This is a genomic window from Paenibacillus sp. J22P165 (genome assembly GCF_059692015.1).
The window spans coordinates 1-51067 of sequence record NZ_JCAUAP010000026.1; the positions used below are offsets into that span (position 1 = coordinate 1).

General features: G+C 45.5%; 44 protein-coding genes, 8 tRNA genes and 1 rRNA gene. 42 read left to right on the top strand and 11 right to left on the bottom strand.

The window, feature by feature from the left end; genetic code table 11:
- The 15 genes from rrf to AC58QM_RS34625 all read left to right on the top strand — a co-directional run.
- Window positions 1-109 (top strand): 5S ribosomal RNA (rrf, locus tag AC58QM_RS34555); the annotation flags it as partial.
- Window positions 110-138: 29 nt separating this feature from the next.
- Window positions 139-214 (top strand) — tRNA-Ala (locus tag AC58QM_RS34560).
- A 4-nt stretch (window positions 215-218) separates the two neighbouring features.
- Window positions 219-294 (top strand) — tRNA-Asn (locus AC58QM_RS34565).
- A 9-nt stretch (window positions 295-303) separates the two neighbouring features.
- Window positions 304-378 (top strand) — tRNA-Glu (locus tag AC58QM_RS34570).
- Between the two features lie 11 nt (window positions 379-389).
- Window positions 390-465 (top strand) — tRNA-Val (locus tag AC58QM_RS34575).
- A gap of 25 nt (window positions 466-490) precedes the next feature.
- Window positions 491-561: transfer RNA gene (locus tag AC58QM_RS34580), tRNA-Cys, on the top strand.
- A 10-nt stretch (window positions 562-571) separates the two neighbouring features.
- Window positions 572-657: transfer RNA gene (locus tag AC58QM_RS34585), tRNA-Leu, on the top strand.
- Window positions 658-675: 18 nt separating this feature from the next.
- Window positions 676-752: transfer RNA gene (locus AC58QM_RS34590), tRNA-Arg, on the top strand.
- A gap of 20 nt (window positions 753-772) precedes the next feature.
- Window positions 773-843, top strand: a tRNA-Gly gene (locus tag AC58QM_RS34595).
- Between the two features lie 169 nt (window positions 844-1012).
- A complete protein-coding gene (locus AC58QM_RS34600) occupies window positions 1013-1984 on the top strand; it encodes an MBL fold metallo-hydrolase (protein WP_497289204.1) in 972 nt (323 codons plus the stop codon).
- A 477-nt stretch (window positions 1985-2461) separates the two neighbouring features.
- Window positions 2462-3205 (top strand): SDR family oxidoreductase, encoded by a 744-nt coding sequence (locus AC58QM_RS34605; protein WP_497289205.1) that lies wholly within the window; start codon window positions 2462-2464, stop codon window positions 3203-3205.
- Window position 3206: 1 nt separating this feature from the next.
- On the top strand, window positions 3207-3797 hold the full coding sequence (locus tag AC58QM_RS34610) for a TetR/AcrR family transcriptional regulator (RefSeq protein ID WP_497289206.1): 591 nt from the start codon (window positions 3207-3209) through the stop codon (window positions 3795-3797).
- Window positions 3794-4831: a S66 peptidase family protein gene (locus AC58QM_RS34615; protein WP_497289207.1), complete on the top strand. Its 1038-nt coding sequence runs from the start codon at window positions 3794-3796 to the stop codon at window positions 4829-4831. The genes AC58QM_RS34610 and AC58QM_RS34615 overlap by 4 nt, the downstream gene beginning before the upstream one ends.
- A gap of 307 nt (window positions 4832-5138) precedes the next feature.
- A complete protein-coding gene (locus AC58QM_RS34620; protein WP_497289208.1) occupies window positions 5139-5648 on the top strand; it encodes a GrpB family protein in 510 nt (169 codons plus the stop codon).
- A gap of 13 nt (window positions 5649-5661) precedes the next feature.
- Complete coding sequence (locus AC58QM_RS34625; protein ID WP_497289209.1) at window positions 5662-6075, top strand: hypothetical protein; 414 nt, start codon at window positions 5662-5664, stop codon at window positions 6073-6075.
- Between the two features lie 71 nt (window positions 6076-6146).
- On the opposite strand, the gene AC58QM_RS34630 is transcribed toward AC58QM_RS34625, so the two are convergent.
- Window positions 6147-7049 carry a manganese catalase family protein gene (locus tag AC58QM_RS34630; protein WP_497289210.1) on the bottom strand — a complete coding sequence of 301 codons (903 nt, stop codon included), beginning with the start codon at window positions 7047-7049 and terminating at the stop codon, window positions 6147-6149.
- A gap of 187 nt (window positions 7050-7236) precedes the next feature.
- Between AC58QM_RS34630 and AC58QM_RS34635 the strand changes: the two genes are divergently transcribed.
- Both AC58QM_RS34635 and AC58QM_RS34640 read left to right on the top strand, forming a co-directional pair.
- Window positions 7237-9012 (top strand): hypothetical protein, encoded by a 1776-nt coding sequence (locus tag AC58QM_RS34635; RefSeq protein WP_497289211.1) that lies wholly within the window; start codon window positions 7237-7239, stop codon window positions 9010-9012.
- Window positions 9013-9366: 354 nt separating this feature from the next.
- Complete coding sequence (locus AC58QM_RS34640; RefSeq protein WP_497289245.1) at window positions 9367-10146, top strand: squalene/phytoene synthase family protein; 780 nt, start codon at window positions 9367-9369, stop codon at window positions 10144-10146.
- 34 nt (window positions 10147-10180) lie between these two features.
- Here AC58QM_RS34640 and AC58QM_RS34645 read toward each other — a convergent pair whose 3' ends face one another.
- The 5 genes from AC58QM_RS34645 to AC58QM_RS34665 form a co-directional block, all read right to left on the bottom strand.
- Window positions 10181-10846 carry a phosphatase PAP2 family protein gene (locus tag AC58QM_RS34645; protein WP_497289212.1) on the bottom strand — a complete coding sequence of 222 codons (666 nt, stop codon included), beginning with the start codon at window positions 10844-10846 and terminating at the stop codon, window positions 10181-10183.
- Window positions 10847-10853: 7 nt separating this feature from the next.
- Window positions 10854-12794, bottom strand: coding sequence for an FtsX-like permease family protein (locus AC58QM_RS34650; RefSeq protein WP_497289213.1), 1941 nt, complete (start codon window positions 12792-12794; stop codon window positions 10854-10856).
- The gene (locus AC58QM_RS34655; RefSeq protein WP_497289214.1) at window positions 12784-13545 is read right to left on the bottom strand and encodes an ABC transporter ATP-binding protein; all 762 of its coding nucleotides are present in this window, start codon (window positions 13543-13545) and stop codon (window positions 12784-12786) included. The genes AC58QM_RS34650 and AC58QM_RS34655 overlap by 11 nt, the downstream gene beginning before the upstream one ends.
- A 100-nt stretch (window positions 13546-13645) precedes the next feature.
- Window positions 13646-14656, bottom strand: coding sequence for a sensor histidine kinase (locus tag AC58QM_RS34660; RefSeq protein WP_497289215.1), 1011 nt, complete (start codon window positions 14654-14656; stop codon window positions 13646-13648).
- The gene (locus AC58QM_RS34665) at window positions 14649-15344 is read right to left on the bottom strand and encodes a response regulator transcription factor (protein WP_497289216.1); all 696 of its coding nucleotides are present in this window, start codon (window positions 15342-15344) and stop codon (window positions 14649-14651) included. Before AC58QM_RS34665 ends, AC58QM_RS34660 begins: the two co-directional genes overlap by 8 nt.
- A gap of 139 nt (window positions 15345-15483) precedes the next feature.
- Here AC58QM_RS34665 and AC58QM_RS34670 point away from each other — a divergent pair, with 139 nt between their 5' ends.
- From AC58QM_RS34670 to AC58QM_RS34700, 7 genes are all read left to right on the top strand, one after another.
- Window positions 15484-16224, top strand: coding sequence for a class I SAM-dependent methyltransferase (locus tag AC58QM_RS34670; RefSeq protein ID WP_497289217.1), 741 nt, complete (start codon window positions 15484-15486; stop codon window positions 16222-16224).
- Window positions 16225-16348: 124 nt separating this feature from the next.
- Entirely contained in the window at window positions 16349-16525 is a 177-nt protein-coding gene (gene rpmF, locus AC58QM_RS34675) for a 50S ribosomal protein L32 (RefSeq protein ID WP_047680282.1), read from the top strand.
- 239 nt (window positions 16526-16764) lie between these two features.
- Entirely contained in the window at window positions 16765-17151 is a 387-nt protein-coding gene (locus AC58QM_RS34680; protein ID WP_497289218.1) for a winged helix-turn-helix transcriptional regulator, read from the top strand.
- Between the two features lie 195 nt (window positions 17152-17346).
- The gene (locus AC58QM_RS34685; RefSeq protein ID WP_497289219.1) at window positions 17347-18201 is read left to right on the top strand and encodes a hypothetical protein; all 855 of its coding nucleotides are present in this window, start codon (window positions 17347-17349) and stop codon (window positions 18199-18201) included.
- 38 nt (window positions 18202-18239) lie between these two features.
- The gene (locus AC58QM_RS34690; RefSeq protein ID WP_497289220.1) at window positions 18240-19001 is read left to right on the top strand and encodes a hypothetical protein; all 762 of its coding nucleotides are present in this window, start codon (window positions 18240-18242) and stop codon (window positions 18999-19001) included.
- 971 nt (window positions 19002-19972) lie between these two features.
- Entirely contained in the window at window positions 19973-20647 is a 675-nt protein-coding gene (locus AC58QM_RS34695; protein ID WP_497289221.1) for a phosphatase PAP2 family protein, read from the top strand.
- Window positions 20644-21825, top strand: coding sequence for an MGDG synthase family glycosyltransferase (locus AC58QM_RS34700; protein ID WP_497289222.1), 1182 nt, complete (start codon window positions 20644-20646; stop codon window positions 21823-21825). Before AC58QM_RS34695 ends, AC58QM_RS34700 begins: the two co-directional genes overlap by 4 nt.
- 88 nt (window positions 21826-21913) lie before the next feature.
- Here the strand turns inward: AC58QM_RS34700 and AC58QM_RS34705 are convergent, their stop codons facing one another.
- Complete coding sequence (locus tag AC58QM_RS34705; protein WP_497289223.1) at window positions 21914-22822, bottom strand: ArsR/SmtB family transcription factor; 909 nt, start codon at window positions 22820-22822, stop codon at window positions 21914-21916.
- A gap of 180 nt (window positions 22823-23002) precedes the next feature.
- On the opposite strand from AC58QM_RS34705, the gene AC58QM_RS34710 reads away from it, so the two are divergent.
- The gene (locus AC58QM_RS34710; protein WP_497289224.1) at window positions 23003-24496 is read left to right on the top strand and encodes a sialate O-acetylesterase; all 1494 of its coding nucleotides are present in this window, start codon (window positions 23003-23005) and stop codon (window positions 24494-24496) included.
- A 513-nt stretch (window positions 24497-25009) separates the two neighbouring features.
- Here AC58QM_RS34710 and AC58QM_RS34715 read toward each other — a convergent pair.
- Window positions 25010-25594, bottom strand: coding sequence for a P-loop nucleotide/nucleoside kinase family protein (locus tag AC58QM_RS34715; protein WP_497289225.1), 585 nt, complete (start codon window positions 25592-25594; stop codon window positions 25010-25012).
- 192 nt (window positions 25595-25786) lie between these two features.
- On the opposite strand from AC58QM_RS34715, the gene AC58QM_RS34720 reads away from it, so the two are divergent.
- The 6 genes from AC58QM_RS34720 to AC58QM_RS34745 all read left to right on the top strand — a co-directional run bounded on the left by AC58QM_RS34720 (window position 25787) and on the right by AC58QM_RS34745 (window position 33454).
- Window positions 25787-26920 (top strand): serine hydrolase domain-containing protein, encoded by a 1134-nt coding sequence (locus AC58QM_RS34720; RefSeq protein WP_497289226.1) that lies wholly within the window; start codon window positions 25787-25789, stop codon window positions 26918-26920.
- Between the two features lie 201 nt (window positions 26921-27121).
- A complete protein-coding gene (locus AC58QM_RS34725; RefSeq protein ID WP_497289227.1) occupies window positions 27122-28723 on the top strand; it encodes an AraC family transcriptional regulator in 1602 nt (533 codons plus the stop codon).
- Between the two features lie 100 nt (window positions 28724-28823).
- Window positions 28824-29831 (top strand): ABC transporter substrate-binding protein, encoded by a 1008-nt coding sequence (locus AC58QM_RS34730; RefSeq protein WP_497289228.1) that lies wholly within the window; start codon window positions 28824-28826, stop codon window positions 29829-29831.
- 15 nt (window positions 29832-29846) lie between these two features.
- A complete protein-coding gene (locus AC58QM_RS34735) occupies window positions 29847-30854 on the top strand; it encodes a FecCD family ABC transporter permease (RefSeq protein WP_497289229.1) in 1008 nt (335 codons plus the stop codon).
- Entirely contained in the window at window positions 30847-31875 is a 1029-nt protein-coding gene (locus AC58QM_RS34740) for a FecCD family ABC transporter permease (RefSeq protein WP_497289246.1), read from the top strand. The genes AC58QM_RS34735 and AC58QM_RS34740 overlap by 8 nt, the downstream gene beginning before the upstream one ends.
- Window positions 31876-32581: 706 nt before the next feature.
- The gene (locus tag AC58QM_RS34745) at window positions 32582-33454 is read left to right on the top strand and encodes an alpha/beta hydrolase (protein ID WP_497289230.1); all 873 of its coding nucleotides are present in this window, start codon (window positions 32582-32584) and stop codon (window positions 33452-33454) included.
- Between the two features lie 500 nt (window positions 33455-33954).
- Here AC58QM_RS34745 and AC58QM_RS34750 read toward each other — a convergent pair whose 3' ends face one another.
- Window positions 33955-34836 (bottom strand): AraC family transcriptional regulator, encoded by an 882-nt coding sequence (locus AC58QM_RS34750; protein WP_497289231.1) that lies wholly within the window; start codon window positions 34834-34836, stop codon window positions 33955-33957.
- A 153-nt stretch (window positions 34837-34989) separates the two neighbouring features.
- On the opposite strand from AC58QM_RS34750, the gene AC58QM_RS34755 reads away from it, so the two are divergent.
- The 5 genes from AC58QM_RS34755 (at window position 34990) to AC58QM_RS34775 (ending at window position 38356) form a co-directional block, all read left to right on the top strand.
- Window positions 34990-35421 carry a GNAT family N-acetyltransferase gene (locus AC58QM_RS34755; RefSeq protein ID WP_497289232.1) on the top strand — a complete coding sequence of 144 codons (432 nt, stop codon included), beginning with the start codon at window positions 34990-34992 and terminating at the stop codon, window positions 35419-35421.
- 10 nt (window positions 35422-35431) lie between these two features.
- Window positions 35432-36067, top strand: coding sequence for a histidine phosphatase family protein (locus AC58QM_RS34760; protein WP_497289233.1), 636 nt, complete (start codon window positions 35432-35434; stop codon window positions 36065-36067).
- Between the two features lie 42 nt (window positions 36068-36109).
- Window positions 36110-36577: a GNAT family N-acetyltransferase gene (locus AC58QM_RS34765; protein ID WP_497289234.1), complete on the top strand. Its 468-nt coding sequence runs from the start codon at window positions 36110-36112 to the stop codon at window positions 36575-36577.
- 112 nt (window positions 36578-36689) lie between these two features.
- Window positions 36690-37364, top strand: coding sequence for a response regulator transcription factor (locus tag AC58QM_RS34770; RefSeq protein WP_497289235.1), 675 nt, complete (start codon window positions 36690-36692; stop codon window positions 37362-37364).
- A complete protein-coding gene (locus AC58QM_RS34775; RefSeq protein WP_497289236.1) occupies window positions 37361-38356 on the top strand; it encodes a sensor histidine kinase in 996 nt (331 codons plus the stop codon). Before AC58QM_RS34770 ends, AC58QM_RS34775 begins: the two co-directional genes overlap by 4 nt.
- 9 nt (window positions 38357-38365) lie before the next feature.
- Here AC58QM_RS34775 and AC58QM_RS34780 read toward each other — a convergent pair whose 3' ends face one another.
- Both AC58QM_RS34780 and AC58QM_RS34785 read right to left on the bottom strand, forming a co-directional pair.
- A complete protein-coding gene (locus AC58QM_RS34780; protein ID WP_497289237.1) occupies window positions 38366-40324 on the bottom strand; it encodes an FtsX-like permease family protein in 1959 nt (652 codons plus the stop codon).
- Complete coding sequence (locus AC58QM_RS34785; protein WP_497289238.1) at window positions 40321-41067, bottom strand: ABC transporter ATP-binding protein; 747 nt, start codon at window positions 41065-41067, stop codon at window positions 40321-40323. Before AC58QM_RS34785 ends, AC58QM_RS34780 begins: the two co-directional genes overlap by 4 nt.
- 182 nt (window positions 41068-41249) lie before the next feature.
- Here AC58QM_RS34785 and AC58QM_RS34790 point away from each other — a divergent pair, with 182 nt between their 5' ends.
- The 6 genes from AC58QM_RS34790 (at window position 41250) to AC58QM_RS34815 (ending at window position 50825) form a co-directional block, all read left to right on the top strand.
- Window positions 41250-42701, top strand: a complete 1452-nt coding sequence (locus tag AC58QM_RS34790) for a DEAD/DEAH box helicase (protein ID WP_497289239.1) — start codon at window positions 41250-41252, stop codon at window positions 42699-42701.
- A 1316-nt stretch (window positions 42702-44017) separates the two neighbouring features.
- Entirely contained in the window at window positions 44018-44962 is a 945-nt protein-coding gene (locus AC58QM_RS34795) for a carbohydrate ABC transporter permease (protein WP_497289240.1), read from the top strand.
- Between the two features lie 20 nt (window positions 44963-44982).
- The gene (locus AC58QM_RS34800) at window positions 44983-45810 is read left to right on the top strand and encodes a carbohydrate ABC transporter permease (protein ID WP_497289241.1); all 828 of its coding nucleotides are present in this window, start codon (window positions 44983-44985) and stop codon (window positions 45808-45810) included.
- Window positions 45811-45956: 146 nt separating this feature from the next.
- Window positions 45957-47303: an ABC transporter substrate-binding protein gene (locus AC58QM_RS34805; protein ID WP_497289242.1), complete on the top strand. Its 1347-nt coding sequence runs from the start codon at window positions 45957-45959 to the stop codon at window positions 47301-47303.
- A 106-nt stretch (window positions 47304-47409) separates the two neighbouring features.
- Window positions 47410-49200: a sensor histidine kinase gene (locus tag AC58QM_RS34810; protein WP_497289243.1), complete on the top strand. Its 1791-nt coding sequence runs from the start codon at window positions 47410-47412 to the stop codon at window positions 49198-49200.
- 2 nt (window positions 49201-49202) lie between these two features.
- Window positions 49203-50825, top strand: a complete 1623-nt coding sequence (locus AC58QM_RS34815; protein ID WP_497289244.1) for a helix-turn-helix domain-containing protein — start codon at window positions 49203-49205, stop codon at window positions 50823-50825.
- Window positions 50826-51067: the final 242 nt, after the last annotated feature.

The following is a 51067-nucleotide window of genomic DNA, read 5'->3' on the forward strand; positions in this document are numbered from 1 at the left end:
TGATGGCGGAAGGGATCCACGCGTTCCCATCTCGAACACGACCGTTAAGCCTTCCAGCGTCGATGGTACTTGAACCGCAGGGTTCTGGGAGAGTAGAACGTTGCCAAGCAGACCCACTTGTGGGTATTTTTTTTGTCTGGGGCCATAGCTCAGCTGGGAGAGCGCCTGCCTTGCAAGCAGGAGGTCAGCGGTTCGATCCCGCTTGGCTCCACCATTATTCCCTGATAGCTCAGTTGGTAGAGCACTCGACTGTTAATCGAGTTGTCACAGGTTCGAGTCCTGTTCGGGGAGCCATTCTTTCAAGGCCCGTTGGTCAAGTGGTTAAGACACCTCCCTTTCACGGAGGTAACAGGGGTTCGAGTCCCCTACGGGTCACCATTAATCCCCATGGAGGCTTAGCTCAGCTGGGAGAGCATCTGCCTTACAAGCAGAGGGTCGGCGGTTCGATCCCGTCAGCCTCCACCATTTCATATGGTAGAGAAAAGATTTCGGCGCTATAGCCAAGTGGTAAGGCAGAGCTCTGCAAAAGCTTTACCCCCAGTTCGAATCTGGGTAGCGCCTTTATATATAAGCCGGAGTGGCGGAATCGGCAGACGCACAGGACTTAAAATCCTGCGGTAGGTGACTACCGTACCAGTTCAAGTCTGGTCTTCGGCATTTTTACACAACTTAGATGCGCCCTTAGCTCAGCTGGATAGAGTATTTGACTACGAATCAAAAGGTCGGGAGTTCGAATCTCTCAGGGCGCGCCATCTTCACTTCAACAAACTACGCGGGCGTAGTTTAATGGTAGAACTTCAGCCTTCCAAGCTGATCGCGCGGGTTCGATTCCCGCCGCCCGCTTACACGAAAAAGACCACCCTATTAGGGTGGTCTTTTTCATTTTAATACCATGACCTCATTTGCTATACTAAAGATTAGTATTTGACACGTATGACGGAGATGTGAAGCATATTATCGCTCAGGTGGCGGAGTTTGCATAAGCTGAAAGTCAGTGAATGGGGATGATCGTATGGCGCGGCAGCGATATAGCAATTTAGATCCAAATGCGAAAACGAAAACATGGAAAGAAGTACGTCGCTGGCAGAAGGAGCGGAAGGGTAAAATCAAAGATTTGAGCTTCCGAATTGGCCAATCGGAGCAGAAGCAGCAAGAGCTTCTGAAGAATAATCAGAGTGAAGTGACGATTACTTGGATCGGACATGCCACCTTTTTGCTGCAAATGAGTGGTATGACAATCGTTACGGATCCTGTCTGGGCAACTCGAATGGGCTTTACGCAGAGACTAGAGGCGCCAGGGTTATCGATAGAGGAGCTGCCGCCAATTGATGTTATTTTACTATCCCATGCGCATTATGATCACTTGCATGTGGGTTCGTTGAAGAAGCTAAGAGGCACGCCTCTCGTGCTTGTTCCCGAAGGGCTTGCCTCCAAGGTGCGGAAACTGGGGTTCAGCACGGTTTATGAATTGCCATGGTGGGGCAGCCACACGATTGGCCAAGTAGAGTTCCACTTCGTTCCTGCGCAGCACTGGACAAGACGTACGCTAACCGATACGAACACCTCTCTATGGGGCGGATGGGTATTGAAGCGAACTGCACCGGCTTTGCCAGTAAGAGAACAGGATACCGATACGATTTACTTCGCTGGCGATAGCGGGTATTTCGAGGGTTTCCGAGAGATTGGGGCGAGATTTCCCGGCATACACTACGCGCTAATGCCGATTGGTGCCTACGAGCCGGAGTGGTTTATGGGGATGCAGCATGTTTCCCCTGAGGAAGCGATACAGGCATTCATAGATATCGGAGCGAAGGAGTTCATTCCGATGCATTATGGGGCATTCCGACTTGCCGATGATACGCCGAAGGAAGCGCTGGATCGGTTGTTAGCGGATTGGCAGCGGAGGGAGCTTGAACTTGGCCAAAGCAAACTCCGCTTATTAAAGCATGGAGAAACACTAGTTGCGGAGCGATCAGGGGATTAGGTTGAACATAAAGGTGTAGGTGGATTAGCTCCTGCTAAATACTGCCGACACCTTTGTTTTGTTCCAAACGACCTCGATGAGATAATCCCCTTTAGGTAGTTACCACCGGCTTCGTTAGATTTTCTGGTACAAGATCTGGCTCAGAAGAGCACCCTGTTAAGAGCAGTGTAGAGCTTAGGACACCAATTAAGGTATAGCGTGTTATTTTCAATTGTTGAGACCACCTTATCCAATACTTTCATGTATGACATGACTGACGAAACATGGTTCAGTTTAGTTGCAGGAGAACTGATCAGAGTTATTTGGTGGGAGCCTCGGGTCTTAAGGGGGCGGTAAATGGTATGATTTTATTTGCGAATGACAAAAATCAAAAATTGTCATTTGATATTTGTCATTTCAATATTTATAATAAAGTTATAGGGTAGGCGGCGATCAGAACAGCAGAAAGTTCAACCCATTCGAAAGGTGGAGTAGGAAATGGAACGTAAATTAGTAGGTAAAGTAGCACTGGTAACAGGTGCCTCCAGAGGCATCGGTCAGAAGATCGCGGAGGAACTGGCCCTGCAGGGGGCGAACGTTGTCGTGAACTACGCAAGCAGTCCAGCTAAGGCAGAGGAAGTCGTTAACGGCATTAAACAACAAGGCGGGGAAGCTATCGCGATTGGGGCAGATATTAGCCAAGTGGCGCAGGTAGAGCTTTTGTTCCAGAAGACGCTGGAGGCGTATGGGCGGGTTGACATTTTGGTCAATAACGCAGGAATCATGATTACGAAACCACTACTCGCCATTACGGAAGAGGATTTCGATAAGCAGTTTAATATTAATGTGAAAGGGACGTTCTTTGCGATTCAACAAGCAGCACTGCATATGAAAGAGAATGGTCGGATCATCAATTTCTCTACTTCGGTTAATGGGCAAATGTTTCCTGGGTACAGCTCATATGCGGGCACAAAAGGCGCTGTAGAGCAGTTCACACGTCAGTTGGCCAAAGAATTTGGACCGAAAGGCATTACGATTAATGCGGTAGCACCGGGACCGGTGAATACCGAACTGTTCACAGTAGGGAAATCGGAGGAACAAATCAAAGCTGTTGGCAGTATGAATTCGTTCGGTCGTATGGGAGAAGCGGAGGATATTTCTCGGGTTGTGCTTTTCTTAGCGAGCGAGGAATCGCAGTGGGTTACCGGACAAACACTTCGAGTGAATGGCGGTTTTGTGTAAGATGATGAAGAATGATTTGCCTTTATCGAAAGATGAGATTTTGGATGCAGCTGAGCAAGTGCTTCGGCGTTATGGACCGGACAAAACATCCGTTGTCGATGTTGCTAAGGTGCTGCAAGTGAGTCATGGAACACTATATCGGCATTTTGAAAGTAAAGCGGCGCTGAGGGAGGCCGTGACGTCACGCTGGTTGCACACGAGCATCGTCGTTCCTTTGGAAGCAATTGCAGGTGAGATTGGCGGCAGCTCGGTTGATCGGTTGCGTTTGTGGTTAGATACGTTGATTCAAACCAAGCAGAAATTCGCTGCCGAAGATGTTGAAATGTTCGCCATGTATGCCAATGTTACGGTTATTGAAATTGAAATGATAAGCACCCATGTGTATCGCTTAATAGGGCAGCTAGCACGGATCCTTGAGCAGGGGATGGTGAGCAAAGAATTGAAGCAAGGCGACTCGGAATCGATTGCTAGAGCTATTTTCTTGGCTACCTCACGTTTCCATCATCCTGCGCATGCTGCAGAATGGGGAATGGGGAGTATGACAGAGGACTTTGAAAATGTTTGGCAGTTATTAGTAGGAGGGTTAACATGATCAAACCTAAACGATTAAGGTCAGGATCCAAAGTAGCTATTATTTCCCCTTCCAGTGGGCTGCCTTATTTGTTCCCGGATATTTACGAGCTTGGTCTGAAGCAGCTTCAAGAGGTCTTCGGTTGGGAAGTTGTTGAAATGCCATCGGCAAGAATGTCACCAGATGAGTTGTATAAGAATCCGCGGTTGCGTGCCCAGGATATTAATGATTGTTTCGAAAATGATGAAATAGACGGAATCGTGACTTCCATCGGCGGGTATGAGTCGGTGAGGATTTTACCTTTTTTAAATACGGAAGTGATTTTGAAAAATCCTAAATTTATGATGGGGTTTTCGGATGCGACGACATTTTTAACGTACTTAAATAATTTGGGAATGGTTACGTTCTATGGGCCATCGGTTATGGCTGGATTTGCGCAACTAAGAAACCTACCAGAAGCATTTATGAGGCATCTCCATGCGATATTATTTGAAGAGCAGTTCCCTTATCGTTTTGAGCCGTATCAAGCATGGACGAATGGCTATAAAGATTGGAGCCAACTAGAGACGTTGGGCGAGTGTCTGCCATTTTCAGAGAACCAGAATGGATGGACGTTTATACAGGGCGAAGCGATGGAGCAAGGGTATTTGTGGGGAGGCTGCATCGAGGTTCTAGAATTTATGAAATCGACGGCTTATTGGCCGAAGGATGATTTCTGGCAGGATAAGATCTTGATTTTCGAAACATCAGAAGAGAAACCATCACCCATGCAAGTGGGCTATATGCTCCGAAATTATGGGATGCAGGGTATCTTTTCACGCGTTAAAGGCGTCATATTTGGTAGGGCGAAGGATTATAGTGCAACTGAGAATGTAGAGCTAAGAGAAATCCTTTTGAATATTATCGGAAAAGAGTTTGGGGCTGGTCATGTGCCGATTGTTGTTGATTTTGACTTTGGGCATACAGATCCGAAATTGATTCTGCCTCTCGGTGGGAGAGTTGAGTTAAATCCGCGGACGAATGCGGTTATTTTGTTGGAGAGTCCTTTTGAATGATGGAGATGTGGGATGAGCGTAATCCATGTATAATTGAAGGGTGATCCTAATAACAACATGAGAGGGTAACAGATTACTATGAGTGAAACGGTCAGTTTGAGTCTCGGAGGCTCGTATGTTGTGGCTCCAGACAACCCCAGAAAGACTAAGAATCGTGGTCGGAAATGTATGATTCTTTCTTTTGAGATGAATGACGAGGAATTGGACATAAGGGTTATTTATTTGGATACGAGCAGAGAGGTACTGCTAAAATTCAGTGATTTGAAGCCAATTACGGAGTAATACATAGTGAGCGGAGGTATTTCACATGGCTTCCCCAATTGCAGTCGTCGCGTACGATCCAGAATGGGTTTTAATTTTCGAACAGATAAAAGACTTCGTACTTCCCGCTGTAAGTGATCTTGTGATTGGAATTGAACATGTCGGAAGTACTTCTGTTCCTGGATTAGCGGCTAAACCGATCATTGATGTGGACGTGGTGGTTAAAGCATCTGAGGATGTGCGCATAGCTGTCCAGAGGCTCGCTGTGTTGGGGTATGTACATGAAGGCGATTTAGGCGTTACGGGTCGTGAGGCTTTTATCCCTCCTCAGAGCATGATGTGGCATCATCTTTACGTAGTACCTGTGGATAACTTGGAGTTAAAGCGGCATCTTCTTTTTCGAGATTATTTGAGGAGTCATCCAGAGGAAGCTACTACGTACGGAGAGTTAAAGCGTGAGCTTGCACATCGATTCCACGATGATCGGGGAGCTTATTCGCTAGGTAAGAGTGAGTATGTCACAGGGGTATTGCAACGCGCGGGATGGAACGGATAGGGAGGAGCCGCCAGTGAGAGTACAATGGTTTCTTTTTGTAATCATCATGGTCATCATTCTAATATGCGTAGCGTGTGGCAAAGGCGAGGCATCAGGTAAACCTGAGCTTACGGTTAAGCAACTAGAAGAGTTCTACCCCGGGGATATGTCGAACGTGGATCGAATTGAAATAAGAAGCGGTTCGACGGGAGCACTTAAGGTCGTGACTGATAAACAATTGGTGCAAGACTGGCTTGCTAAAGTTCGCCACATGAAGCTTACCCCGGATTCAAATCAAGAAGGTAGAACAGGTTATTCGTTCTATGTGGATTTGTTCGAAGGGCAAGACAAGAAGCTGCGGTTTCTCCCTAACGAGATTGCAGGGAATTATTATGTATACTCGGAAGAATTGGCGAAGGCAATTCGTGAGCTTTTTCAATCCCCGTAGTTTGCACAAAAATAAGGCCGCCCTAAAGTAGAAGTATCTACTCATAGGACGGTCTTTTCGATTTAAGCGAGTTATCCGCTAATATTTCCAGCCATTTTAAGTCTCGCCGCGATTTGTTGGAAGTCCTCTGGCGAAATGCCAGGAGCAAATTCCTCATCGACAGCCGGAGCTTCAGCAATGGGGTATCCTTGCGGTGTACCTGGGATGACTTCCAAAGCGGAGCCATCTTCGGGATGGGTACCTTTCCAAATCTGGCCGATTGTGGTGAAGTCATTGTCGCTCCAAGTGTAAAGCTTGGTATGCACACCTTTATCTTCATATTTCCTTGCTTCATTAAATGGTTTGTTGTTCAAGGAAGGTATAGGGACTAATTTAGTGACATTTACACCCGTAGCGACTTCCAATGCTTTGGCATATGCGACAACATGAACGCCACCACGAACGAGAAGGTAACCAATTACAGCACGGGCTGCGGGATGGTCGGTCATTTCATATACTTTCATTTTATGGGTGCGTGCGCCGCATTCTAGGAAGAAGTTATGCAGCAGATCCTCTACCAAGTTACCGCTGTTAAAAACATTCGCACCTGTCCATGGATGGCCCATGGAGTCTACAGGCATCGCCCCTTGCGCTCCTGCCAAAAAGTGATACGAAAGACGAGCATCTTTGACCACATCAAGTGGTGTCTGTTCGGGCTCCTTATAGCTCGTCGAGCCTCTTAAGCATTTATTGATCGCATGTGATACCAACTCTACATGGCCTAGTTCTTCGGCCGTAATACTCATAATCAAATCGTAAAAGGGCCTGAGCGTTTCCTTCGAACGAAAATTAAAGGATTGATAGAGGTAATTGTTCAAAGTGGACATTTCACCGAATTTGCCACCTAACAATTCCTGTACAGCTGCTGCGGCATTAGGGTCAGGCTTCTCAATGTCAGGAATCTCAATCGAAATTTCATCCATTCGTTTAAACATGGCTTCAACTCCCTCAGATTTTTCACTCCTGTACATTGTTTACCTTAAGCCTTATATCTAACCATCCCCCATGGCCAGAAATCAGAAAAAGAGGCAATTAACTCCTTGGTGCTCAACTTTCTATTCGTGATGTACGTCTAATTCATATGGAAAATATTATAAAATTTGAATAGGACTGGTGCGTGTGATGGTCAGACTAGTAAGTAGTGGATTGCTTATAGCTGTCATGTTGCTGTTGAATGCGTGTGAGGAGAGCACCCAGAGCCCTGCCGAATTATCACCTGCAATTATTCCGGAAGTGTCGACACCCATTTCGAGTGCTTCTGTTGTCTCGGTAACTTCAATCCGCAGTAAGCTGCAAAACCTTATTTTCGCTGAACGAAATAGCTCTGGCGGGGCGGTATTCCAACAATGGAAGGCTACGGATGTCCCCCATGAACCATTTCAAGTTGTGTATCATCTAGAGGATGTCAGCGTGAATGCGACTTTTGCTAATGTGAATGAAGAAGAAAGACGATTATTAACAAACGAGATTAGGGTTAACGGCGATGTGGACTGGGAGATTGTCACAAGTGATGATCCTATCTACCAGGTGAGGATTCAATTTCATCAAGCGAAAACATCATTCGTCCTACGCGTAGGGGATTTGCCTGCCATGACATTCATCCGGAAAGAACCTGTGAGCTTTACATTCAATCCGGACGCAGGTCGTGATGTTCCTCATCTTTTGGTCATGGCACAGGAATATGGACCACGATTGCGTATCCCCGAGGGGGAAAGCTCGGTAGCTTTAGTTTTCTCTAACGAGATGCAAAATAACTTGCCAACGACGATAGAAGGTGTTCCTTTAGCAGCCAAATGGGTAGATGCCAAACATCTATTGGTCCAACTTGGCCCTATGGGGGCCGGAGAGCATGGAATAAAAGAGCAGTATCTGCGAATGGATAATTTGGTGGATGTAAGTGGCAATCGCTTGGGGGGTGGTCTCCAGGGGCTGTGGGTCCAACAAATGCCGAGGCATGTTTGGCGCTATGTCGATTCAGGCGAGTTGGCTGGTGGAGGCCCGAGGGATTCCCTCTACGATCAATTGGTTATCTCTGAAGATAAACAAAGTTATGTCGGAGTTGTTACCCTGGGCGGGTCTATGGGGGATGGGGACGGAACCAGCTATGCTTTTATTTTGGAGCAAAAGGGAAAGGAACCTGTGGTCATTGAGCATGTGTTCTACTCCACGATAGAGCCGAATCAGCAGCCCATTCAATGGATGGATGCGAAAACACTCATTTATGCGTCTTACTATGGCGTGTATGCCTATGATGTGGAGACACATGAGAAACGTATTCTTCATAAAGCTGATCCTGATGAGAATGATAATATCAATTACGCTGCCTATGATACGACGAGAAAGCTGCTTCATGTTTTGGCCTATGAGGATCGGCATGAAACGAGTCAATTGGCACGTTTGACGTATGTGTCAGGGGAAGCCATGCCCGAAAAAACAGAAGCCTACACGGCAAGCGTACTGGTAGCCAAATACTCCGACCTAGACATGACCATTACCCCTACGTCGGAGGGTACCTATTGGACACGTATACAAGATGGCGTTCCCTACACGGACTATGTAAATCATACAGGGACTAAGGTTACGGCCAAAGGGATTGTTCGTCTCCTCACAAAGCAAGGCGTTTACCTTCAGGAATATGAAAAAGGGGAGTTCCAACTGCAAGCCTCTCGATGGACAATATGGCAACCAGGCAAAGCTGCGAAAGAAATCGCTAATCCGCCAGAGGGTAGCGTTACCTTTGCAAGCGGGCCAGATTTATTTACAAAGCAAGATGACAATCGATATGCGAAGTATGATCTTCAACGAAATAAATGGGTAGACTGGCAGGCACCAAATGGAGAAAAAGTGGCTGAACCCCTTCGAGGGAAGGATGGCTTATACCGCGCTAGAGTGGAGTAGCCCATAGAGAGACTTAAGTAAAAAGAGGTTGCCGATGGAAGAGAATCGGCAGCTTTTTTTTCGCGAAATGGAGGATATTTTATCAGGAATTATTTTATTTCTTTCACAATTTGGACATAATATCCAGAAAAGGGTGTCATTCCTTGCTCTGTCTGAAATAAATTGCAAATGATAATGGCTCCTCTCTGAAAATTTGACACTTTTGTGTAATAAAGCTCAGATTATAAAACAATTGGTGGTTGGGCTTGGATTAACAATAATAAAGTATGTTATCATGAAGTAACATTATATAAGTTAAAGGTAAGTTTATACTTGGAGGTAATTACCATTAGTACCGATACTGTCAAAGATGCAATGACCATGTTAAAACAAACGAGCCGCACCTTTTATATACCGATTAGCGGTTTGGATGCAGGTCTGAAAGAAGCGGTAGCATCTGCCTATCTGTGCATGCGGGCTATTGATGAAATCGAAGATCATGAAGATCTGGCAGACGCTTTAAAAATAGAGCTGTTAGCTGGTGTGGACGGGGCATTCCAGTCTGCGGATATTATGGATGCGATCCAGAAAGTATTAACGCCCTATACAGCGCAACTTCCAGAAGTATCTCTGCGACTTGCGGAATGGCTGCGTTTATGTCCGCCTACGGCGAGACCGATTATTGAGAAATACATTGCGAAAATGTCACTCCAAATGTCGGAATGGGTCCAAAAAGGGTGGAGCATCCGTACGGAAGAAGATTTGGATGGGTATACATACAGTGTAGCGGGTATGGTTGGCGAAATGTTATCTGAGCTGTGGCAGTGGAATGATGGCACGCAGTCGGATCGTGATAAGGCTATTGCCTTCGGACGAGGGCTGCAAGCGGTCAATATTCTTCGGAACCAAGCGGAGGATGCAAAACGTGGCGTTAGCTTCTTCCCGGAAGGCTGGGGCTTCAAGGAAATGCAGCAATACACACGCCGTAATCTACAACTAGCCGACGCTTATATCGCAGACCTGAAGCAGGGACCAGCGCTGAAGTTCTGCAAGGTGCCATTGGCGCTCGCACATGCGACGCTCAATCTGCTTTCTGCGGGTGGCAGCAAATTGACACGAGACGCGGTTTTGAAAATTGTGAGCAAGGTAACGTAGCGAACAGGTTCTACATAAAAGAAACCTGCATCCATTAGACGGATGCAGGTTTCTTTTGGTTGTATCGCTTTTCCATATACCATTGAAAAATCCAAACACACAAGGCGAACCAAAATCCGCTGGCGAAGTAGGCAGCAACAACATCACTAGGGTAGTGGACACCGAGATAAATTCGGCTAATGCCAATTAGAAGGATCATAAGGATACTACATACAAGGACGATGGTCCTCCCTTTTCTGGTAGGTACATGCCTCCAAAGCAGAAAAGAAAGCGATGCGTACATCGCAAAAGCTACCATAGAATGTCCGCTGGGGAAGCTGTAGCCTGCCTCTTCGGCAAGCCTATGAAGGGTAGGACGATCGCGTTGAAACAGTAGTTTCAGCTGTCGATTCAAAGCTGCGGTCCCCGCGATTAGGGTAACAAACAGAATTAATTCCATGCGATGCTTCAGGAATTTGTAAAAAAGAAACAAGCAAATCAGCGTAATGGCGATGACAACGCGTGTTGAACCTATGAAGCTTACTAGCTCCATTATAGAAGTCAGCCAGGGGCGTTCCATACCTTGGACGAATGTAATCACGCTGCTGTCAAATCGTGCTATCTGCTGCCCTTGTAACAAGGATGCAATGGTCACGAAACACCCAATAGAAACAAGGCTAAGAATGAGTAAAATGGTTGGTAGTAGTCGTATGTTGTTCATTCTTTGATCAAAGAGCCCTCTCAATCACCTTTTTATAATGCTGCACTGATAGTATACCAAAAACCGAGTAAAGAATGGTATACAGGATCATGACAATCAGCATGGGTGTCCAGAGCTCCGTTCCAAAGAAGAACCAACCGGATTGAATCGCAAAATAGCTGTGGACCAGCCCGATAACGAGAGGGATACCGAAATTAAATAGCTGTTTGCGTTTAATGCCTTGTAATAGATCATTTTGGGTGAAGCCTAGCTTCCTTAGAACGGTGTACGAGGCCTTTTCGTCTTCGCTCTCATCCATTTGCTTGAAGTAAAGTATGCAGCCAGACGTGATAAGGAAGGTGAGCCCTAGGAAAGCGACGATGAACATGATCAAGCCCATTTTGTTTTTGGATTCACTAATCATATCTTGGCGAGAATCACGGGAAGCGCGCTCATCCCATTGGATTTCGTGAAAAAGTTGATTAGCTTTCTCGAGTTCCTTCGCATTCACGATATCAAAACCGAAATAGAGCGATGATGTTCCTTGAATGCGAGGATCGAGATCCTGCTTTAAACGCTGAAAGACAGATTCGTCTACGACGGCAACAGGCAGGCTGCTCATCGAGAAGCGTCTTGAGATGAAGGATCTCTCCTCAATGCCGGTATTCGTTAGCGGGAGGGTACTGTTTAGGGTGATTAATTGGGCTTGGCTGTTCGTTTTGAACTGAAGAAATTTTTGCATTTCATCGTTAGCCCCGGTAAAAAAGGTTTGGTCCGCAGTCAAATCGATTCCTGCAGCGGTTTCGCTAATAACGGCGATCCGATTGACATCTTGACTCATATAAAGTTCACTTTTCGATTCCATGACTTGGCTAAGATCAATCTTAATTTGAATGACCTCAGTGGTTGTATCCCGGTGTTTAATGCCACCGGCATCTAAGGCTTTCATAAAGCTCTCCGCATACTGACGTTCCGTCACACCAAAGTGATTCGGCATGTTCCTTTCTGCGGTCTTTTGAACGGAATAGTAGGTGATATAGCTCAAGGAAAGCAATCCAATCGCTAGGGCAGATACTGTCGTGATCACCATCAAAAGCAAGGCGTTGGATTTCATCCGATACATGATGGAAGCGAGAGAAAGCACCTCTTGTACATTGATGAAGCCGTTTTGCCTCTTACGAATCACATTCAAAATTAAACGGACAGACCCTTTATAGAATAAATAAGTACCGATGATCACCGAAGCAAGTATGAAGAGCATTCCGCTCAATAATTCAGGTGCTGTCGTAATGTTTCCTGAAAACAATTTAGAAGATACGTAGTAGCCTAGGATAACGAGACATAGCCCAATAAACCCAAGGGTTACTTCGGTCCTCGACATCTGCTTTACTTTGGCTTCCGTTGAGGTTGCTACATGGAACAACGAAAGAATCGTTTGCCTGCGAATGAACAAATAATTGACCAGCAGAATGAATAAGTAAACGGCACTGAAAACAACAATGGTTTGCAGGAACGCTTGCAACGAAAAGTGGAGCGATGCATTCGCTTTTACCCCTGTAATTTGAAATAAGACCATGAGAATGAGCTTAGAAACGGAGAATCCGATGAACGTCCCAACGACGAGAGAACCGAAGTATAGGATGAAGTTTTCGACGCTAAGGATACGAAAGATTTTCGCCTTCGTCATGCCGATGAGCTGCAGAAGCCCGATTTCTTTACTGCGTCTTTTCACAAAAATGTTATTTGCATACAGGTTGAAGATCGTCACAATCGCAATTAGTAAAATAGAGGCTGCACGCATGGAAGCTGCGCCTTTAATCGTACCTTCTGCAGCATCTAGCGCAGGATCGAATTGTAAGGTGACGAAAGCGAAATATAGCGCAACACTAAACATCAAGGCAAAAACATATAGGTAGTAATGCTTGATATTGGCCTTTAGATTTTGAAGGATAAGATGATTAATACTCATATTGCACACCACCCAGCACACCTTGGGTTTTCATAATATCTTGAAAGAAAGCTTGTCTCGTTTCTTGCCCTTTATAGATTTGGGAATAGATCTGCCCGTCTTTAATGAAAATAACTCTGCTGCTATAGCTGGCTGCAACGGAATCATGGGTGACCATCACAATGCTTGCTTGTCTGCTTTGATTCAGTGCACTTAACTTGTTGAGCATATCGGAAGCTGATTTGGAATCCAGCGCACCCGTTGGTTCATCCGCGAAAATAATGGTAGGATCATGAATAAACGCTCTAGCCGCGGACGTTCGCTGTTTCTGCCCACCAGATATTTCGTTTGGATACTTATCCTTCAACTCATAAATGCCAAGCTCTGTCGCAATGTCATGAAACCTTTGATTGGCTTCTACTTTGGAGATCTTCGTAATGGACAAAGGAAGCAGGATGTTTTCTTTCACAGTTAGCGTATCGAGCAAATTATAATCCTGAAAAATAAAACCGAGATGATGCTTCCGAAACTCAGCCAATTGCTTTTCTTTCATGTTCGTTGTTTCTGTTTTGTTAATTTGAATGGAGCCATGACTCACTTTATCGATGGAGGAGAGCACGTTGAGCAGCGTCGTTTTCCCAGATCCCGATGGACCCATGATGCTGACGAACTCCCCTTTCTCGATGGAGATGTCTAGGCCTCGCAGTACCTCTTGTTTATTATGTTTATTGCCGAAGCTTTTATGGATTTTAACGGCTTGTAAGATGGACATGAACCACACACTCCTTCACATGATAGCTTTATTATAAAAAGCTGCGCTGCATTTATCCTTCGATTCACCGAACAAAGTAGAAAGGCATGTGACATTATTGTCACATGCCTGTAATCCGCATGAGTTCATTGGGCTGTGGGAAAGCGAGGGTGAACGTACTTCCTACACCAACCTCGGATTGTACAGTCAGCTGGATGTGCAGCGTGTGTGCGGCTTTCTGCGCCAAATACAAGCCCATGCCTGTCGCGGCGCTGTCTTGGTGCCAGGTCGTAGAGGTGAAGCCCTTATCGAAGATACGGGGCAGATCCTTAGGGTCAATCCCACGACCGGAGTCGGATATTTCTAGCATCGTACGCTCTTGGACTAAGAAGCTTTTCACGATGATATCGGAAGCGGGTTTGTCGCTATATTTTACAGCATTCGTTAAGATCTGACGAAGGATAAAAGCGAGCCATTTGGCGTCGCTCAACACTTGGGTTACGTTCAAATGAACGTCAAACCCCATACCTTTTTGAATACACCAAGATTGTAAGGACTTAAGCTCCATATAGAGGAGACCTTCGATTTCTACCTGCTCAATGTAGAGATCATTTTCAATCGAGGGAAGTCGAAGTTGGTGAAGTTGTTGGTCTAGAAGATGATGAATTCGCAGCCATTCAAAGGTTAAGGATGCTTTCATCGGATCATTCTCCAAACGGCCAATCATCAAATGCATGGCGGTGAGCGGTGTCTTCACTTCATGGATCCAGGATAATAATTCATCTTTTTCCTGTTCCAGGGCGATTTGCTGCCGTGAGGCCGTCTGATGGAGCCGCTCGGTTTGATGGACTAAGGCCGATTCCATGATCTTTTCGAAGGGACTTGCTGCTTCGGCGACACCAGAGACGTCAAGGCTGGTTTCCCAGTCATTTAACCGCTTGATAAAGGCCGTCTCCTTGTGATAGCGAATGATTAAGAAGATAATGAACAGAATCGTGGATAAGAAAACGATGTACAGCATCGGTTGGAGCGGAATGGAGAGGTCGAGATACGCAATAAGCAGCAGAAGGCATTGGCCGAATAGGAACATCCCAATCCAGCTTATTCGTTCCATCAGAAATGTCTTACTCATAGCGAGGAGACTCTTCGGTTGCCATATAGCCCTGCCCGACCTTCGTTTCAATAAAGCGGCCTAAATCAAGCTCGTCCAGCTTCTTTCTCAGCCGATTCACGTTTACCGTCAACGTATTATCACTTACAAAACGCTGGTCATTCCACAAGCTGTTGATGATGTCTTCCCGGCTGACGATCATATTCTTACGCTCGATGAGGAGCTTTAAGATGTAAATTTCATTCTTGGTTAGTTCTATGGAACCGGCATCATGAAGAACGATGTTTTTTTCAAAGTCAATAGTAGCGCCACACCACGTTTTCAACTTCATTGGCTCGGTACTGTAATTGTAGACACGGCGGAGAATAGCATGGATTTTTGCGATGAGCACGTCAAAATGAAAGGGTTTTTGGATGAAGTCATCTGCTCCAAGCTGCATGGACATCACGATATCGGTTGGATGGTCGCGCGAAGAGAGGAAAACGATCGGCACATTGGAATGCGTACGAATCATTCGGCACCAATGAAAGCCATCGAATTTGGGCAGTTGAATATCAATAATGACGAGATCAGGCTTCAGTACGATAAAGGACTCAACTACTTTATTGAAATCGGCGATGCCATGAACCTCGTAAGACCATTGGGCCAAACGCTCTTTGATCTCTGCGAACAAGGTTGCATCATCTTCAATAAGTAAGATCTTAAACAAGGCAAGTCACCCACTTCTGATCATTCTTTGAGTTGTTAATGCATTGTATTGTAAACTGGAAGGGTTATTGGATCTATCCCTTTTGTTCGTCCATTTTAGCAAATCATACCATAAATTCAAATGAGGAGTCATGGATGCCATGAAACAGAATAAATACGATGAGCTTGGATTTTTTGAAAAATACAGCGAGATGCCTCGTTCCATGGGTGGCCTCAGTGCAGCTGGGGAATGGCCTGTCCTTCGTACGATGCTGCCCACGCTTCAAGGTAAACGTGTTCTTGACCTTGGATGCGGTTATGGTTGGCATTGCAAGTACGCCCGTGAGCAAGGAGCGGAGTCCGTAGTTGGGGTTGATCTCTCGGAGAAAATGCTGGACTATGCCAGAGCGAATAATAACGATTCTGGAATCGAATATCGTAGGCTGGCAATTGAAGATATCGACTTCGCGGCGGGTGAATTTGATGTTGTCGTCAGTTCACTGGCTCTTCACTACGTCGAGCAGTTTGAGACGGCTTGTCGTCAAGTACAGCACTGTCTTGCAGACGGAGGCACTTTCGTACTGTCGGTTGAACATCCAGTCTTTACCGCACGTGCTGCGCAAGATTGGCACTATGGCCCGGAAGGCGAGCGGATGCACTGGCCCGTCGATGATTATCAAGAGGAAGGTCTGCGAGTCGCTAGATTTCTAGATCATGATGTGGTGAAGTATCATCGAACGCTAGCTACTTATATGAATGCACTTATCGATGCTGGATTCCAAATAACGAAGCTCGCAGAACCGCAACCGACGCAAGCAGCACTGGATCAATATCCCGAAATGAGAGACGAAACACGTCGGCCTATTTTCTTATTAATATCAGCGGTTAAGCTTTCAAAGTGAAAATAAAGTCGAAAAAATGCTAAGATCGCGAAGTTAACAGGGGTCACAGCATTGACAAAGTACCTTGATAAGGCTATGATATCTCTTGTTGATTTATTTAAATGTAACTGGAGGTGTTTTGACTATGGCAGTTCCTCAACGGAGAACGTCCAAAACACGTCGCGATAAGCGCCGTACTCACTTTAAACTGGCTGTGCCAGGAATGGTGAAGTGTGAACAATGTGCTGAGCTTAAAAAAGCGCATCATGTTTGCAAAAACTGCGGTTCATATAAGGGTAGAGAGATCGTACAAGCTCAATAATCATATGAATCTTGCAATGAAAATGACACTTCTAATCGAAGTGTCATTTTTTTTGTAGGTTCCCATTGTCTAAAAGCTGCAACTAGTACAAAACCATTTGTAACAAAATAATTATTTACTTGAATTAAGTAAGTATGTAGACGTATAATGTTCCCTAGGGACGATACAGCGTAGTAGTCACTCGAAATAAACCTAGTTTGCACAAAGATACCTCAATAAACGCGAGGGAGTGGATTCAAATGGAAACAGCGCATACACATTGTAAATTGGAAACTGTGTTAGAAATCCTTGTTGGCAAATGGAAGCCTGTTGTTTTGTTCCACCTTTTTTCCAAGGGCACGTTGCGATTTAGCGAACTTCAAAAAGAGATTCCAGATATAACGAAAAAGATGCTTACTCAACAATTACGGGAGTTAGAATATCACGATATTGTTCACAGGAAGATCTATTCTCAAATACCGCCTAAAGTCGAGTATTCCATCACCGAATATGGCCAAGGAATGGCTACCGTCTTACAGGCAATGAATGACTGGGGAATGGCCCATGTGGATCATTTGAATGAGATGTATGGGGAAGAACGAGCCGTGGAATCATTCGAAACTAGATTAGATGAAGTCACCCGATAATACGGGAGTTTTCTCCAGCAAAAGAAGAAGCCGCGAACGCGGCTTCTTCTTTTTTATAGTCAAGGCGTGACTCCTTAGAAAATGTGGAAAATATTTCAAAATATTGACGTAAACGGAAGGGTGAAAGCGTCTAGAACGGGTGTAACATAGAAAGAAAGAGTAATGACTATGCTGTTAAAGTCGGGAGATGAAAGCATGAAATGGATGAGGTTAATGCCGCTTATGCTAGGTGTGATACTTATAATACTCTCTGCCAAACCTTTGTATGCAGCGGGGAAAGAGATGTATATTGGGAGTCGTGTAAACCATCAGTTTAAATTTGAGCATATCTATGTAAATTTCATGGAATTAGGTAAGGTTGAAATTCTCGGCAGAGGTACCCCGATCCCCGTTGATCATATTTCGGTGGAAAACGAATTATCAGACGGTAACGAAACGAAAGTCATTCAGATCATGGCAGATTACGTGAGCATGAATCAACAACCCAATGCGGATCGACTCACTTACACGAGAACATATAAATGGGCAGGTCAGAGCATAGAAATTGCAGACCAATTCCAAGCAGGCGAATTCAATTCATCCACCCGTGAACAAGCGAATTTGCACATGACGATTAATGACAAGGATTGGTCGGTGGAGGGGCCGGCCCTAGTTCGACCGTATTTTTTAGATGATAATCGGTATCATGGCTACTTTGGCGTTTTGACAGTCAAGGAGAAAGGGATAGAGAAGTTCATCATCATTCAACGAATCTCTGGAACGGAGTTTACCCCGGATAAAAACCTGTCATGGCGCATACTAAGTATCGATAGCCTTGGTCAGGTTCAAGAGGACCGCTTCACATATGATGAGCTGAGCGAGGTACCGCAGAGGATCAATATGATTAATATGACGACAGCTTCGCCATTCAGCTTGGGATATCATAGTAACATTTTATTTGTTTGGCCATCCCTTCTGTTCCCATTAGCCTACCCGATCGGCACAGCCATAGTGGGGCTCCTGTTGGTTATCATCGGGTTAGTAATTGGATTACGCCACTATCGAAAATAATGAGACCAACTGTGAGGCGTTGAAAGGAGCGTAAGGATTTGAAGTTCATGGTTTATTTCATGGTATTTACTTTCATGGTCGGTTTGTCCGCGTGCCAAGCGGCAGAGCCTACAACCGTTGAACCGAGTGCGATGCCAAGTGAATCAACAGCTCCTATCAGCGTGCAAATGGAGAGTGCAGCACCAAAGGTTAATGAGGTTAAGGATGTCACCTCGCTTATTCCCCCAGGGTGGCAGCTGCTGACTCGGCAAAATAGTGCGGACAGCGTGGAAGGCGACTTGAATAAAGACGGCATCCTCGACGTCGCTATGGTCATCGAAAAGAGAGAGACCAAGAAAGATGAAGCACCGGAGAGGGCGCTATTGATTGCTTTTGGAAATAGGGACAATACGTATACACGCTCCATTATCGCAGAAAAGGCGATTCTAAAAGCTGATGAAGGCGGGATATGGGGCGATCCACTCGACAGTATTTTTATCGATAGAGGCTCCATTGTCGTTAGTTTTTATGGGGGAAGTAACTTCAGATGGTACGGGAATTACCGGTTCAGATTTCAGAATGGGGACTGGTACTTGATCGGCGCTACCCTTGGATCTTATTTTACGGGGACGATGACAGAGAAGACTGGTGACGAAGAGGACTATAACCTGCTCACAGGTGATTATGTGAAAAGAATCGTCGACGATCCTAAGGCCGAGAAGCCTACTACCCATACGATAACTGGCAACATAGGGAAGAAGCAGCTGCTGAAACTGAGTGATTTTGTAGCGACGGGTTCGACGGATCAGTTTTTAAAATAAAGCATGTTCGCGGCCGCGGGATGGATGCGTCATGGGACGTGGATTCCTGTGAGTGCAGGGAGGGGCTAATTGAATAGATGGATTTCCTCCATCTATTTTCGCCGTTCTCTGCTGGAATCGCAGGATAGATGGAATACCTACAGCTAATTGGGTATGATTTTTCTTTTTAGCCGCGAACAAGCATTTTTAACTGGAGGTTTTCCAGTTAATGCGCTATTTTCATGAAATCAAGCGAAATTAGCGGGAGTGAATCCATCTATTACATTTTGTTATCATCCTAGTCTAGCCTCCCTCTTTTCTGCGACTTTTCAGCGATGTCAACGCCAATGATTTTAGAGTACTGCCTAACACCATCCATCTTTCCTTTTCCTAGTCACCTTTCACTCGCATTTTCGCCAATATCTTCCCCTTAACCTAGCCAACTTTCCCCCACTTTCCCTCCATTCGCCCTCCTATCCAATCGACCTTACTCCCTCTTTTTTACCCCGTTTCCCCCCGCAGAAAATGCCTAAACTAGAGTTATCCCCAAACTTACCCACAGTATCAACATGTCCACAATTCAGGCTGTGCATAAGATTCTTTCTTTCTTATACACATATCCACAACTCTACTTATCCACAAGTGGAGAATCACGTGCCCCTTATCCACGCCGCCACCTACGAATACTTATCATTGCGCGAGCGGTAGGAGAGAACTGGATGAGGGAAGTTATACGCCTTGATGCTGAAGGATGTGCTTTTCTGCGCGTGATTTGGTATGCTGTATTATGTTGTAATGATTTCGTAATACTACTGTAATATGAAATGGAACATTAGCTTCTCCTTATATGCTTCTAAGGACGTGGACAACTCCGTCTTTAGTCTAGGTTTTGTCACGACCTTTGGCTAACGAAAGACAGTACCTTGGGGCGTTCTTTAAAAAGCCTTACTCCTTTATGATAAAGGTAACGTAGAGGAGAGCGAGGATTTGGCATGAGAACAAAAGCTTGGATGTCCTATTTGCTAGCTTGCAGCGGACTACTTTTGATCCCGTTAGTAGGGCTCATTTATATACATTTGAATCAAGACACAGGAACAGCGTACAGCTTAATGACAGATCTGGATCGACAGATTCCTTTTATCAAAGGCTTCGTGGTTCCGTATTTAGGCTGGTATGCCTTTCTTGCCGTAGGATTCTTATATTTAGCGTATCGAGATCGCTCGAATTACCTTCAGACACTCGTAGAATTTATTATAGGTTTGCTTTTATGTTATAGCGTCTATGCTATGTATCAGACAACAGTGCCGCGGCCGGACCTTGCAGGTAGTGATTGGTTGCTTCGGACAGTGCAATGGGTGTACAGCTCCGATGAACCGTTTAATTGTTTTCCCAGCACACACGTACTAACGGCCTATCTGATGATGAGAGCCTATCTCCGATCCGTACCTATGGCAATACGCTACAAAATCATAACGGCAGGTATGGCTGTGTTAATTATTGTATCGACACTGTTCGTTAAACAACATGTGATCATGGATATCGTGGGTGCAGTGCTTGTAGCTGAAGGCGTCGTCTATGTAGTTAGCAAAAGTAGGAGAGCGTGGTCGACAGGATCGATAACTGCTGGTGCGCGACAAGATAAGCTCGAAAGGGGACTAAAGCAATGAGAAGTAGAGGAAAGCTTTTGATACTGACGGGCAGTCTTGGTGATGGGCACAATAAAGCAGCACAGGCGATACTTGAAGCTGTACGTATGTATAGACCTGATATGGAAGTGAAAGTCGTCGACTATTTGGCGTGGACACATCCGTATTTGCATGGGTTCGGTAAGTACTGTTATATGCAATGGGTAAAAAGCTTGCCCTCTGTATATGGTTTTCTCTATAAGAAGACCAGACATGACACCGCGTTATCCCATTTGTTCAAAAAAATGAAATCTTTCAGCACCGACCGGATGCTGGATTTATTAGAAGAGGAAGCACCCACGGAAGTTGTGTGTACATTCCCAGGAGCTGCGGCAGCTATGTCTTATCTAAAATGTAACGGCCTTACGATCGTGCCGACCGTGACGGTCATCACTGACTATACCGATCACAGCTACTGGATTCATCCGGGGACGGATAAGTATCTGGTCGGGGCAGAGCATGTGAAGCAGGCGCTTCTGAAGTATGCGATCCCTGAGCAACGCATCGTCGTGACCGGCATTCCGATTCGGATGCCATTCACACAAACGTACAATCGTGCCGAACTTCGCGATAAATACGGTTTGCAGCGCAACATGCCAACCGTGCTTGTGATGGGCGGGGGTCACGGGTTGATCGGAAAATCGTTCAAATCGGTGCTGCAATCGGATGAACTGGCAGTGCCTGTGCAATTTGTTTTCGTCTGTGGCCGCAACGAGAAGCTGAAGCAGCATTTGGAGGAGGAACTGGGCGGCTCGAACACGCATCATCACGTAATGGTGACAGGGTTCGTCGACCATGTTCACGAGCTTATGGCGCTGTCCGATTTGATCGTGACGAAGCCAGGTGGGCTCACCGTATCCGAAGCGCTCGCGCTGGAGCTGCCCATGATGCTGTACAAGCCGATTCCTGGACAAGAGCAGGCAAACGCCGCTTACCTCGTGGGGATTGGCGCTGCTGTCGAAGTGAAGAACGCCGCTGAGATGAAAAAACAACTGCTCGACGTCATCGCGAATCAGTCTGTTTTGCTCAAGTTGAAAAAAAATGTACAGAGACGTCATCAACAACCAGATGTAATGCGTACCTTGGATGCGATTTTGGAAACGGAGCATCATTACCTTCCCATTCAAGATGGCATGCAATTCTCGTATGCGAATGTATAGAAAAAAACGGCCTTTACTCCTCCTTCTTTTTGGTGGGGGAATAAGGGTCGTTTTTTGTTTTGGATGCTCTGCTTGAAAAGTGCGATTCCTATTTATCCTCTTGCATCGTGACGATGATATCTTGCGCGTAGTTGCCGAATTGTTTGCCGAATAGGGTAACACCGCCACAATTCGCTGCTGTTTCCAAGGAGGCAAGGCGGAAATGAATATCCTGCGAAAACGTAATATTTAGGTCGTGAATCGTGGTGGACGATATTTGTGTGCCATCCAGAAACGAGCCCTGTGGATTCACTGTAATAATTTTTAGCAAACCATACTGCGTGTTGCCATTTCCCCACCAGTCGGGGGAGAGTACGCCTCTGTGTTTACCAAAATCACCAGGGCAAGTCCACTGTCCAAGTGGCTTATCGTTGATCGAAAAAGAGATATCCGAAGGCCAATTCTCGTTATAGCCAGGAGCTTCCGAGCAGATTTCGAACGAAATCTCCAGTGTGCGCAGCTTCTGGTTGCTGTGGAAAAAATTCGGGATACGATACTCCACATAACCGCTGCCGAACCAGAGAATACCCGCCTGTACATGCTGGGGATCTGCAAAATACCTTGGATCGTCTAGTACACCAATCAGTTGGGTTGGCGAAGCCAAGCCACACGTTGGTTTCACATCAAAGGCTGAGTATTGACCGATGGGGATAGCAATCGTCGTGGTCGGAAGCTCATAAGGCTTCTTCGACCTAAACTGAAGCGTGGCTTGTTCAAGCTGCAGGTAACAAATCTTCTGTGTGCCGCGCACACCCGTCACGTTCTCCGAACGCACGATGCCAGCTTGTTCCAGCTTCTGAATATGCTTGGTTACAATTGCCGACGAAATCTCTAGTCGCTGGGAAAGCTGTTTGATATTTAATGGCGCTTCGCCTAGTAATTCAATCATCTTTACGCGAGTCTCCGAGGAGAAGCATTCCAGGAAGGGCATGTTTTTGGATGAAACTTCAATTTGCATAGGGGAACCTCGACTTTACGTGCATATTTTCTTTATTGTATAACCTGTAGGTTATTTAAACAACCTGTTTGTTAGATTATTGCGAAAACAAAGTAAAAAAAGGACGTTCATTCTCTACCTATCGTGTATGATGGTAAGGAGAAAGAAGCTATCATTTAATTTAGGTAACGAGGTGTGAAAATGAGCAAACGCTTTCAACTGCATGCGATCTTCTCTGAGGGGATGATTTTGCAGCGGAATCAAGAGAATCCGATATGGGGTACAGGCCCAGATGGGATAACGGTTACCTTGACGTGCCAAGGACAACAAGTACATAGCCTCATTGCTAACGGCAAGTGGCAGGTGATTTTGCCCGCATCTGAAGCGGGAGGCCCTCATAGCTTAACCGTTAGCTCGGAGGGGCAGCTGCTAGCAGAAATCCAAGACGTCTACTTTGGTGACGTTTGGCTAGCTGGCGGTCAATCCAACATGGAGTGGCCGGTAAGGGAGACAGATCATGCGCAGGCGGACATCGCGGAAGCTCACTTTCCACTTATTCGTTACTTCGATGTCCCCCGAGTGGAATGGGCTGACCCTGCCATAGAAACGCCGATGAACGCGTCTTGGAAAAAGGCGCTGCCTGAACATGTGCCGGACTTTTCGGCAGTTGCTTATCATTTTGCCCAGCATATTCAGGCTTCTGAGGGGATACCGATTGGTATCATTGGCTGCAATTGGGGCGGTACCTCGGCTTCTTGTTGGGTAAATGAGGCAACGATTCAACAGCATCCGGAGCTGCAAGTGTATCTGGATACGTTTGCCGAACAGATCAAGGATTTTGATTGGGCCACCTATGAGAGCATTGGGCAAGCCTATGATCAAGCGGTTGCTGATTATGAGAAGCGTAAAGCAGCAGGTGCCACGAAAGAGGAGCTCGGGGGTTACCCATGGCCGCCTCCTATGAATCCACATACTCCCATGAGGCCTTGTGGTGTGTATGAGACGATGCTGCTCAAAATAGCACCTTACGGCTTAAAGGGCTTCCTGTTCTACCAAGGGGAGAGCGATGTTAAACGAGCGGACGTGTATGACAAGCTGCTGACAGGACTTATCGACTATTGGCGGTCACTCTGGCAAAAGGACAATCTTCCCTTCCATTTCGTGCAGCTTCCTTCATTTAACTATGAAGGTAATCCCGATGGGGAAGAGTGGGCGCTGCTTCGCGAATCCCAAACGATGGTGAATGAACGTATCCCGCATACGGGAATGGCGATTGCCCTGGATTGCGGCGAGCGCGATGACATCCATCCGCGGGATAAGCGTGCGGTCGGATACAGACTCGCGTTAACAGCTTTGGAGCATGTCTACGCGCGCGAGCTCACAAGCTCAGGGCCTGTATACCGCGAGCTGCAGATCGAGGAGGGGCGGGTTGTGCTCCATTTTGATCATACCGAGGGCGGATTAGCGCTGGCTGAGGGGAGCGAACGGCTCATCGGCTTCCAGCTTGCTGAAGCGGAGGGGCCTTTCATGGAAGCAGAGGCGAGCATCGAAGGCAGCACTGTTGTTCTGTGGCATCCAGCAATCGCGAAGCCAACGAGGGCGAGATATGCTTGGACCAATTACACAGAGGCCAACTTGTTGAATGGTCTTGGTTTGCCAGCTGGCACGTTCCGCACGATACGTGAGAATAGATGAACTGGGGCGTTTAGACGGATGCATGCGCTGTAAAATGCCAATGATTAAATGGCAAAGAAGCTAAGCTTGTGGGCTTAGCTTCTTTGTTTTTGTGTTTATTGCATATGCAGCTGTGAAACGCGCTGCTGCGTGCTGTAACTCGAAAAAATCGAGTTACAGCTGAGAAACGCGGGCTTCTGCGCGCTGCAACTCGAAAAAATCGAGTTACAGCTGAGAATGGTGAGCTCCTGCGTGCTGCAACTCGAAAAAATCGAGTTACAGCTGAGAAACGCGGGCTCTTGCGTGCTGTAACTCGAAAAAATCGAGTTACAGCTGAGAGTTGCGGGCTTCAGCGTGCTGTAACTCGAAAAAATCGAGTTACAGCTGAGAATGGCGAGCTTCTGCGCGCTGTAACTCGAAAAATTCGAGTTACAGTTGTGAAATGCGGGCTACTGCATGCAGAAAATTGCTACCTGAATCATGGTGCGTCGTGGAACGCGTGCAACTATCCTCAGCGCTGTCTCATCAATACAGTCAAGCCAAGATAAATGACGCAAACTCGGCTTCCCTTTCCTCCGATACAGGCTGCGAGTTATCCCAGTAGATGAGCGACGACGGAGCCATTTGCCACGATACCTCTCTACGCTGCAGCGCGGGGCGAAATTGATGCCAATTGTCCAGCTTCCAAACATCCAAAGCTGATCCCCTTTCACGAATACGCTCCTTGTAAGCGTCCTCGCTCGGCAAATACACATAAATTACCCTAACCCTGACATCCTGTACCGTAGCGCCTATGCGAGCCAACTCCTCTGACAGCCACAGTGGCTCCCCTTGTTCCTTGGTAAAAGGGCCGATCACGACGGCATCCTGTCCAACGGATAACTGCTCCAGAGCCGCGTCCATGGTGATGCGATAGCCCAAATCACGGCAGTGGGCCTTGTAAAATGGTGAATCCCGATCACTCGGATCTTGCCCAGCAAGCGTCATGATCGCTTCCGCGGCAGGGCGCAACAAGGTGTCCATATCCAAGAAAGCACCGCCATGTTGGCGCACCCATGCTTTCGCTAGTGTTGTTTTGCCTGCACCTGCAGGGCCGATAAAAAAGATTAATTTACGCATAGGTAACCTCCGGGGAGTGACTTTTAAATCATATGTCATAAGATTGTAACATAAGAGCGTTTACAACTTCGATTTTCAGGAAACTTTCAGCTGGATTAAAGGTTCCTTTAAGATTTCGACCATAATTACATCACATTTTTCTCGTATATTTAGGAGAAATAGGGGTTAATTTAAATCGGAAGGATCGATTACATGTTAACGAATGTGACTAGTCCTCTTCAAAGTGGATATGGAACAGTATCCCAACCTGCAGATCTATGGTCAACACAAGGCTGGCCAACTTCAACACCCGAAGCACAAGGTATATTCTCAGCTACGTTAGCTAAGACTTTTGAGGTTTTTGATAAGCAAGGCGTGCATAGTGTAGCAATTATTCGTCATGGTGTGTTGGTAGCGGATGCTTATAAAGAAGGAATTCAAGCGGGAATTCCTCAAGATATGAAATCAGTAACGAAGAGTGTGACATCGGCTCTATTCGGTATTGCTTTAGCAGAAGGTAAGCTGAAAAGTCCAGAGCAGCGTCTAGCTGTATTTTTCCCAGAGTTAGAGAAAGATCCCTTAAAGTCTAAGATTCGATTAAAGCACCTGCTTAGTATGACTTCAGGTCTCTCTTGGGATAATTATCAGGAGCACTCATCAAACGAAATGATGCATGAACCGGATTGGATCCAATATATCCTAGATCGTCCTGTAAAACATGAACCAGGGGAAGTGTTCAACTATTCCAACGGGGATGCGCACTTACTCTCGGCTGTGCTTGAAAAGGTTACGGGGATGACCATGTTTGATTATGCCAAGTCACGGTTATTCGAACCGTTAGGCATTACGAATGTGAACTGGAGCCATGACCACAAAGGAATTACAATTGGTGCGTGGGCACTTGCTCTAACACTTGAAGATATGGCGAAGATAGGCTTGCTTTATCTCAGAGAAGGACAATGGGAAGGGAAATCAATTATTCCCCAAGCATGGATCCGTACTTCATTGGCGAAGCGGATTCACTTGAATTATAGTAACGGTACCCGAGGCACGTATGGCTACTACTGGTGGTCCAAAACGCTTGCCAAAGGAATCGTAAGAGGAAGCCGCAAAGAAATGGATGTTTTCTATGCATCTGGTTCTGGTGGTAGACGCATATTTGTTATACCGGATTTGGATCTGATTGTTGCGCTAACAGCCAATACGGATGATGTGGATATGCCGGAAGGCTTGTTGCATCATGTGGTTCAGTCAATTCGATCCGACAAAGGGCTCTCTGAGAACCCGGTAGCTAATGCGCAATTAAAGCAAGCCATTCAAGTTTTCTCAGCATCAGCTGTTAACTAAACATGGACAAGCCGCACATCGTAAGATGGCGGCTTTTTCTTGTGCTGATTTCTCGGTTACGAGAGCAGATGAGAATGTGTAGATCTACCCCCAAGTGTAACGACAAGAAGGTCCGTAAATCGTTGACAGGCCTTCTCTTTGTATGCTAAATTTTATATTGATAATGATTCTCAATTACGTAAATAGAAAGGGGCTGCTATCTTGTCTGAAGTATTTACTAAAGATGAAGACACGTTCCTTTGCCTTGATCATACATGGCTTAAATTCCGTACTGCGCAGCTCGTTCAAGAGGGAAAGTTGACGCAGCAGTTTATGTCTTCCTATTGCATGATGGTTGTCAAGCAAGGTGAAGGCGATTTGAGAATAGATTTGGAAACCTATCGTATGCAGTCGGACACGGTACATGTCGTAGAGCCTGGTCAAACCATAGGCTTTTGTGATGGACAGAAGTCGGAACTGTATTTAATTACATTTGATATCCATGGCGATACTTCGGATAAAGAAGTGATTTTTCCACTTTTGGGTGAGCTGCCTATTCATATCGAGAGCACACTAAATCAGCTCTGTGAGCAGCTCTGTCTTTGCAGTCGAAGTGAAAGTGCCGTAGAGCGTTTTCGAGGTCAGCCTGTTTTTTTAGAATTGATATACTGGGTAATGACGCACACTCGTCAGAATGCCAAATTGGACTCACGCGCCGCTATGGATCGTACTAAGAGCTATATTGAGGCCAATTTTAGGGAAAGTATGACGATAGAACAGCTCGCGCGGATGGCGGAAATTAGTCCGAAATATTACGTGAGTTTATTCAAAAAGACATACGGCAAAACAGCCATCGACTATTTGACGGAAGTCAGGGTGAACATGGCGAAGCAGCTTATGCTGCATACTGATGTACGTTTGAAGGATGTCGCCTACCAAGTGGGCTACAATGATGAGTTTTATTTTAGTCGCATGTTTAAGAAAGAGGTTGGTGTCTCGCCGACTGTTTATTTGAAAAACCGCCGACAACGTATTGTTGCCTATTCTGTGGCGGTGCTAGGACAATTGCTTGCGCTCAAAATCATGCCTTTTGCCGCTCCCTTACACCCCAAATGGAGTTCCTACTATTATAATAACTATCGTACTGATATCCCTTTGCACTTGAGTGGGTATCGGTTTAATGAGGATTGGGAGACGAACGTGAACGTCTTGGCGAACAGCCAAGTGGATTACATCATTAGTACGGACCAACTACAAGTGCAGGAGAAGGAACGTTTGTCACACATTGCGCCCGTACATATCATCCCTCTGTATGATAAAACCTGGCAAGAACAGCTCCACGCAACAGCGCAGATTGTAGGTGCTTTAGAGGAAGCTGTTGTTTGGATAGATGGCTATAATCACAAAGTAAAACTCGTACGAGAACGATTAGAAGAAGAGCTGCAGGGTGACACCGTATTATTTGTCAGCCTACTTGGCGATAGCTTCTTTTTATTTCCGACACGCGGGATGCGAGATGTGTTTGAAGATCTGGCTTTGCTGGCACCACGCGGGCTAGAGCAGTTTCAGGCTAATCACAGCTTGACGCTCGAGGAGCTAGCTCAACTAGATATGGATCACTTGATGCTCAATATCAGGCAGGAATCTGAGACCTTGCAGCATTGGGAGCGAATCCGAAAGTCCATGTTATGGCAGGATTTAAAAGTTGTACGCAGAAATCGGGTTCACCTCATCTCTTCGGATCCGTGGCGCGAGTACTCTGCCTATGCCATGGAGCGCATGATTCAAGACCTTCGTGAGCATTTATGTGACAATCGTACATGAGATTTTCCGTATATTGTCCATGTTCGGCATGGGCAACTTCTTTTATAATTTAATGAGAATGATTATCATTCGTAGCGGATAGAGAGGGGATTTAAGAAAAATGAAAAAGTTAGCAACAATCGGTATTACGACATTGGTTCTATTAGGGTTGACGGCATGTGGCGGGGGGAAAACAGAAACGGCTCCAGCGGCAGCAGGCACAACAGCTCCGAGTGCCACAGTTGCACCTACGGCTGCTCCTGCAGCGACACCATCAGGACCAAGAGTCATTAAATACGTTGGCAAAGAGTACACAGTTCCTGCGAAAGTGGATAAACTCGTTATTACGGGTGCGCTCGAGTCCTTGGAAGATGCTTTGCTTCTAGATGTGAAGCCAGTTGGTGCACTAACGGTTGGTGGCAAATTCCCAGCAGTATTCGCACCAATTACGGATAAAGCAGAGGGCGTAGGCGAGAAAGCACAGCCGAACCTCGAAACGATTTTGAAATTGAAGCCAGATGTTATTCTTATGAGCACGAAATTCCCTGCGGAGACGATTGAGAAAATGACGAAAGTCGGACCAACGATTCCGGTATCTCACATTGCAACGGATTGGGAGAACAACTTGAACTTGCTTGGCGAGCTAACAGGTAAACAAGATAAAGCGAAACAAGTGCTAGATAAGTACAAAACCGATTCGGCAGCTTTGAAAGCGAAGATCGGTCCCATTTTCAAAGATAAAAAAGTATTGGCGCTTCGCGTTCGTGCAGGCAGCTTGTTCATCTTCCCAGAGGATGTATTCTTTAATCCATCGATCTATGCCGAGTTAGGTGCAACGGTTCCAGCTGAAGTAAAAGCGGCGAAAGCACAAGCCAATATTTCACTTGAGAAACTATCCGAGATGAACCCGGATTACTTGATCGTGGAGTTCTCTGAGGAAGAGAACAAGGATACACCGAAGGTGTTTGAGGATCTGAAGAACAACCCTATTTTCAAAAATATTAATGCCGTTAAGAATGGCCAATTATATACGAATCTTGTAGATCCACTTTTACAAGGTGGTACAGCTTACAGCAAAATTAAATTCCTAGAAGCAATTAATGGCTCTAAATTAGTTGGAGCAAAGTAAAGTGAGTGTAGCGCTATGAAATGGAGAGTTCCCGCACCAACGCTCATCTTATTGGCAGCGCCTTTCGCCGTGTTTTTTACGATCGTGCTGTCCATTACGTATGGGGCCAAAAGTATTGATTTTAGCCAAATTATTGAGGCTTTTGTCCATTTTGATCCAGGCAATGTCGATCATCAAATTATTATGCATGCTAGATTACCTAGGGTTATTGGGGCGCTGCTCGTTGGCGCTTTCCTAGCGGTGTCGGGCGCTCTCATGCAGGGGATGACCAGGAACTATCTGGCATCCCCTTCAATCATGGGCATATCCGATGGCTCAGCATTCGCGGTAACTGTTTGCATGGTCATTGCACCATATTCCTCGATGATGGCTATGATTATGGCCTCTTTTGCTGGCTCGGCGTTAAGCATTATGATTGTATTCGGGCTAGCTTCGCTATTGCCAGGGGGATTGTCACCTGTACGATTGGCGATTCTAGGGACGCTTATCGGGACATTTCTGAGCAGTGTGTCTGCTGCTATTGCGATGTATTTTCAAGTTTCCCAAAATATTAGCTTCTGGTATAACGCACGTCTCCATCAATTGGACCCGAAGCTGATTATGCTGGCGGTTCCTTTTGCCGTTGTTGGCTTGGGACTCGCCATATGGATGTCCAAGTCGGTGACGATTTTCTCATTAGGGGACGAAATCGCCGTATCGCTAGGGCAGAAAACGTTGCAAGTTAAACTGTTAACGACATTAAGTGTCGTTTTGCTGACAGGCATTTCCGTAGCGATTGCGGGCAAAATTGGGTTCGTAGGTTTGTTAGTTCCTCATATGACTCGGTTTCTAACAGGCCTTGATTACAAATGGATAATCCCTTGCTCTGCGGTTATTGGTGCGGTATTTTTAGGACTTTGTGATGTGCTGAGTCGCTTCCTTAATTATCCGTTTGAGATGCCAATTGGTGTCGTCACCGCCATACTCGGTGTTCCGTTCTTCCTCTATCTCATTCGTACACGAGGAGGGGAGTCTCATCGATAAAAAAAGTGATCGACGTTACGCGTTGCAAGTCATTATTGGGATTAGCCTCTTGTTATTGACGGCGTATATGTCTCTAACGAACGGAGCCTTCGATATTACATTGAAGGATGTGTTTAAGACCCTCTTGCGGATCGATCCGCAGCATGATTATGATTTGGTTATTTTAGAGTTCCGCCTCCCACGTATTGTCATCGCCTTATTGGTGGGAATGGGGTTAGGGATGGCGGGAACGGTTGTGCAGAGTTTGACGAGGAACAACTTGGCCGATCCCGGCATATTGGGCATCAACGCGGGAGCGGGGATGGCGATGGTCATCTTCCTCTTTTTCTTCCAAGGGAAGGTAAAAGGTACAGGATGGGCGGCGATTCTAGCCATGCCTGTAGTTGGCTTGGTAGGCGGGCTGGGCGCAGCGCTTCTCATTTATATCTTTTCCCAAAAAAATGGACGACTAGATTCGCAGCGCCTTCTACTCACGGGGATTGCGATTGCATCGGGCTTATCCGCAGTGACGGTATTCATTACGCTCAAAATGAATGCCAAAGATTTCGAGATGGCTGCCGTCTGGGTATCCGGCAGCATTTATAGCGCGAACTGGAAGTATATCATCTCCATGCTGCCCTGGTTGCTGTTATTGACGCCAGTCCTGATCTGGCGATCCCTTGTGCTGGATGTGTTCCAGCTCAGTGAAGAGAGTGTACGCGGGCTGGGCGCAGCCGTGGACAAAGAGAAAGCGATCCTGCTGCTGAGCAGCATCGGTATTGTCAGTGCCTGCGTATCCGTCTCCGGCGGCATCGGATTTATTGGCCTCATGGCGCCGCATATCGCTCGCCGACTCGTCGGCATAACGCATCGGCGGCTGCTGCCTGTCAGCGCGATGGTCGGCGCGCTCTTGGTGATGATCTCCGATTTCATCGCCAAGATGGCGTTCGCGCCGGTGGAGATGCCCGTCGGCGTCGTCATCGCCATTATTGGCGTGCCGTACTTTGTTTGGCTGCTCTATCGGAATAAGCATCGCCGATAGTGCTTCGTGGCCGCCCCTGGGAGGGGGCGGCTTTGTGGTGTTTGGGGTTAGTTGGCGTGAGTGGGCTGGCTTGGTGGGTGGGGCTACTTTTTTTGGGGAAACCGCCTGTCGTACTCGCCTCTGAGTGGATTAGATGGATTTCCTACAGTTAATGTGACGGAAAATCGCACTTTGTAGCAAATAGATGGATTTCATGTAGCTAATTTGGGCCAGAATCGCGGATATCGATCAAATCGTCAGAAATAGATGGAGGAAATCCAGTTAAACATGAATACCGAGAGATTTCATAGAAATTAGCTGGAGTTTTTACAGTTAATCCTCTCAGGGACGGGGACAAATGACAAACGAGCTACTTGAACACCTTACTCCTACACCAACATAGCATTCCCACGCACCTCATTTTCGCCAAACCAAACAAGCTACTTAAAAGGCTCTGTCACCACCAACAGAGCATTCCCACGCACCATATTCTCGCCAACACCGCTATCCAGCCTCATTCTCGCCATCTCCATCAACCACTCCAGATGGCCAATCTGAACATTCTCCATTCGATTTTGTGAATATCGTTCATGGTCGATGTGTTTACCTTACTCTATAATCAACAGTGAGAACTATTATCAGTGAAAGTTTCGGTAGCTTTTCCATAACCAAACTAATTCCAACCTATTTGTTACCCCTGAAACAAGAGAAGAAGAGAGGAAATCAAATGACCCGTTTACCCGATCCATCCATCGAGACTTCAACAACTTCGAATGGAGTTGTCCGTCAGTCTTTTACGTTACCAAACACTGAACAGTATCTTCTTCATAGCGCTACACGAGAGCAACCCTATCAAATTTACGTCTTCAAGCCTGCGCAAGATGCACCACTGGAAGGGTTTCCAGTTGTTTATTTGCTGGATGCGAATGCACTTTTTGCCACGATGGTTGAAGCACTGCGTGTACAATCACGAGTCCCTGAGAAGACAGGCGTCTACCCAGCAGTCGTGGTAGGAATCGGTTATCCGACGGATGAGCCGTTCGATTCCTCGCGGTTTTATGATTTTACGATGCCAACGCCTCAAGAAGTGCTGGATGCTCTACCTGTACGTAACAAGGATGCTGCCCGCCCACAGCTTGGAGGTGCAAATGCCTTCCGAGTCTTTATTGAGCAGGAACTCAAACCACGCATCGAACGCGATTATCTGATTAATACGAGGCAACAAGCAATTTTTGGTCATTCATTGGGTGGACTTTTCGTGTTACAAACGATGTTCACACAGCCGCAAACGTATCAGACCTATATAGCTGGCAGCCCTTCGATTCACTGGAACAAGGTCATACTGAAGGAACAAGAAGATCAATATATAGCTAATCTCAGCGTCACACAACTAAACCACAAGCTGCTCATCACGACCGCAGAACTGGAGCGGGAGCACCCAAGTAACATGAGTGAGAATGCAAGAGAGCTGTATGAGCGCCTAGCGCTTTTACCAAGCGAGAAACTTCATGTGGACTATTACGAGTTTGAAGGGGAAGGGCATGTTTCGGTGCTTCCTGCGCTGGTCAGTCGTGCTGTTCGCTTTTTGCGAAGGACATAAAATAAGGGCAAGCATGGAATGCTCCGGACAGTAAATGCAAGAAATCGTTCTATTTTAAAAAAATAGCTCGATATCTAGCGCTTAGGCGTGAAGAGATATCGGGCTTTTTTACTTGGAATTTCAAAAATAATCAATTTGTTTCAGATTAGTTCTATAATGATAATGGGAATCATTATCACCATTAAATGTTAAATTAAGGAGATATAATTGTTAACTACTACACGGGTTAAGCGAATTAAGCGGCAAGAAAGCTCGTGCGTAAGTTAGAAAGCTACCTAATTCCTGCGCTTTTGTAGGATTAGGGAGCTTTTTTAACATAATAGAAAGTTTATGGTTCAGAGCGGGGCCGTTCGCCGCCCACTAGCGCACAAGAAATGTGCGCAAGAGAGGCGCCGAGGCCGCCCGCCGCCCGCTAGCGCACCAAAAAAATGCGCAAGGGAAGAGCTGATGCCGCCAGCCGCTCACTAGCGCACAAAAAATGTGCGCTAGTGTATTGCAGCTTAGCTACTCTGACTTCTCTTCACAGGTATCCAGATCTCACTCCGGAACGTAGGCGAAGTCGTATCCTTATCCGCGTTCCACAGCATTTCCGGTCCAGCGATTTGTTCATAGCCAGAGGAAGGAAACCATTCGGAGTAGATGCGTCCCCAGATATTTTGTAACGTTTCAGGAAAAGGTCCGACGGATTCGAAAACCGCCCACGTCGAGGCAGACACGTCTAGTTTGGTGAGATTCTCGGGACACGGATTTGTTGTAGCAACACCAATATAGTGGTCAAGCTCTCCCTTTTCCTCCATGCGGCCTTCGGAGAAGTTGGTGGAGGCACTTATAAATCCAATAGGCTCGACATTGGAGAGTTGTTTAAGGGTGTTAATTAAGTCCATGTTCAAGCTTTGCCACATGGCTGCAATTTCAGGATTAACACCGTTAAAGATAATCGGAACCCTTTTATAAAGACCAACGATTGAAAAAGCTTCTTTTTCCTCGATGCGATAATTCATTTCATTTCCCCCTTGAATCGTAATTTGGAAGGTCATAGGCGGATAGGCTTTTAATGATTGCCCATTACTCCTAGCTTCGGACGGTGTAATGCCATGCAAATTTTGAAATGATCTTGTGAATGAGTCCGGCGAGCTATATCCGTATTTGATGGCAATATCAATGACTTTGACTTGGCTGTCTCTCAGCTCAAAAGCGGCAAGACTTAGCCGCCTGCGGCGAATGTATTCCGAAAGTGGAATGCCTGCGAGAAACGAAAACATGCGCTTGAAGTGATATTCCGAGCATAAGGCAAGTCGAGCTACTTCTTTCGTGTCAATCGTATCTGTCAGGTTGTCTTCGACATATTTGAGCGCATTGTTCATATTTTTAAGCAAATCCATCGTTCTGACCTCCTATATCTATAGAATAGCAGGAATCATTATTCGCTATCCGACATTTCGTGCACAAGTATGCAGGACTTTTCTGAGATGACGAGTGTAGAAATCTGAGATATTATGGTAGTTAACACAAATAGAAGTAGAGGAGTAGAAACGATGGAGATTACTTGGAACCAATTTGTTATTAGTGATAACAAAGAACGGCTAGACTTAGATGTGATCAAAGGTTTCCTTGCACGAAGCTATTGGGCGGATAAGCGTCCGGAAGAAAGAACGTTACGCTCCATCGAGAACTCTGTATGCTATGGCGTGTATGAGGGACGCAAACAAGTAGGCTTCGCAAGAGTCATCACGGACAACGCGACCATGTTTTATTTATGCGACGTATTTATCGATGAAGACTACAGAGGCATGGGGATCGGCAAGAAGCTAGTTGAAAGCTTAGTCACCTCTGATGAATATAAAGATCTTATGGGCTTGTTGGGGACGAAGGATGCGCATGAGTTGTATGAGCAATTTAATTTTGAGCACGATGCCGAACGTTTTATGCGAAGAATCCCTGACTATGTAAGGAATATGAAGCGTTAAGGAGTCCATTATGACTGAAACAACCACCATTTATATCATTAGACATGGCCAAACAGCATGGAACGTGGAGCACCGTTTACAAGGTCATCAGGATTCCCCACTAACGGAATTGGGAATAAAGCAGGCTCAGTGGTTAAGTGATGCACTTCAACATGAAGAGATGGATGTGATGTACACAAGCTCAAGTAGTAGAGCGGTCAAAACAGCAGAAATCGTTCGTGGTCAACGAGACATAGCGATCGTCCAAAGTGATGCCTTGAAAGAGATGAACCTCGGAGACTGGGAAGGTAAGCAGCAATCGGAAGTAAAGGATGAGTATCCGGAACAATTTGACCATTTTTGGAATCAGCCAGATCGGTTCGGTGTCCCTCACAGTGAAACTTTCGCGGAGGTAGCTGAACGGGCGATGACGATGCTGCAACGCATTCATGAAGCTCACGCGGGGAAGACAATTGCTATTGTGACTCATACGGTGGTAGTGAAGCTGATCATGGCTTATTATGAGCAAAGGTTGATGAAGGATATCTGGCAACCACCTTATATTCATCCAGCTTGTTTATGTAAAATTGTTTTTACGGAAAATGTTCCCCAGATTATACTTCATGCAGACATCCGTCATTTTCAGGAAGCACCCACGAGCGATTAAAGACTCGTATATCAATCCCTACTTAGAAGGAGCTAATTAACAATGACTCTACCTATTAGAGATGCAACTATCGAAGAATCGGAACTTATTTTTCAAGTCATGATAGCATCCTTTCAAGAATACGACGGCAAGCTCAATCCACCCTCAGGTGCATTAATCGAGACGGTAGAACGTACCATCCATACGTTTCACATCGGCGGTGGAGCAGCACTTGCGCATGAAGGCGAAAGGCTGGTAGGGTCAGCAAGGTATGAACCAGCATCCGACTATATGTATATAGGCAGGGTATCTGTACTTCCTGAATTTCGGGGAAGGGGCGTTGGCAAAGCGCTATTACTTTTCGTAGAAAACAAGGCACGAGCACAGGGATTCAAGGAAACAAGGGTCGGTGTGCGGCTATCTATCCCAGAAAATATTCGGCTGTACGAGCGGTTAGAGTACGAGGTAATCGAACATAAATTTTATCCAGATGAAACGGACAGTTGGTATGTCATGCGCAAAAAGTTATAAAGGTTAATGGCATGAAATGTTCTTCCGTATGTTGATATCCTTGGATGCGATTCGTCTTGAACGTTTATGATAAAATAAAGATGCTCGCACTTTTAGAATAAAGAGGGATTACATGTATCGAATTATGATGATTGAGGACGATGAGAAAATTAGGCGGATTGTCGCGGATACGTTGAAAAAGTGGCAGTACGATGTAGTAGAAGTAACTCAATTTGATCAGGTTCTAAAGGAGTTTCAACAAAGCGATCCGCATCTCATCCTATTAGATATTAATCTTCCTGTGTTTGATGGGTACTATTGGTGCCAGCAAATACGCGCAATCTCGAAGGTGCCGATTATTTTTCTATCATCTAGAAATCAAAATATGGATATCATCATGGCGATAAATATGGGCGGGGATGATTTTATTCAGAAGCCTTTTGAACTGGACATCCTAGTTGCCAAAGTCAGTGCACTCATTCGCCGGAAATATACGTATCAGGAAGAGGAGAGCCCCACATTCATTCATAAGGGCTTGAAATTACATGTAACCAATTCCACGATAGAATATAAAGGACAAGTCACGGAATTAAGCCGGAATGAATTCATTCTTATACAGCTGATCATGCGGAATATTGGCAAAATTGTTTCACGTGAGGACCTCATGCAGGCACTATGGAATGAGGATCAGTTCGTTGATGATAATACGTTGACTGTAAACGTGAATCGGATGCGAAGGAAAATTACGGGGCTTGGGCTGGAGGACTTCATTGTCACCCGGAAAGGATTGGGGTATTTAATCGAATGACCTTCCTTCGCTATCTCGCCTACGAAAAGTCGTATATGTATATCTATCTGGCTGGGTTCCTAATCCCGGCTGTTGTATTTTATACCTATAGCCATGGTGGTGACTGGATATGGGGGACCTTCTTCTATGCCTTCGCCTTGTCCGCTATTGTGTTGCTGGGATTTTTATTATTTCGCTACCAACAGCATGTACGTGTGATCCGAAAGATGAAAAGTGGTGATTATGAGAGCTTGTCCCTAGAAGGCGAATTCGCCCAACAGCACATCGAGGAGCTCAAAAAGCAGCATATCCACGAAATGAACCAAGTTCAGAACATGCAGCATGAGCATTATGATTTTATCGTTTCGTGGTTTCATGAGATCAAAACTCCGATTGCGGTTCTTCGTTTATTACAGCAAACCGATATGGACGCTAATAGTTTAAGAGAAGAGATCGGGAAGATTGAAAATTACGTTGATCAAGCACTCTATTACGCCAAGCTGGATAGTTTTAATCAGGATTATGCGATTCAAAATTGTGATGTTATCCAGATTTCGAAAGAGATCGTGAAGTCACATTCGAAAACTTTTTTCTCCAAAAAAATTCGCATTAACCTGCAAGCAGATACGCTTGTCGTTCAAAGTGATCCGAAATGGCTGCAGTTTATTATCAATCAGCTTTTGACGAATAGTTTGAAATATACAGAGCTTGGCGGGGAAATTACGATTTCCGTATTCGAAACGCCGCAAGAAAAACAACTGCTGATTCGGGATAGCGGGATTGGTATTAGCCAAAAAGATCTTCCGCGAATCTTTAATCGCGGGTTTACGGGAGAAACGGGACGAACGCATACAAAGTCGACTGGCATGGGTTTATATTTGGCTCAGCAATTATCGAATAAACTCGGCCATTATATTGACTGCACATCGGAAGCCTCTGTGTATACGCAGTTTATCGTTCATTTTCCGAAAGACGACGATCCTTATGTCATGCGACAAAAAAACACACAATGAGTAAATCTCTCATCGTGTGTTTTTTTCGTTGATAATTTTGTAATAAATAGATGTTGATGATACGTAAAAGATCATATACGTTAACACATATAATCCCATGACAGAGAAAATAATCGTCGTTAAGGCAGGTAAATCTTTAATGATTAGGATGACCGTGTAGTACAAAAGATACCAACTATGCAGCAATCCAAGCAAAAGTGGCGGTAAAAAGACGAACAGCAATTGTTTCCAAATAATCTGTTTCATTTCTTTGTCTTCAACACCCATTTTTCGTAAAATCGCATAGTGTTCTCGCTCTTCCGTCGCTTCACGCAGTTGTTTAAAGTAAATGACGCTTGCTAAAGCAAACAACGCAATAGCTGCAAAAAAAGCGACAGAGAACAATATTAAAGAGGATGACTCAATATCGATGGAATACATATCGATAAAGGCTGAATAATAGGATCCTTCGGTGCGCATAACGATATCGTATATTTGTCGTGATACGTTATTGGATGTTTTCGGATCTTCGATTTTATAAACTTCATAGGAAGATAGCGTACGATTTCCTTTCAGTTGCTCAAACGCCTCGTCAGAAATAACGAGTACAGAAGGTTGATGTTTGGAACCCCCACTAGAATCTGTAGGGATACTTAACAACGGGAATCGTATTCGTTCGACGATTTGAAATGTATGATCTCCGAAGACGGTCATTTTAGGCATTGTACTTGGATAAGTTATCGGTTGATCTATTCCTCTTGTTAAAACAATAGCTTCATCGCCTTTTACATCTACTTTTTCACCGACGCCTCGTAAATCAACAATCGCATTTAGTTGCGACTCTGGAAAAATGGTAAATTCCTCTGTGTAGTATTCGGGATAGTCAAAAAATGCTTTTCTATTGGCGATCTTATCTGTTTGAATGCCAGTAATTGTTTCATGAGCCATAATGGGATGCGAGTCGTTCATGATTTGTTCAATTTGTTTTTGAGTTCGGTTATCTTGTGATGAAAAGATCATATCGTTAGGATATTCTTTTCTTACTACATCGGCTTTTACAGCGTAATCTACAGCAATAAATCCAACGCTAAAGATGATAACAGCACTAATTAGTGAGTTAAATGTAAAGTTTACTGTATTCCCTCGAATGGAAAACCGAAGGGAGGAAATCCACAACATTTTGTTGCCAAGTAAATAGTTTTTACTTCGACTCATTCTTTGTAATATCCAACCGGAAAACTGACGGAAAAATAGATACGTTCCGACAATCAAGGCCACCGTTGTAGCCAGTAATGTTTCTTTAAAATAATCTTTCCATAGGTTTGAAGTTCCACCTATGGTTATGGTGTAGTAGGACGATGCAATTAATAGGACGGACAATATCGCCAAAGGCATGGAGAATTGGAGTGGTTTATCCATTTTTTCTTTGGCGTGAAACAATTCAACGATCTGCATTCGACGGACATTCAGGTAACTTTGAAGCGTAATAATGCCGATTAATAAAGCGAATAACAGAATCGTTGAGACGACGGCTTCAAGAGGAAAAGCAAAAGAAATGTCATCCTTATAGTGCATTAAGTTCATTAATATTTTACCGAAAAATTTTGATAGTAATCCACCGATGAATATACCGCTAGTTACAGAAATGATGCTTAGAAATAACGTTTCGTAAAAGACCATTGCGGCAACTTGTCTTTCTTTCATCCCATAAAGGATGTACATACCGAATTCTTTTTTTCGCTGCTTCATAAAAAATGAGTTGGCGTACAATATAAAGAACACGATAAACATAAAGACGATCATGGAGGCAATAAAAATAATCGTTTTATAGTTTTCTTTATTTTGAATAGCTGTAACTACGTCTTCGTTAAACATTAAACCAGAAAAGGTAAAGTAAATGATAACCCCGACAAGCATGGAAATGAAATAGATGGTATATAAACGGATGTTCCGCTTCATATTCCTCCATGATAAATCAAGCAAACTCATAGTCTGTCGCCCCCTATGGCACTTTGAATCGTCAGGATTCGGTCGAAGAATTCTTTTTCCGATTGTTCACCTTTGAACATTTCATTGACGATTTTGCCATCACGGAGAAAAATGACACGCCGACAGTAGCTAGCTGCATAGGGATCGTGAGTAATCATCAGAACGGTTGTTTCAAGGGTGTGATTAAGCGATTGAATTTGTTCCAGCAGCTGGGTAGCGGACCTGGAATCAAGCGCCCCTGTTGGCTCATCGGCAAATACAATCGCTGGATTGGTAATGATCGCACGAGCGGCAGCCGTACGCTGCTTTTGGCCGCCAGAAATCTCAGACGGGTACTGAGGTAAGATAGATTCGATATTTAACGCTTCAATTATTTTGGCTAATCGCTGCTCCATTTCTGCGACAGGTGTTTTTTGCAACGAGAGCGGCAGCAGTATATTTTCTTTCACCGTTAGGGTGTCCAGTAAGTTGTAATCTTGAAAAAGGAAGCCCATTCGTTTTTGGCGGAATTGTCGGAGGTCTTTCTTTTTCAAATCTAACAGCGATTTTCCCTCGATCCAAACTTCCCCACCCGTAAAGGCGTCGATCGTAGAGAGCATATTCATTAATGTCGTTTTGCCAGAGCCAGATGGCCCCATAATCGCGGTGAATTCCCCTTGTTCGATGGTCAAATCGATATTTTTTAATATTTGGTTTTTTCCATAAGATTTTGATAAATTCTTAGTTTGGATAATAGTAGTCATCGTTTCGCCTTCCCTTCATGACTTAACTATACGGCTTAATATGCGCACTAACCATCGAACTATCAACGTCTATAGTGACAAATTTGTCATATTGGGAAAATGAAGCCATACATCCATTTTTCTTTTCCGCCTCCAAGTGTAGTAGAATAGAGCCACAGCAACATGAAGGGGAGTCAAATGAAGTGACGACAACGACAAGGAGTTTTACCGATTATTCATTAAGCGACGAGATTACGCGAGCGTTAACCACATTAGGTTACACACAGCCGACGGATGTGCAACATAAGGTTATTCCAATCGCGTTGCAAGAGAGGGACTTGACCGTCAAGTCTCGTACAGGGAGCGGGAAAACGGCGGCATTCGGCATACCGATCTGCGAGCTTGTGGAATGGGAAGAGAACAGGCCGCAGGCACTCATCCTGACGCCAACGCGGGAGCTTGCCGACCAAGTGAAGCAGGATATGACGAACATTGGGCGCTTTAAGCGGATTAAGGCGGTAGCGTTATATGGGAAGCAGCCATTTGCGAAGCAGAAGCTAGAGCTTCACCAGAAGTGCCACGTGGTCGTGGGTACCCCAGGACGCGTGCTGGATCATATTCAAAAAGGAACGCTGGACGTAGAGCGTCTGAAGTATTTAGTTATCGATGAAGCAGATGAAATGCTGCGGATGGGCTTCATTGAGCAGGTGGGAGCCATCATTGATGAGTTGCCAACGGATCGGATGACCATGTTGTTCTCAGCCACATTGCCGAAGGATGTCGAGCAATTGTGTCATCAGTACTTGCGGAAGCCGATCGATATCGAGATCGAAACGCCGGAAGCTGCGAAGGTTCAGATCGAGCATTCCCTGATCACTGTGCGGGATAACGAAAAGTGGTCATTGCTTCAGAACGTGCTCGTAATGGAGAATCCAGAGAACTGCATTATTTTCTGCCGGACACAAGAGAATGTCGACAAGCTGTTCACACAGCTCGATCAGTTGGATTTCCCATGTGATAAAATCCACGGCGGCATGGTGCAGGATGATCGCTTCCTCGTGATGAATGCATTCAAGCGCGGAGAGTTTCGATTCTTGGTCGCAACGGACGTCGCGGCGCGCGGGATCGATGTGGAGGACATCACCCATGTAATCAACTACGATCTCCCGATGGAGAAAGAGAGCTACGTCCACCGGATTGGTCGAACAGGGCGCGCTGGGAAGACGGGCAAAGCGATTTCGTTCGTTACACCTCACGAAGATAAGTTTCTGGCCGAAATCGAGGGCTATTTGGGCTTCGAGATTCCGCGGAAGGATGCACCTGACTCGGAGGAAGTGGCCGCGAAGCAAGCAGCTTTTGATCAGAAGATGCAGGCTACGCCTGTCATCAAGCGGGATCGCAGTGACCAGTTGAACAAGGGCATCATGAAGCTCTATTTTAACGGGGGCAAAAAGAAGAAGATTCGCGCCGTCGACTTCGTCGGCACACTTGCGAAAATTGAAGGTGTCACCGCGGATGATATCGGCATCATCACGATTCAGGATAATGTGTCGTATGTCGACATTTTGAACGGAAAAGGGCCGTTGGTGCTCAAAATCATGAAAAGCACCACCATCAAGGGCAAGCTGTTGAAGGTGCATGAAGCGAATAAGTAGGGGATTGAAACCAGATTGCCATTGAGGCACTCTGGTTTTTTTGATGAGGCGTCGATTTCGGCCGTCTCAGACGGCGAAGCCAACTGACTAGGCGAATTTGTTTGGCTGAGGCGTCGATTTCTGACCTCTCAGAGTTAAATAGGTGCTGGTGCGCCGCTGAGCCGTCGATTCCAGCCGTCTCACACGGCGAATCCACCAGACTAGGCGAATTTGTGTGGCTGAGGCGTCGATTTCTGACCTCTCGGAGTTAAATTGGTGCTGATGCGTCGCTGAGCCGTCGAATTCAGCCGTCTCACACGGCGAATGCACCAGATTAGGCGAATTTGTGTGACTGAGGCGTCGATTTCTGACGTCTCGGGGGTGAATGGGTGCTGAGGCGTCGCTGAGGCGTCGATTCTGGACGTCTCGCACAGCGAATCCACCATCCTAGGCGAATTTGTGTGACTGAGGCGTCGATTTCAGCCGTCTCGAAGGTGATTAGGTGTTGATGCGTCTCTGAGCCGTCGATTTCTGACGTCTCGCACAGCGAATCCACCATCCTAGGCGAAATTGTTTAGCTGAGGCGTCGATTTCTGACCTCTCAGAGTTAAATAGGTGCTGATGCGTCGCTGAGCCGTCGAATTCAGCCGTCTCACACGGCGAATCCACCAGACTAGGCGAATTTGTGTGGCTGAGGCGTCGATTTCTGACCTCTCGGAGTTAAATTGGTGCTGATGCGTCGCTGAGCCGTCGAATTCAGCCGTCTCACACGGCGAATGCACCAGATTAGGCGAATTTGTGTGACTGAGGCGTCGATTTCTGACGTCTCGGGGGTGAATAGGTGCTGATGCGTCGCTGAGCCGTCGATTCTTGCCGTCTCACACGGCGAATCCACCAGACTAGGCGAATTTGTGTGGCTGAGGCGTCGATTTCTGACGTCTCGGAGGTGAATGGGGGCTGGTGCGTAGCTGAGCCGTCGATTTCGGCCGTCTCATACGGCGACTCCCCAATACCAGGCTAATTTGTTTGTCTGAGCCGTAGATTCCAGCCGTCTCACACGGCGAATCCACCACACTAGACGAATCTGTGTGGCTGAGGTGTCGATTTCTGACCTCTCAGAATTAAATAGGTGCTGATGCGTCGCCGAGCCGTCGAATTCAGCCATCTCACGCTGGCAAATTAGGGGATACTGTGTCGAAACTGGGTGCGGCTCCTACCTTTTCTTAATAAAAATCGACGCTGAAGGTTAAAATATTACTCGAAAGGGTCAATTCTGTGACTTATCCATGAATCGCTCGCAAGGTAGACTATAGAAAACACGACATGGGGTGAATTTCATGGCTAACCATATACAATCTCAAGCAAGTAGTTTGCCAACAACTAAAGTGAAGCCAAAGCGGTCTAAGCAGCAAATTCGCGAGGATTTGGCCGGATATCTTTTCGTTAGTCCCATGGTGATCGGCTTATTCGTATTCACATTATTTCCAATCATCGCTTCCTTCTTCTTGAGCTTTACGGATTGGAACTTTGTTGCCGGGTTTTCGAAGGTGAAATTCCTTGGATTGGACAATTTCACCAAGCTCATTCACGATAGTGTCTTTCTACTTTCACTTAAAAACAATATGATTCTGATGGTCGTTGTTCCGTTAACACTCATTATTTCACTGGTTTTAGCGGTGCTTATTGATAAGCAAGTGTATTTTAAAGGTTTTTTCAAAGTTGTTTACTTCATTCCTTATATTTCAAGTGTAGTTGCGGTAGCGATCATATTTCAAGTTCTCTTCCATCCTACTTATGGGCCGATTAACCAAACCTTAATGGATTGGGGATTTGCGAATCCACCGAAATGGTTGGCTGACCCTGATTACGCCTTGTACTGTGTGATGGGACTCATGGTGTGGATCAACATTGGGTACAACATGATTATTTTTATGGCGGGACTTCAATCCATTCCGAAAGATTTATATGAAGCAGCCGATATTGACGGTGCATCCAAATGGAAGCAGTTTTATGGCATTACCGTGCCTTTACTGTCACCAACAACGTTCTTCTTGCTTGTGTCCGGTATTATTGGAACGTTCAAAGTATTCGACGTGATTTCCGTACTGACCAATGGTGGACCTGCTAACTCAACGAGTGTTGTCGTGTTCCGTTTATACGAAACAGCCTTCATTAATCTGCAATCCGGTTATGCATCTGCCATGGCGATTGTGCTTCTAATACTCGTACTCTTGATCACGTTAATTCAATGGTTCGGCCAACGCAAATGGGTCAACTATTAAACTAGAATGGAGGTTAACCCATGGATAACAAAAAAAGTCTCAGAAAGATTATAGTTACGATCGTAATGGCACTCTTCGGTATCGTGTTCATGATGCCATTCCTATGGATGATCTCAGCATCTATGAAGCCAGAAGCCGATGTATTCATTTTCCCGATACAGTGGATTCCCAAGCATTTTAACCTGATTGAAAACTATAAAACGGTATGGACGACGAAATTTCCGCTGTACTATTGGAATTCGATTAAAGTTACTGTGATCACAACCGCCTTATCCGTTCTGTTTTCATCTATGGCGGCTTACGCTTTTTCAAAAATTAAGTTCCGTGGCTCGAATATTATCTTCGTTCTCGTTCTTGCTATCTATATGGTTCCAAGTCAGGCGATTCTCGTACCACAATTTCTTTTGCTGCGTTCGATGCACTTGTACGATACACATATTGGACTTATCCTTCTAGGATCTTTCAGTGTTCTGGGTACGTTCATGCTTCGCCAGTTCTATCTAGGTATTCATGATGAGTACATGGAATCAGCAAGGATAGATGGCGCAGGTCATGCTCGCATTTTCTGGACGATCTGTACACCGCTTGTACGCCCTGCAATTGCGACTTATGCAATTCTTCGCTTTATCTGGACCTGGAATGATTACCAGAATCCATTGATTTTCTTAAGAGATAAGTCGTTATTCACGCTTCCGCTGGGTATTCGCTCTTTTGCCGATTTAAACGGCGAGTTCTACTCCCTGATCATGGCTGCATCCGTTTCTGCGATCTTGCCGCTGCTTATCATTTTCATCATTGGTCAAAAACAAGTTATCGAAGGTATTTCCATGGGTGGCGTTAAAGGTTAATCCAAGTTTACATGCAAAAAGTCAAAATAAGAGCACATAAGGTTAAAATAGTGCCTCGTGTGCTCCAATCAAGTTTGTTACGATTCGTCATGTAAAGGTTTTCAGTTTTCGCAACAACATACAAATATCTTCTTGGAGGGGTTCATATGAAAAAGAGTTTACTCGTATTAAGCGGTGTTCTAGCAATCAGTACTGCACTTGCAGGCTGTGGAAGCAAAAGTGAAGACAAACCTGCTGAAACTGGCGGTGCAGCAACGTCCTCAACGAAAGCACCTGTTACTATTAAAGTACAAGCATGGTACACAGAAGCTCAAGGGAACTGGAACGCAACAGTTGAAGCTTACAACAAGACTCACCCTAACGTAAAAGTGGTTTACGAGAGCATGTCCGAAAAGGGCGATTCCCAAGAAGGTATGAAAAAGCTTGACCTACTTGCTGCTTCCGGCGAGCAAATGGACGTTGTTATGTACTCCAGTGCATCTGATTTTGCACAACGTGTTGGCGCAGGAATTCTTGAGCCGCTTGATGCGTACTTGAAAAAAGATAACATTGTCGTCAAAGATGAATATAAACTTGATCCAGTCGTTAACGGGAAATACTATGCGCTTCCTGGTAAAATGATTGAATGGTTCGTTCTATTGAACAAAGATAAATTGGACGCTGCGAAACTTCCAGTTCCAACAGAATGGACTTGGAATGACTACGCCGAATACGCGAAGAAAATGACTTCTGGTGAAGGCGCAGCGAAACAATACGGTTCCTACTTCCATAACTGGAAAGACTACGCACTACTTGGTTTGAACAACAATATGGATAATCCGTACCTCGTGAAATCGGATGGTACCGAAAATATTGATAACCCGCAGGTTCGTTTCTCCTTGAACCTACGTAACCAAATGGAAAACGTGGATAAATCATCCGTTCCTTATTTCGAAGTTGTTTCGCAAAAAATGGCTTACCGTGACGTATTCTACGCAGGTAAAACAGCTATGCTAGCAACAGGTAACTGGATGGTTGGTGAGCTTGCACAAAATGCGAAGTTCAACACTGTATTTGCTCCGTATCCGAAATATGATGCGAAAGATACAAACGGTCTAACTGAAGTTGGTGCTGACTTCATGGGTGTTGCTGCGAACTCCAAAAACAAACAAGCGGCTTATGACTTCGTGAAATGGTACACAACAGAAGGTATTCAAACACAAGGTCTGTTCTTCTCCGGTTGGAAAAAAGCCGACATTAATGCTAACGTAGATGCAATTCTAAAAAGCGGTAAACCAGATCAAGTAGCTAAAATTGATAAAACTTCCTTGCTTTCTACTTTGAAAGTAAATAAAGCTACAAAATTGGTAGTTCCTCCAACGTACGCATTGCAACAAGAGAAAGAATACCTAACGCAAGTTGAGTTGTTCTTAACAGGTAAGCAAGATCTGGAGAAAACAATTTCCACAGCGAAAGCGAAAATCGAAGACATCAGAAAAAGTAATGCAAAGTAATCGGTAACGGTTAGACTAGCTTTACTGGTATAATGTGTATAGGAAGCAAGAGGTGGCCACCGGCCCCTCTTTTTTCCCATTTTATTGGAAAAGGTGGGTAACGTTGGTGCTGCACTGGTTTCGCACATTATCACTTCGTAATAAATTAGTACTAACGATTCTGATCTGTCTGGTCCTACCGTCTATTGTGTCGATGAATGTATCGAACTTTTTCACACGGGATGCGGTTCGATCACAAGTGGCAGACAACGCAAGGCAATCGATGCGTATCACGAGTCAGATTGTAACTGGACAGTTGAAGAACATGGTCTATATGATGAATTTCATTCAATTTGATGAGGAGATACAAAAGCCAATCCTCAGTCTAGGTCATGTAGATGACACGACGACAATTGGAGATATTTTTCAAGCTAAACTTACGATAAATAAAAGAATTTCAACCGTCATGAATCCGCTGGGAAATATGAATGTGACATTGCTACTCCCCAATGGTCAATATGTAGCTTCCTATACGACCATTAATTTCGACCCAAAATCATTTTTGGCGAAAGACTGGATGAAGGAAGTTAATCAGATAAAAGGTTATAATGTACATTGGATTGGGACTGAGTTCAACTACAATAGTGAATCAACCCAACCGTATTTATTAGCAGCAGCTAAGCCACTAGGATTGAATGGTACCATTTACGGCTATGTCATTGTCGGACTCGAGTTAAATGTTCTTCAGAACTTGTTTGCACAATATAAGGATAATGAAACCATGGTCATTATTGATGAGAATGGCCGCATTTTGGTTGATCAGGACGCTAGTCGCATTGGTACGCAATTTGCGAATTACGATCAGCTTCCGTCCGAAGAGGGTTCCTCCTTTGTTAAGGTAGCAGGTGAAGAGTATATTATGCAGAGTAATCAAATTTCACCCAATTGGAAGCTTGTCAGTATGGCGCCATACAAGAATGCTGCCCAACAAATTGAGTCGTTCCGGAAGACAGATTTCCTTATTCAACTCTTCTTTTTAATCTTGTTTGCAAGTGTGCTCCTTTATGTTGTAAGAACCCTGACGAAGCCCATTGCTAAGCTTGTACAAACAGTTGTCCGTATCGAATCGGGTCAGTTAAGTGAACGATCTAACATTAATGGTGGTGACGAAGTTGGTCGGCTAGGGTATGTATTTGATCGAATGATCGATCGGATCGAGCTGACGCTCTTTGAGAATAAGCGAGAGCAAGAACTCAAGCGCAAGGCCGAACTGGCGATGCTCCAGGCACAGATTAATCCGCATTTTCTTTTTAACGTATTGAATTCCATCCGCTTAAAGATCATGATGAAAGGCGACGAAGAGAATGCTGAATTGATCAGCTCATTGTCTGCCCTTTTGCGTATGACCATTAATCGCAATAACGAATACATAACGCTCCATGAAGAGATTGGGATCAACGAGCACTATGTTCGTTTGTTGAATTCGCGGCACGGTGATCGGGTTGTCTTGCGAATATCCGCGGCTTCGGACACGCTGCTTATTCAAATTCCGCGTTTCTTGCTGCAGCCACTGATTGAAAATGCGTATATTCACGGCCTTAAAAGTAAAGCAGGTGAAATAACCATTGTTTCTCGTATTGCAGAGGATGGCAGACTCCAAGTGGAGATTCTGGATTCCGGGGTTGGCATGACGCCAGAGCGGTTGCTCACGCTTCGCAATCATTTAGAAGCTACACCAATCATGCCTGTAGTGGAAGAATCAAGCAGCCCTTCGCTATCAGGGATTGGTATACATAATGTGTTTGAACGACTACGGATGATTTATGGACATCGATTCGATTATGAAATTGAAAGTAATCTAGGACTCGGCACTCAAATTATTCTTCGCTTTCCACAGCAACCAGAGAAGGAAGTGTGACCTTGTACACCGTCATGATTGTAGATGATGATATTCCGGTTCTTGAATTTCTCAAAACGACGATAAATTGGGAAGAGCTCGGTTATCAATTGACTGGCGTTTATGCGAGTCCCTTGGAGGCTCTGAAGGCAGGTCAGCAAACGAAGACAGATGTATTGATTAGTGATATTGGGATGCCTGGGATCAATGGGCTGGAGCTGATTAAGTCCCTCCGTGAGGAGGATCCCCACGTGAAGGCCGTGATTCTCTCTTGTCACGATGAATTTCACTATGCACAGGCGGCCGTTAAGCTTTCGGTGAGTGAATATATATTGAAGGAAACGATGAACGTCAGCAATATCACGGAGGTATTGACCAGGCTCAAAGAGCAATTAGACGCCGAGGATCGGCAACAATCGAAGAGCCGCAAGCTAGAGAAAGAAGTGTCGCAGCAACGCGGCGCGTCGAAACGCCAGTTCATTCGAAGCACAGTGAATGAGCCGTTATTTGATGCGGACGAGTGGGGAGCCAAAGCGGGTGACTTCGGTATTCACCTGAACAAGCACGCTGTACTGCCCGTATTCGGCTATGCCAACCGGGTGAAAGAGGCGAATAGCCGGTTTCAATCGACGGACTTGTTCGAGTATACGATTCAGAATATTGTCGAAGAGATTCTCGTGGATCAAAAGGAAGTGACCTTATTCACTTACGATACAGGTGAAATCGTCCTGCTATTTCCGCATTTCTCTGAACTGCATGTGAACAATAGTCAGAAGATGGAGCAGACGCTTCGACAGCTGCAAACCTGTTTGCAAAAGTACGCCAAAATCTCCTTCTCGTTTATCACCGGGAATCCGGTGAAGGATGTTCGTGCGTTGAAGGATCAATTAATCCGCATGGTCGAAGGGAAGGCTGGCCGATTTTACATGCCAGAGTCCTCGATCAGCAAGCTAAGTAATTTGCGGGAAGGTTTCGGGGATGGCGGGGAGTTGCTCGCCCAATATGCGCAAGCGTTGGATGAATTCCGCAATGTGGTGTTCGATGAGCGTGTCGAAGGAATCGACTCTTTTGTCTCAAAGTGGGTCGATTTCATCCAGTATAATCGGTTCCGCCCCTTAGAAGTGAAGGACTGGCTGCTCAAAATGATTCTCGATGTGCGGATGCGCCTAAAATCACTGCAGCACTATCAATCGACGTTTTCTTCGGAGCTGCTGCATCACGATGTCCACGAGCTATCCTCTATCCGCGAAATGGAGCTATGGCTGAAGGATTATTTGCAGCAGGCCATCGAGTGGGCGGGTCAAGTGTATCGAGAGTCGCATAATCGTGAAATCCTGGAGTGTCAGCGCTTCGTGTACAGCCATCTCGATACGAAGATATCACTCGAGGACGCCGCGGCGCATCTTCATTTGCATCCGAGCTACTTGAGCCGCTTATTCAAGCGGGAGACGGGCGAGAATTTCATCGAGTATGTGACGCGGATGAAGATGGAGAAAGCGAAAGAGCTGCTAGAGATCACGGATAAAAGCGTGGAACAAATCTCCGACATGCTCGGCTACGAGAATAAAAATTACTTCGGTAAGCTCTTCAAGGCGCACACAGGCTTCGTTCCCAATGCGTATAGGGGGCAGACGAAGGGGAGTTAAGTGGGGAGCTAAGTGACGTAAAGAACCAAGCCTGCGTGCAGGCTTGGTTCTGACGTGCTGGACACTGCGAAAGGTGCAGGCTTGGCAAGAGTAACACTGAAAGCTGCCGAAAGGGGGCATTTTCAGTCATATCGGCTCGGCCCCCTTAATCCGGAGTCTTAGCCTACAGTAATTACTCATTCTTAAAAATGCTCATTATTTCGAGCGTTTACATTGAATTATGAAATGCTGAAGAGTCTTTA

Bases quoted from the DNA above. Each gene is read 5' to 3' on its own strand.
- AC58QM_RS34600 (WP_497289204.1), top strand. From the start codon at position 1,013: ATGGCGCGGCAGCGATATAGCAATTTAGATCCAAATGCGAAAACGAAA.
- AC58QM_RS34605 (WP_497289205.1), top strand. From the start codon at position 2,462: ATGGAACGTAAATTAGTAGGTAAAGTAGCACTGGTAACAGGTGCCTCC.
- AC58QM_RS34610 (WP_497289206.1), top strand. From the start codon at position 3,207: ATGATGAAGAATGATTTGCCTTTATCGAAAGATGAGATTTTGGATGCA.
- AC58QM_RS34615 (WP_497289207.1), top strand. From the start codon at position 3,794: ATGATCAAACCTAAACGATTAAGGTCAGGATCCAAAGTAGCTATTATT.
- AC58QM_RS34620 (WP_497289208.1), top strand. From the start codon at position 5,139: ATGGCTTCCCCAATTGCAGTCGTCGCGTACGATCCAGAATGGGTTTTA.
- AC58QM_RS34630 (WP_497289210.1), bottom strand. From the start codon at position 7,049: ATGTTTAAACGAATGGATGAAATTTCGATTGAGATTCCTGACATTGAG.
- AC58QM_RS34635 (WP_497289211.1), top strand. From the start codon at position 7,237: ATGGTCAGACTAGTAAGTAGTGGATTGCTTATAGCTGTCATGTTGCTG.
- AC58QM_RS34640 (WP_497289245.1), top strand. From the start codon at position 9,367: ATGACCATGTTAAAACAAACGAGCCGCACCTTTTATATACCGATTAGC.
- AC58QM_RS34645 (WP_497289212.1), bottom strand. From the start codon at position 10,846: ATGAACAACATACGACTACTACCAACCATTTTACTCATTCTTAGCCTT.
- AC58QM_RS34650 (WP_497289213.1), bottom strand. From the start codon at position 12,794: ATGAGTATTAATCATCTTATCCTTCAAAATCTAAAGGCCAATATCAAG.
- AC58QM_RS34655 (WP_497289214.1), bottom strand. From the start codon at position 13,545: ATGTCCATCTTACAAGCCGTTAAAATCCATAAAAGCTTCGGCAATAAA.
- AC58QM_RS34660 (WP_497289215.1), bottom strand. From the start codon at position 14,656: ATGAGTAAGACATTTCTGATGGAACGAATAAGCTGGATTGGGATGTTC.
- AC58QM_RS34670 (WP_497289217.1), top strand. From the start codon at position 15,484: ATGAAACAGAATAAATACGATGAGCTTGGATTTTTTGAAAAATACAGC.
- rpmF (WP_047680282.1), top strand. From the start codon at position 16,349: ATGGCAGTTCCTCAACGGAGAACGTCCAAAACACGTCGCGATAAGCGC.
- AC58QM_RS34680 (WP_497289218.1), top strand. From the start codon at position 16,765: ATGGAAACAGCGCATACACATTGTAAATTGGAAACTGTGTTAGAAATC.
- AC58QM_RS34685 (WP_497289219.1), top strand. From the start codon at position 17,347: ATGAAATGGATGAGGTTAATGCCGCTTATGCTAGGTGTGATACTTATA.
- AC58QM_RS34695 (WP_497289221.1), top strand. From the start codon at position 19,973: ATGAGAACAAAAGCTTGGATGTCCTATTTGCTAGCTTGCAGCGGACTA.
- AC58QM_RS34700 (WP_497289222.1), top strand. From the start codon at position 20,644: ATGAGAAGTAGAGGAAAGCTTTTGATACTGACGGGCAGTCTTGGTGAT.
- AC58QM_RS34705 (WP_497289223.1), bottom strand. From the start codon at position 22,822: ATGCAAATTGAAGTTTCATCCAAAAACATGCCCTTCCTGGAATGCTTC.
- AC58QM_RS34710 (WP_497289224.1), top strand. From the start codon at position 23,003: ATGAGCAAACGCTTTCAACTGCATGCGATCTTCTCTGAGGGGATGATT.
- AC58QM_RS34715 (WP_497289225.1), bottom strand. From the start codon at position 25,594: ATGCGTAAATTAATCTTTTTTATCGGCCCTGCAGGTGCAGGCAAAACA.
- AC58QM_RS34720 (WP_497289226.1), top strand. From the start codon at position 25,787: ATGTTAACGAATGTGACTAGTCCTCTTCAAAGTGGATATGGAACAGTA.
- AC58QM_RS34730 (WP_497289228.1), top strand. From the start codon at position 28,824: ATGAAAAAGTTAGCAACAATCGGTATTACGACATTGGTTCTATTAGGG.
- AC58QM_RS34735 (WP_497289229.1), top strand. From the start codon at position 29,847: ATGAAATGGAGAGTTCCCGCACCAACGCTCATCTTATTGGCAGCGCCT.
- AC58QM_RS34745 (WP_497289230.1), top strand. From the start codon at position 32,582: ATGACCCGTTTACCCGATCCATCCATCGAGACTTCAACAACTTCGAAT.
- AC58QM_RS34750 (WP_497289231.1), bottom strand. From the start codon at position 34,836: ATGGATTTGCTTAAAAATATGAACAATGCGCTCAAATATGTCGAAGAC.
- AC58QM_RS34755 (WP_497289232.1), top strand. From the start codon at position 34,990: ATGGAGATTACTTGGAACCAATTTGTTATTAGTGATAACAAAGAACGG.
- AC58QM_RS34760 (WP_497289233.1), top strand. From the start codon at position 35,432: ATGACTGAAACAACCACCATTTATATCATTAGACATGGCCAAACAGCA.
- AC58QM_RS34765 (WP_497289234.1), top strand. From the start codon at position 36,110: ATGACTCTACCTATTAGAGATGCAACTATCGAAGAATCGGAACTTATT.
- AC58QM_RS34770 (WP_497289235.1), top strand. From the start codon at position 36,690: ATGTATCGAATTATGATGATTGAGGACGATGAGAAAATTAGGCGGATT.
- AC58QM_RS34775 (WP_497289236.1), top strand. From the start codon at position 37,361: ATGACCTTCCTTCGCTATCTCGCCTACGAAAAGTCGTATATGTATATC.
- AC58QM_RS34780 (WP_497289237.1), bottom strand. From the start codon at position 40,324: ATGAGTTTGCTTGATTTATCATGGAGGAATATGAAGCGGAACATCCGT.
- AC58QM_RS34785 (WP_497289238.1), bottom strand. From the start codon at position 41,067: ATGACTACTATTATCCAAACTAAGAATTTATCAAAATCTTATGGAAAA.
- AC58QM_RS34795 (WP_497289240.1), top strand. From the start codon at position 44,018: ATGGCTAACCATATACAATCTCAAGCAAGTAGTTTGCCAACAACTAAA.
- AC58QM_RS34800 (WP_497289241.1), top strand. From the start codon at position 44,983: ATGGATAACAAAAAAAGTCTCAGAAAGATTATAGTTACGATCGTAATG.
- AC58QM_RS34805 (WP_497289242.1), top strand. From the start codon at position 45,957: ATGAAAAAGAGTTTACTCGTATTAAGCGGTGTTCTAGCAATCAGTACT.